The 55,427-nt window shown below is 60.2% G+C and carries 56 protein-coding genes (2 of these 56 cut by a window edge); 13 read left to right on the forward strand and 43 right to left on the reverse strand.

The window, feature by feature from the left end; all coding sequences use genetic code 11:
- From nuoL to lrhA, 12 genes are all read right to left on the reverse strand, one after another.
- Positions 1-795: the beginning of an NADH-quinone oxidoreductase subunit L gene (nuoL, locus tag MMS95_RS02570; RefSeq protein WP_242141365.1), read on the reverse strand. The gene continues 1,053 nt to the left of window position 1, outside the view; only the first 795 of its 1,848 coding nucleotides appear in the window; its start codon is at positions 793-795; its stop codon lies beyond the left edge, outside the window.
- On the reverse strand, positions 792-1,094 hold the full coding sequence (gene nuoK / locus MMS95_RS02575; protein ID WP_004936014.1) for an NADH-quinone oxidoreductase subunit NuoK: 303 nt from the start codon (positions 1,092-1,094) through the stop codon (positions 792-794). The genes nuoL and nuoK overlap by 4 nt, the downstream gene beginning before the upstream one ends.
- Entirely contained in the window at positions 1,091-1,648 is a 558-nt protein-coding gene (gene nuoJ / locus MMS95_RS02580; protein ID WP_004936018.1) for an NADH-quinone oxidoreductase subunit J, read from the reverse strand. Before nuoJ ends, nuoK begins: the two co-directional genes overlap by 4 nt.
- 13 nt (positions 1,649-1,661) lie before the next feature.
- The gene (gene nuoI / locus MMS95_RS02585) at positions 1,662-2,204 is read right to left on the reverse strand and encodes an NADH-quinone oxidoreductase subunit NuoI (protein ID WP_004936019.1); all 543 of its coding nucleotides are present in this window, start codon (positions 2,202-2,204) and stop codon (positions 1,662-1,664) included.
- Positions 2,205-2,218: 14 nt separating this feature from the next.
- The gene (nuoH, locus tag MMS95_RS02590; RefSeq protein WP_004936022.1) at positions 2,219-3,196 is read right to left on the reverse strand and encodes an NADH-quinone oxidoreductase subunit NuoH; all 978 of its coding nucleotides are present in this window, start codon (positions 3,194-3,196) and stop codon (positions 2,219-2,221) included.
- Complete coding sequence (gene nuoG / locus MMS95_RS02595) at positions 3,193-5,931, reverse strand: NADH-quinone oxidoreductase subunit NuoG (protein WP_080347707.1); 2,739 nt, start codon at positions 5,929-5,931, stop codon at positions 3,193-3,195. Before nuoG ends, nuoH begins: the two co-directional genes overlap by 4 nt.
- 77 nt (positions 5,932-6,008) lie before the next feature.
- Entirely contained in the window at positions 6,009-7,355 is a 1,347-nt protein-coding gene (gene nuoF / locus MMS95_RS02600; RefSeq protein WP_004936030.1) for an NADH-quinone oxidoreductase subunit NuoF, read from the reverse strand.
- Complete coding sequence (nuoE, locus tag MMS95_RS02605; protein WP_156865832.1) at positions 7,352-7,903, reverse strand: NADH-quinone oxidoreductase subunit NuoE; 552 nt, start codon at positions 7,901-7,903, stop codon at positions 7,352-7,354. Before nuoE ends, nuoF begins: the two co-directional genes overlap by 4 nt.
- A gap of 2 nt (positions 7,904-7,905) precedes the next feature.
- The gene (nuoC, locus tag MMS95_RS02610; protein WP_004936036.1) at positions 7,906-9,702 is read right to left on the reverse strand and encodes an NADH-quinone oxidoreductase subunit C/D; all 1,797 of its coding nucleotides are present in this window, start codon (positions 9,700-9,702) and stop codon (positions 7,906-7,908) included.
- 96 nt (positions 9,703-9,798) lie between these two features.
- A complete protein-coding gene (locus tag MMS95_RS02615) occupies positions 9,799-10,473 on the reverse strand; it encodes an NADH-quinone oxidoreductase subunit B (RefSeq protein ID WP_004936039.1) in 675 nt (224 codons plus the stop codon).
- A 15-nt stretch (positions 10,474-10,488) separates the two neighbouring features.
- Positions 10,489-10,926 carry an NADH-quinone oxidoreductase subunit NuoA gene (nuoA, locus tag MMS95_RS02620; RefSeq protein WP_242141366.1) on the reverse strand — a complete coding sequence of 146 codons (438 nt, stop codon included), beginning with the start codon at positions 10,924-10,926 and terminating at the stop codon, positions 10,489-10,491.
- 708 nt (positions 10,927-11,634) lie between these two features.
- Positions 11,635-12,579 carry a transcriptional regulator LrhA gene (gene lrhA, locus MMS95_RS02625; RefSeq protein WP_004936045.1) on the reverse strand — a complete coding sequence of 315 codons (945 nt, stop codon included), beginning with the start codon at positions 12,577-12,579 and terminating at the stop codon, positions 11,635-11,637.
- Between the two features lie 855 nt (positions 12,580-13,434).
- Between lrhA and MMS95_RS02630 the strand changes: the two genes are divergently transcribed.
- Positions 13,435-14,649: a pyridoxal phosphate-dependent aminotransferase gene (locus MMS95_RS02630; protein ID WP_004936047.1), complete on the forward strand. Its 1,215-nt coding sequence runs from the start codon at positions 13,435-13,437 to the stop codon at positions 14,647-14,649.
- 107 nt (positions 14,650-14,756) lie between these two features.
- Positions 14,757-15,356, forward strand: coding sequence for a 5'-deoxynucleotidase (gene yfbR / locus MMS95_RS02635; RefSeq protein ID WP_015378582.1), 600 nt, complete (start codon positions 14,757-14,759; stop codon positions 15,354-15,356).
- Positions 15,357-15,383: 27 nt separating this feature from the next.
- Here the strand turns inward: yfbR and MMS95_RS02640 are convergent, their stop codons facing one another.
- From MMS95_RS02640 to yfbV, 4 genes are all read right to left on the reverse strand, one after another.
- Complete coding sequence (locus MMS95_RS02640) at positions 15,384-17,234, reverse strand: SLC13 family permease (protein WP_071796811.1); 1,851 nt, start codon at positions 17,232-17,234, stop codon at positions 15,384-15,386.
- A 79-nt stretch (positions 17,235-17,313) separates the two neighbouring features.
- Complete coding sequence (locus MMS95_RS02645) at positions 17,314-17,970, reverse strand: sugar phosphatase (RefSeq protein WP_033632505.1); 657 nt, start codon at positions 17,968-17,970, stop codon at positions 17,314-17,316.
- Positions 17,971-17,987: 17 nt separating this feature from the next.
- Positions 17,988-18,482, reverse strand: coding sequence for a YfbU family protein (locus tag MMS95_RS02650; RefSeq protein WP_156865830.1), 495 nt, complete (start codon positions 18,480-18,482; stop codon positions 17,988-17,990).
- A gap of 143 nt (positions 18,483-18,625) precedes the next feature.
- Positions 18,626-19,081, reverse strand: coding sequence for a terminus macrodomain insulation protein YfbV (yfbV, locus tag MMS95_RS02655; protein ID WP_004936061.1), 456 nt, complete (start codon positions 19,079-19,081; stop codon positions 18,626-18,628).
- A 358-nt stretch (positions 19,082-19,439) separates the two neighbouring features.
- Here yfbV and ackA point away from each other — a divergent pair, with 358 nt between their 5' ends.
- Together ackA and pta are read left to right on the forward strand one after the other, a co-directional pair.
- Positions 19,440-20,642, forward strand: a complete 1,203-nt coding sequence (ackA, locus tag MMS95_RS02660; protein WP_004936063.1) for an acetate kinase — start codon at positions 19,440-19,442, stop codon at positions 20,640-20,642.
- A gap of 74 nt (positions 20,643-20,716) precedes the next feature.
- Entirely contained in the window at positions 20,717-22,879 is a 2,163-nt protein-coding gene (gene pta, locus MMS95_RS02665; protein ID WP_031300545.1) for a phosphate acetyltransferase, read from the forward strand.
- A 63-nt stretch (positions 22,880-22,942) separates the two neighbouring features.
- On the opposite strand, the gene MMS95_RS02670 is transcribed toward pta, so the two are convergent.
- The 5 genes from MMS95_RS02670 to MMS95_RS02690 form a co-directional block, all read right to left on the reverse strand.
- Positions 22,943-23,902, reverse strand: coding sequence for a transketolase family protein (locus tag MMS95_RS02670; RefSeq protein WP_033632504.1), 960 nt, complete (start codon positions 23,900-23,902; stop codon positions 22,943-22,945).
- Positions 23,895-24,746: a transketolase gene (locus MMS95_RS02675; protein WP_004936071.1), complete on the reverse strand. Its 852-nt coding sequence runs from the start codon at positions 24,744-24,746 to the stop codon at positions 23,895-23,897. The genes MMS95_RS02670 and MMS95_RS02675 overlap by 8 nt, the downstream gene beginning before the upstream one ends.
- A gap of 13 nt (positions 24,747-24,759) precedes the next feature.
- Positions 24,760-26,139: a PTS ascorbate transporter subunit IIC gene (locus tag MMS95_RS02680; protein WP_004936074.1), complete on the reverse strand. Its 1,380-nt coding sequence runs from the start codon at positions 26,137-26,139 to the stop codon at positions 24,760-24,762.
- A gap of 23 nt (positions 26,140-26,162) precedes the next feature.
- Positions 26,163-26,444, reverse strand: coding sequence for a PTS sugar transporter subunit IIB (locus tag MMS95_RS02685; protein ID WP_015378585.1), 282 nt, complete (start codon positions 26,442-26,444; stop codon positions 26,163-26,165).
- A gap of 92 nt (positions 26,445-26,536) precedes the next feature.
- Complete coding sequence (locus tag MMS95_RS02690; RefSeq protein ID WP_004936080.1) at positions 26,537-26,980, reverse strand: PTS sugar transporter subunit IIA; 444 nt, start codon at positions 26,978-26,980, stop codon at positions 26,537-26,539.
- A gap of 310 nt (positions 26,981-27,290) precedes the next feature.
- On the opposite strand from MMS95_RS02690, the gene MMS95_RS02695 reads away from it, so the two are divergent.
- The gene (locus MMS95_RS02695) at positions 27,291-28,310 is read left to right on the forward strand and encodes a LacI family DNA-binding transcriptional regulator (protein WP_004936083.1); all 1,020 of its coding nucleotides are present in this window, start codon (positions 27,291-27,293) and stop codon (positions 28,308-28,310) included.
- Positions 28,311-28,364: 54 nt separating this feature from the next.
- Here MMS95_RS02695 and yfcD read toward each other — a convergent pair whose 3' ends face one another.
- Positions 28,365-28,910 carry an NUDIX hydrolase YfcD gene (gene yfcD, locus MMS95_RS02700; RefSeq protein ID WP_004936086.1) on the reverse strand — a complete coding sequence of 182 codons (546 nt, stop codon included), beginning with the start codon at positions 28,908-28,910 and terminating at the stop codon, positions 28,365-28,367.
- A gap of 99 nt (positions 28,911-29,009) precedes the next feature.
- A complete protein-coding gene (yfcE, locus tag MMS95_RS02705) occupies positions 29,010-29,561 on the reverse strand; it encodes a phosphodiesterase (protein WP_021505564.1) in 552 nt (183 codons plus the stop codon).
- A 233-nt stretch (positions 29,562-29,794) separates the two neighbouring features.
- On the opposite strand from yfcE, the gene yfcG reads away from it, so the two are divergent.
- The 3 genes from yfcG to MMS95_RS02720 all read left to right on the forward strand — a co-directional run bounded on the left by yfcG (position 29,795) and on the right by MMS95_RS02720 (position 31,838).
- Positions 29,795-30,424, forward strand: coding sequence for a GSH-dependent disulfide bond oxidoreductase (gene yfcG / locus MMS95_RS02710; RefSeq protein ID WP_004936091.1), 630 nt, complete (start codon positions 29,795-29,797; stop codon positions 30,422-30,424).
- Positions 30,425-30,535: 111 nt separating this feature from the next.
- Complete coding sequence (folX, locus tag MMS95_RS02715; RefSeq protein ID WP_004936094.1) at positions 30,536-30,907, forward strand: dihydroneopterin triphosphate 2'-epimerase; 372 nt, start codon at positions 30,536-30,538, stop codon at positions 30,905-30,907.
- A gap of 16 nt (positions 30,908-30,923) precedes the next feature.
- Positions 30,924-31,838, forward strand: coding sequence for a TIGR01777 family oxidoreductase (locus MMS95_RS02720; protein WP_164122658.1), 915 nt, complete (start codon positions 30,924-30,926; stop codon positions 31,836-31,838).
- A gap of 7 nt (positions 31,839-31,845) precedes the next feature.
- Here the strand turns inward: MMS95_RS02720 and hisP are convergent, their stop codons facing one another.
- The 15 genes from hisP to MMS95_RS02795 all read right to left on the reverse strand — a co-directional run bounded on the left by hisP (position 31,846) and on the right by MMS95_RS02795 (position 46,142).
- Positions 31,846-32,619 (reverse strand): histidine ABC transporter ATP-binding protein HisP, encoded by a 774-nt coding sequence (hisP, locus tag MMS95_RS02725; protein WP_004936098.1) that lies wholly within the window; start codon positions 32,617-32,619, stop codon positions 31,846-31,848.
- A 20-nt stretch (positions 32,620-32,639) separates the two neighbouring features.
- Positions 32,640-33,344, reverse strand: a complete 705-nt coding sequence (locus tag MMS95_RS02730) for an ABC transporter permease (protein WP_004936100.1) — start codon at positions 33,342-33,344, stop codon at positions 32,640-32,642.
- Positions 33,341-34,027, reverse strand: a complete 687-nt coding sequence (locus tag MMS95_RS02735; RefSeq protein WP_015378590.1) for a histidine ABC transporter permease HisQ — start codon at positions 34,025-34,027, stop codon at positions 33,341-33,343. Before MMS95_RS02735 ends, MMS95_RS02730 begins: the two co-directional genes overlap by 4 nt.
- A gap of 82 nt (positions 34,028-34,109) precedes the next feature.
- Complete coding sequence (gene hisJ / locus MMS95_RS02740; protein WP_004936109.1) at positions 34,110-34,892, reverse strand: histidine ABC transporter substrate-binding protein HisJ; 783 nt, start codon at positions 34,890-34,892, stop codon at positions 34,110-34,112.
- Between the two features lie 304 nt (positions 34,893-35,196).
- Complete coding sequence (locus MMS95_RS02745) at positions 35,197-35,769, reverse strand: UbiX family flavin prenyltransferase (RefSeq protein ID WP_004936112.1); 573 nt, start codon at positions 35,767-35,769, stop codon at positions 35,197-35,199.
- 132 nt (positions 35,770-35,901) lie between these two features.
- Positions 35,902-37,419 (reverse strand): amidophosphoribosyltransferase, encoded by a 1,518-nt coding sequence (purF, locus tag MMS95_RS02750; RefSeq protein ID WP_004936117.1) that lies wholly within the window; start codon positions 37,417-37,419, stop codon positions 35,902-35,904.
- A gap of 21 nt (positions 37,420-37,440) precedes the next feature.
- Positions 37,441-37,941 carry a colicin V production protein gene (gene cvpA, locus MMS95_RS02755; protein WP_004936119.1) on the reverse strand — a complete coding sequence of 167 codons (501 nt, stop codon included), beginning with the start codon at positions 37,939-37,941 and terminating at the stop codon, positions 37,441-37,443.
- A gap of 234 nt (positions 37,942-38,175) precedes the next feature.
- Positions 38,176-38,913 carry a cell division protein DedD gene (gene dedD, locus MMS95_RS02760; RefSeq protein ID WP_015378591.1) on the reverse strand — a complete coding sequence of 246 codons (738 nt, stop codon included), beginning with the start codon at positions 38,911-38,913 and terminating at the stop codon, positions 38,176-38,178.
- Entirely contained in the window at positions 38,914-40,179 is a 1,266-nt protein-coding gene (folC, locus tag MMS95_RS02765) for a bifunctional tetrahydrofolate synthase/dihydrofolate synthase (RefSeq protein ID WP_015378592.1), read from the reverse strand.
- A 190-nt stretch (positions 40,180-40,369) separates the two neighbouring features.
- The gene (gene accD, locus MMS95_RS02770) at positions 40,370-41,278 is read right to left on the reverse strand and encodes an acetyl-CoA carboxylase, carboxyltransferase subunit beta (protein ID WP_004936126.1); all 909 of its coding nucleotides are present in this window, start codon (positions 41,276-41,278) and stop codon (positions 40,370-40,372) included.
- 232 nt (positions 41,279-41,510) lie between these two features.
- A complete protein-coding gene (locus tag MMS95_RS02775; RefSeq protein WP_004936130.1) occupies positions 41,511-42,173 on the reverse strand; it encodes a DedA family protein in 663 nt (220 codons plus the stop codon).
- Positions 42,174-42,251: 78 nt separating this feature from the next.
- A complete protein-coding gene (truA, locus tag MMS95_RS02780) occupies positions 42,252-43,073 on the reverse strand; it encodes a tRNA pseudouridine(38-40) synthase TruA (RefSeq protein ID WP_015378593.1) in 822 nt (273 codons plus the stop codon).
- Entirely contained in the window at positions 43,073-44,083 is a 1,011-nt protein-coding gene (locus tag MMS95_RS02785) for an aspartate-semialdehyde dehydrogenase (protein WP_015378594.1), read from the reverse strand. The genes truA and MMS95_RS02785 overlap by 1 nt, the downstream gene beginning before the upstream one ends.
- Before the next feature lie 110 nt (positions 44,084-44,193).
- Complete coding sequence (gene pdxB, locus MMS95_RS02790) at positions 44,194-45,315, reverse strand: 4-phosphoerythronate dehydrogenase PdxB (RefSeq protein ID WP_021505571.1); 1,122 nt, start codon at positions 45,313-45,315, stop codon at positions 44,194-44,196.
- A 53-nt stretch (positions 45,316-45,368) separates the two neighbouring features.
- Positions 45,369-46,142: a helix-turn-helix transcriptional regulator gene (locus tag MMS95_RS02795; RefSeq protein WP_015378596.1), complete on the reverse strand. Its 774-nt coding sequence runs from the start codon at positions 46,140-46,142 to the stop codon at positions 45,369-45,371.
- Between the two features lie 117 nt (positions 46,143-46,259).
- On the opposite strand from MMS95_RS02795, the gene MMS95_RS02800 reads away from it, so the two are divergent.
- Positions 46,260-47,180 carry a DMT family transporter gene (locus MMS95_RS02800; RefSeq protein ID WP_004936141.1) on the forward strand — a complete coding sequence of 307 codons (921 nt, stop codon included), beginning with the start codon at positions 46,260-46,262 and terminating at the stop codon, positions 47,178-47,180.
- On the opposite strand, the gene MMS95_RS02805 is transcribed toward MMS95_RS02800, so the two are convergent.
- From MMS95_RS02805 to MMS95_RS02815, 3 genes are all read right to left on the reverse strand, one after another.
- Positions 47,177-48,595 (reverse strand): sensor histidine kinase, encoded by a 1,419-nt coding sequence (locus MMS95_RS02805; RefSeq protein ID WP_004936144.1) that lies wholly within the window; start codon positions 48,593-48,595, stop codon positions 47,177-47,179. The genes MMS95_RS02800 and MMS95_RS02805 overlap by 4 nt on opposite strands.
- Positions 48,582-49,256 carry a transcriptional regulator TctD gene (tctD, locus tag MMS95_RS02810; RefSeq protein ID WP_004936146.1) on the reverse strand — a complete coding sequence of 225 codons (675 nt, stop codon included), beginning with the start codon at positions 49,254-49,256 and terminating at the stop codon, positions 48,582-48,584. The genes MMS95_RS02805 and tctD overlap by 14 nt, the downstream gene beginning before the upstream one ends.
- 167 nt (positions 49,257-49,423) lie before the next feature.
- The gene (locus MMS95_RS02815) at positions 49,424-49,669 is read right to left on the reverse strand and encodes a hypothetical protein (RefSeq protein ID WP_021505572.1); all 246 of its coding nucleotides are present in this window, start codon (positions 49,667-49,669) and stop codon (positions 49,424-49,426) included.
- A gap of 360 nt (positions 49,670-50,029) precedes the next feature.
- On the opposite strand from MMS95_RS02815, the gene MMS95_RS02820 reads away from it, so the two are divergent.
- From MMS95_RS02820 to MMS95_RS02830, 3 genes are read left to right on the forward strand one after another with little or no spacing between them, the layout of a single operon-like run.
- Positions 50,030-51,010 (forward strand): tripartite tricarboxylate transporter substrate binding protein, encoded by a 981-nt coding sequence (locus MMS95_RS02820; protein ID WP_015378599.1) that lies wholly within the window; start codon positions 50,030-50,032, stop codon positions 51,008-51,010.
- Between the two features lie 15 nt (positions 51,011-51,025).
- Positions 51,026-51,457, forward strand: a complete 432-nt coding sequence (locus MMS95_RS02825; protein ID WP_004936154.1) for a tripartite tricarboxylate transporter TctB family protein — start codon at positions 51,026-51,028, stop codon at positions 51,455-51,457.
- Positions 51,458-51,468: 11 nt separating this feature from the next.
- Entirely contained in the window at positions 51,469-52,986 is a 1,518-nt protein-coding gene (locus tag MMS95_RS02830; RefSeq protein WP_015378600.1) for a tripartite tricarboxylate transporter permease, read from the forward strand.
- Between the two features lie 34 nt (positions 52,987-53,020).
- Here the strand turns inward: MMS95_RS02830 and MMS95_RS02835 are convergent, their stop codons facing one another.
- Together MMS95_RS02835 and MMS95_RS02840 are read right to left on the reverse strand one after the other, a co-directional pair.
- Positions 53,021-53,650 carry a CatB-related O-acetyltransferase gene (locus MMS95_RS02835; RefSeq protein WP_015378601.1) on the reverse strand — a complete coding sequence of 210 codons (630 nt, stop codon included), beginning with the start codon at positions 53,648-53,650 and terminating at the stop codon, positions 53,021-53,023.
- 156 nt (positions 53,651-53,806) lie between these two features.
- The gene (locus MMS95_RS02840) at positions 53,807-54,802 is read right to left on the reverse strand and encodes a DMT family transporter (RefSeq protein WP_242141367.1); all 996 of its coding nucleotides are present in this window, start codon (positions 54,800-54,802) and stop codon (positions 53,807-53,809) included.
- Positions 54,803-54,974: 172 nt separating this feature from the next.
- Between MMS95_RS02840 and MMS95_RS02845 the strand changes: the two genes are divergently transcribed.
- Positions 54,975-55,427 carry the 5' portion of a PLP-dependent aminotransferase family protein gene (locus tag MMS95_RS02845; RefSeq protein ID WP_242141368.1) on the forward strand. Its footprint extends 1,014 nt past the window's final position, so 453 of the gene's 1,467 nt are visible here — the first part of the coding sequence; it begins with the start codon at positions 54,975-54,977; the stop codon falls past the right edge of the window.

Below are 55,427 nucleotides of genomic sequence, written 5' to 3' on the forward strand. Positions count from 1 at the left end.
GCCTGCGGTCACCATGGTCGCCGCGTGGATCAGTGCGGAAACCGGGGTTGGACCCGCCATCGCGTCCGCCAGCCAGGTTTGCAACGGCAGCTGCGCCGATTTACCGACCGCGCCGCCCAGCAGCATCAGCGTCGCCCAGGTGATGGCCGTATCGCCCACCGCCAGTTTCTGCGGCGCCAGGATCATCAGCTCGCGGATGTTCAGCGTGCTCAGCTCGTTGTAGAGGATGAACAGCGCGAACGCCAGGAACACGTCGCCCACGCGGGTGACGATAAAGGCTTTCATCGCCGCCGCGCCGTTGGCCGGATCTTTGTAGTAGAAGCCGATCAACAGGTAGCTGCACAGGCCCACGCCTTCCCAACCCAGATACATCAGCAGCAGGTTGTCCGCCAGCACCAAGACCACCATGCTGGCGATAAACAGGTTGGTGTAGGCGAAGAAGCGCGAATAGCCCTCTTCACCGCGCATGTACCAGGAAGCGAACATGTGGATGAAGAAGCCGACGCCGGTGACCACCGACAGCATGGTCAGCGACAGGCCGTCCAGCACCAGTGTCACGCCGATATTGAAGTTGCCGACGGCCATCCAGGTCCACAGGCTTTGCTCGAACAGCTGCACGCCGGCGGCTTTCTGGGCGAAGAAATCCATCGCCACATACACCGTGACCAGCGCAGCCAGGCCGATAGAGCCCACGCCGACGGTGGCCGCCGTGTTCTCAGACCAGCGACCGCGGGAAAATGCCAACAGCAGGAACCCGATCAGCGGTAGCAGAATTGTTAAATATAATAGGTTCATCCGCGCATCTCACTGACAGTATCAATATTCAGGGTATGACGACGACGGTAGAGCTGCAGCAGCAGCGCCAGGCCGATACTGGCCTCGGCTGCCGCCAGGCTGATCGCCAGGATGTACATCACCTGCCCGTCCGCCTGGCCCCAGTAGCTTCCCGCCACGATAAACGCCAACGCCGCAGCGTTGATCATCACTTCCAGGCTGATCAGCATAAACAGCAGGTTGCGGCGCACCAGCAGCCCGGTCAACCCGAGCACAAACAGGATAGCCGCCAGGATCAGGCCGTGTTGAAGAGGGATCATGCTTGCTCCTCCGATTTTCTTCTCGCCATTTCGCCACCCACCGGCGCGTTGCTCAGCACCTCGCCAGGCTTGTGCTCGCGGCCGATATGGAAGGCGACAACCAGCCCCGCCAACAGCAGCATTGAAGCCAGCTCAACCGCCAGTACGTAAGGCCCGAACAGGCTGATGCCCACCGCCTTCGCGTCGACCATCTCACCGCTGATGCCCTGATCGGATACGCTGCGGATCGCAACGATCAATACCACCAACAGCGCCAGTGACAGCAGGCCAGGCCCGATCCACACCGTCGGTTTCATCCAGTCGCGCTCTTGCTGCTGCACGTTGCCGAGGTTCAGCATCATCACCACGAACACGAACAGCACCATGATGGCGCCCGCATAAACGATGATTTCCAATGCGGCGGCAAAGTAGGCGCCGAGAGAGAAGAAGACTGCCGAGATCGCCAATAACGAGACGATCAGATACAGCAGCGCATGCACAGGGTTGGTATGGGTGATCACGCGAATCGTCGCGGCCACCGCAATCAAACCTGCCAGATAAAATGCAATTTCCATGCTTGCTGGCTCCTTAGGGCAACAGACCTTTGACGTCGATCGGTTTGGCTTCGTTTTCGGCTTCGCCTTTGGCTTTGCCGTCAATCGCCATACCGGCCATCCGGTAGAAGTTATATTCCGGATATTTACCCGGCCCCGAGATCAACAGATCTTCTTTTTCGTACACCAGATCCTGACGCTTGTACTCGCCCAGTTCGAAATCCGGCGTCAGCTGGATAGCGGTAGTCGGGCAAGCCTCTTCGCACAGGCCGCAGAAGATGCAGCGCGAGAAGTTGATGCGGAAGAACTCCGGATACCAACGGCCGTCTTTCTGTTCTGCCTTTTGCAGCGAGATACAGCCGACCGGGCAGGCAACCGCACACAGGTTACAGGCGACGCAGCGCTCTTCGCCGTCCGGATCGCGCGTCAGCACGATGCGGCCGCGGTAGCGTGGCGGCAGGTACACCGGTTCTTCCGGATACATCTGGGTTTCGCGCTTGGCGAAGGCATGCATGCCAATCATCCAAATGCTGCGCATCTGGGTGCCGAAACCAACCACTAACTCTTTCAATGTCATGGTTTATTCACCCCTTATTGAGCGTTGTACAAAATGACCGCGGCGGTTGCCAGCAGGTTCAGCAGCGTCAGCGGCAGGCACACTTTCCAGCCGAAGGACATCACCTGGTCATAACGCGGACGCGGCAGCGCGGCGCGGATCAGGATGAACATCATCATGAAGAAGGCCGTTTTCAACGCGAACCAGATGAATGGCGGCAGGAACGGACCCTGCCAGCCGCCGAAGAACAACGTCACAATCAGGGCGGACACGGTGACGATACCAATGTATTCCCCCACGAAGAACAGACCGAACTTCATGCCGGAATATTCGATGTGGTAACCGTCGGCCAGTTCCTGCTCGGCTTCCGGCTGGTCAAACGGGTGACGGTGACACACCGCCACGCCGGCGATCGCGAAGGTCACGAAGCCGAAGAACTGCGGAATGACGTTCCAGACGTGCGCCTGAGATTCAACGATGGCCTGCATGTTGAACGAATCCGCCTGCATCACCACGCCCATCAGCGACAGGCCGATGAACACTTCGTAGCTCAGGGTTTGCGCGGAGGCGCGCATCGCGCCCAACAGCGAGTATTTGTTGTTGCTCGACCAGCCGGCGAACAGCACGGCGTACACCGCCAGGCCGGCCATCATCAGGAAGAACAGAATACCGATGTTGAGATCGGACACCGCCCAGGTCGGGCTGACCGGCACGATGGCAAATGCCAGCAACAGGGAAGTAAAGGCGATCATCGGCGCCAGGGTGAAGATCACCCGGTCGGAGAATCTCGGCACCCAGTCTTCCTTGAAGAACATTTTGATCATGTCGGCGACCAGCTGCAGCGAGCCGCCCCAGCCTACGCGGTTCGGTCCGTAGCGGTTCTGGAACAGGCCGAGCAGGCGGCGTTCGCCGAAGCTCATGAATGCCCCGCACGCCACGACCACCAACAGGATCACGACCGCTTTAAGAATGGCGATCAAGATGTCGATCACCTCAGGGGTAAACCAGCTCATCGTGCCGCCTCCCGCAGATTGTCTACCTTAGCACCCACCAAGATCGGCGGGATCCCTGGCAAGCCGAGCGGCAAACCAACCTGGCCCTGGGTCAGGGTTTCACTCAGACGCACCGGCAGACGCAGAGTCTGGCCCGCGCAGCTGAACTCCACCAGGCTGCCCGCATTAACGCCAAGCGTCGCCGCATCGGCCGGGTTGACCATCACGTAGGCTTCCGGCATACGCTGCTGGATCACGTGAGAGCGCTGCGACATTTCATCGCTGCCGAACAGGTGGTAGTAAGGCGCGACACGCCAGCCGTCGACCGGATTGAACGCGGCAGGCACGCGGTCAAAGTAACCGAGGCTGCCCTCCCCCGCTTCGATCAGGCGCACGCCCGGATCGCCGTGGCGCAGTTTGCCGCCCACTTCGGCCTGGAACTTGTTCCATGCCTGCGGTGAGTTCCAGCCTGGCGCCCAGGCGAACGGGATCTGCTGACGATCGGCCAGCGGGCTGTTGTTCCCTTCCATCGAGAAGGCGAACATGGTGTCTTTATCCTGCGGCTGACGCGGCTCGTGCACGCTGATGTTGGCGCGCATGGCGGTACGGCCGCTGGAACGGTGCGGCGAACGCGCCAGCTTCTGACCGCGAATGCGGAACGTCGCGTCCGGCGCGGCATCGACGATGCCCTGCAGCTGCGGCAACGCGGCGACGCAAGCGGCGATCACGTCATCGAGCTGGGTCCAGTCCACGTGGCGGCTGGTGTAGGTGGAGTGCAGCGAGTGCATCCAGCGCCAGCTTTCCAGCATCACGGTGAACTGATTCTTCTTGGCGTCGTCGTAATAAGCCGGATCGTATACCTGGAAGAAGCGCTGCGCGCGGCCTTCCTGGTTGATCAGCGTACCGTCGCTCTCGGCGAAGCTGGCCGAGGAGAGGATCAGATTGGCTTTGTCCATGATCGCGGTGCGCTGGTGGTCGGCGACGATCAGGTTATTGACCTTGGCCAACGCCGCGTCCACCTGCGCCGCCGGCGCATGGCGATAGAGATCGTTTTCCATCACGATGGCGGTGTCGGCTGCGCCGCTCGCCAGCTGTTCCAGCGCCTGATCGAGCGAACCGCCGCCGATCATCGCCAGGCCCATGCTGTTGGCTGCGCCCGCCACGAAGGTGATGCCGACATCGGCACCGCGGCCCTTCAACGCTTTGGCGATGTTGGCCGCCGCTTCGATGATGGCTTCGCTACCGGCGTTGCTGCCGGTCACGATCAGCGGTTTGCGTGCGCCGGTCAGCGCCTGCACGATGATATCGACTTTCTTGTTCAGGCCTTCAGCCAGATCGTTCACCGCCGGCGCTGCGCTATCCAGCGCGTGAGCGATGGCGAAGCCGAAGCGCGCCTGCTCGTCTACCGGCGCGCGGTAGTTCCAGGCGGCGATGTCATCCAGACGAGTGTTGTCGACGTTGGTGGTGAACAACGGATACTTGGCGTGTTGGCCGATATTCTGCACCGCCGCGATCTGCCAGTCGGCCACGCGTTGCGCCGCCGCCATCGCGCGGGCTTTGCCCTTGACGGCCTGACGCACGGACAGCGCGATGCGCGCGCCGGTTTGCGTCAGGTCTTCGCCCAGCACCAGCACCGCGTCGTAATCTTCGATCTCACGCAGCGCCGGCGTATGGACGCCGCCGTTTTTCAGCACGTTCAGCATCAGCGCCAGGCGTGATTGCTCCGCCTGAGCGATACCGGTGTAGTAGTTCTCGGCGCCGACCAGCTCGCGCAGTGCGAAGTTGCTTTCCAGGCTGGCGCGCGGGGAGCCGATGCCGATGGTTTTCTTCGCCTGACGCAGGATGTCCGCCGCGCCCTGCATCGCCTGCTCGGCGTTCAGGGTGATCCAGTCGTCGCCGCGCAGCTGCTGCGGTTGACGCGGACGATCTTTCTGGTTGACGTAGCCGTAACCGAAACGGCCGCGGTCGCACAGGAAGTAGTGGTTCACGCTGCCGTTGTAACGGTTTTCGATACGGCGCAGCTCACCATAGCGCTCGCCCGGGCTGGTGTTACAGCCGATGCTGCACTGCTGGCAAATGCTCGGCGCGAACTGCATGTCCCATTTACGGTTGTAACGCTCGGAGTGCGTTTTGTCGGTGAAGACGCCGGTCGGGCACACTTCCACCAGGTTGCCGGAGAACTCGCTTTCCAGCGTGCCGCTTTCCGGGCGACCGAAGTAGACGTTGTCGTGCGCGCCGTACACGCCGAAGTCGGTGCCGTCCGCATAGTCTTTGTAGTAACGCACGCAGCGATAGCAGGCGATGCAGCGGTTCATCTCGTGCGAGATAAACGGCCCCAGTTCCTGATTGTTGTGGGTGCGCTTGGTGAAGCGGTAGCGACGGAAGCTGTGGCCGGTCATTACCGTCATATCCTGCAGGTGACAGTTACCGCCTTCCTCACACACCGGGCAATCGTGCGGGTGGTTGGTCATCAACCACTCAACCACGCTTTCACGGAACTGCTTCGCTTCGCCGTCATCGATAGAGATAAAGGTGCCATCGGATGCCGGGGTCATACAGGACATCACCAAACGGCCGCGCGTATCTTCCGCGTTTTGGTATTGCTTTACCGCACATTGGCGGCAAGCGCCGACGCTTCCCAGCGCCGGATGCCAGCAAAAGTAAGGAATATCAAGGCCGAGGGAGAGACAAGCCTGCAGCAGGTTGTCCGCCCCGTCTACCTCATACTCTTTGCCGTCTACATGAATCGTAGCCATAGTCAGCATGCTTCCAAGTGGCCTGCCTTGCGGCAGGCGTTAATCAAAAATTCTGGCCGTGTTCGGGCGAATTCGGCTTACCAGCGCTGCTTCAGCAGATTGTTCGGCTGAATGCCGCCAATCGCATGGGCGTTGCCGAAGTGCTGCACGGCGATACCCGCCTCGAACTCTTCACGGAAATATTTAATCGCGCTTTGCAGTGGCTCTACGGCACCTGGCGCGTGGGCGCAGAAGGTTTTGCCCGGGCCGAGGGAACGGCACAGCTGTTCGAGGGTTTCAATATCCCCCGGCTGCCCTTCGCCGTTTTCCAACGCACGCAGGATCTTCACGCTCCACGGCAGGCCGTCGCGGCATGGCGTACACCAGCCGCAGGACTCGCGGGCGAAGAACTCTTCCAGGTTGCGCACCAGCGGCACCATGCCGATTTCGTGGTCTACCGCCATCGCCAGCGCGGTGCCGAGACGGCTGCCGGCTTTACCGATCGCGCCGTATTCCATCGGCAGGTCGAGGTGATCGGCGGTCAGGAAGTCGGTGCCCGCGCCGCCCGGCTGCCAGGCTTTGAAGCGCAGACCGTCACGCATGCCGCCGGCGTAGTCTTCCAGGATTTCACGCGCGGTGGTGCCGAACGGCAGCTCCCAGACGCCCGGATTTTTCACCCGGCCGGAGAAGCCCATCAGCTTGGTGCCTTTGTCTTCACTGCCGGAGATGCCGGTGTACCACTCCACGCCGTTCGCCAAAATGGCCGGCACGTTGCACAGCGTTTCGACGTTGTTGACGCAGGTCGGCTTGCCCCACACGCCGGCGCTGGCCGGGAATGGCGGCTTGGAGCGCGGGTTGGCGCGGCGGCCTTCCAGCGAGTTGATCAGCGCGGTTTCTTCGCCGCAGATGTAACGGCCGGCGCCGGTGTGCACGATCAGCTCGAAATCAAATCCGGTGCCGAGAATGTTCTTGCCCAGATAGCCGGCTTCGGTGGCTTCCGCGATGGCGCGACGCAGGTGCGCCGCCGCTTCGATGTACTCACCGCGCAGGAAGATGTACCCGCGGTAGGCTTTCAGCGCGAACGCGGAGATCAGCATGCCTTCCACCAGCAGGTGCGGCAACTGCTCCATCAGCAGGCGGTCTTTATAGGTGCCCGGCTCCATCTCATCGGCGTTACACAGCAGGTAACGGATGTTCATGGATTCGTCCTTCGGCATCAGGCTCCACTTCAAACCGGTGGAGAAGCCCGCGCCGCCTCGGCCCTTCAGCCCGGAATCTTTCACCAGGCTGACGATCTCGTCGGGCGCCAGGCCCTTCAGGGCCTTTTCCGCACCGGCATAGCCGTTTTTGCTGCGGTATTCGTCCAGCCACAGCGGCTGCTTGTCATCGCGCAGACGCCAGGTCAGCGGATGCGTTTCGGGAGTGCGTACAATGTGCTTGGTCATTGATACTGCTCCAGTAGCGTCTCGATATCTTCAGGCTTCAGCTGACTGTGAGTGTCCTCATCAATCATCATGGTCGGCCCTTTATCGCAGTTACCCAGACAGCAGGTCGGCAACAGCGTGAAGCGGCCATCAAAGGTGGTTTGACCCGGCTTGATGTTCAGCTTCTTCTCGATAGCGGCCTGAATGCCCTGGTAACCGGTGATGTGACAAACAACGCTGTCACAATAACGGATCACGTGACGTCCTACTGGCTGACGGAAAATCTGGCTGTAGAACGTGGCCACGCCTTCTACGTCGCTGGCGGGGATGCCCAGCACTTCCGCGATGGCGTAAATCGCACCGTCCGGAACCCAACCGCGCTGCTTCTGCACAATTTTCAGTGCTTCGATGGAAGCGGCGCGCGGATCCTCGTAATGGTGCTTTTCGTGCTCGATCGCATCACGTTCTTCCGCGCTCAGTACAAATGCATCAACGCCGCTCTTAGGAGCGGCTGCGTTGATGGGCTCGAGCGCATCATTGACTGCGTGATTGTCTTTTTGATCATGCATAGTTAGCGGTCCACATCTGACATTACAAAATCGATACTACCCAGATAGACGATCAGGTCGGAAACCAGGCTGCCACGGATGACCGATGGGATCTGCTGCAGGTGCGCAAAGCTCGGCGTACGTACCCGGGTGCGATAGCTCATGGTGCTGCCGTCGCTGGTCAGGTAGTAGCTGTTGATCCCTTTGGTGGCTTCAATCATCTGGAATGATTCGTTGGCTGGCATCACCGGACCCCAGGAAACCTGCAGGAAGTGGGTGATCAGCGTTTCAATGTGCTGCAGCGTGCGCTCTTTCGGCGGCGGCGTGGTCAGCGGGTGATCGGCCTTGAACGGGCCTTCCGGCATGTTGTTCAGGCACTGTTCGAGGATGCGCAGGCTCTGGCGCAGCTCTTCCACCTTCAGCATCACGCGGGTGTAGCAGTCGCTGGTGCCGTCGCCGACCGGCACTTCGAAGTCGAAGTTCTCGTAGCCGGAATACGGACGCCATTTACGCACGTCGAACTCAACGCCGGTCGCGCGCAGGCCGGCGCCGGTCACGCCCCACTCCAGCGCTTCTTTGGCGTTGTAAGACGCGACGCCGATGGAGCGGCCTTTCAGGATGCTGTTCTTCAGCGCCGCTTTCACGTAGGAGTCCAGACGTTTCGGCATCCAGTCGAGGAATTCACGCAGCAGGCGATCCCAGCCGCGCGGCAGATCGTGCGCGACGCCGCCGATGCGGAACCAGGCCGGGTGCATACGGAAACCGGTGATCGCTTCCACCAGATCGTAGATCTTCTGACGGTCGGTAAAGGCGAAGAACACCGGAGTCATCGCGCCGACGTCCTGAATGAAGGTGGAGATGTACAGCAGGTGGCTGTTGATGCGGAACAGTTCGGACAGCATCACGCGGATGGTGTCGACGCGCTCAGGCACCTTGATGCCGGCCAGTTTCTCGACCGCTAGCACGTAAGGCATTTCGTTCACGCAGCCGCCGAGGTACTCGATGCGGTCGGTGTACGGAATGTAGCTGTGCCAGGATTGACGCTCGCCCATCTTCTCGGCGCCGCGGTGGTGATAGCCGATATCCGGCACGCAGTCGACGATCTCTTCGCCGTCCAGCTGCAGAATGATGCGGAACGCACCGTGCGCGGACGGGTGGTTCGGGCCGAGGTTGAGGAACATGAAGTCTTCGTTCTCGGTGCCGCGCTTCATGCCCCAGTCTTCCGGCTTGAAGGTCAGCGCTTCCATCTCCAGATCTTCTTTCTGCTTGGTCAGCACGAAAGGATCGAATTCGGTGGCGCGCGCCGGGTAGTCCTTACGCAGCGGGTGCCCTTCCCAGGTCTGCGGCATCATGATGCGCGACAGGTGCGGGTGGCCGTCGAAGGTGATGCCGAACATTTCCCAGGTTTCGCGCTCGTACCAGTTGGCGTTCGGGAACACCTTGGTCGCCGTCGGCACGTGCAGGTCTTTTTCAGACAGCGCCACCTTCAGCATGATGTCGCGGTTGCGCTCGATGGAGATCAGATGGTAGAAAACGGAGAAATCCGCAGCGGGTAGGCCGTCGCGGTGGGTGCGAAGACGTTCGTCCACGCCATGCAGATCGAACAGCATGACATACGGCTTCGGCTGTTTTCTCAGGAACGTCATTACTTCCAGTAACTGGTCAGGTTTAACCCATACCACGGGCATGCCGGTGCGGGTGGCCTGAACAGTAAAGGCTTCCGGCCCAAAACGGTTGCGCAGTTCGCCGATCACCGGGTCGTCAAGGTGATCTCGGGTCTGCCAGGCAGGCAAGGCGTCGTGCGTCGTCAAATCTGTCATAATTTTTTTTCACCACACTAAAGGGTTATTCGCCGCAAGTTTCACTTTTCGCTGTGTTAACCAATAGCGCACTAAGATGGACGTTAAATGAACGTCTTAAATCTCGTCAGGCGTCCGGAGGTTGGTCACCGCGATGCGCTCGCCGTGTTTACGCTCTCTTTCAGACTGCATATTGGCGCGGTAAACGCCCTGATCGCCGACAACCCACGACAGCGGGCGACGTTCTTTGCCGATGGATTCCTGCAACAGCATCAGCGCTTGCATGTAGGCTTCCGGACGCGGTGGGCAGCCGGGAATGTACACGTCGACCGGCAGGAACTTGTCCACGCCCTGCACCACGGAATAGATGTCGTACATGCCGCCGGAGTTGGCGCAGGCGCCCATCGAAATCACCCATTTCGGTTCCAGCATCTGCTCGTACAGGCGCTGGATGACCGGAGCCATCTTGGTGAAGCAGGTGCCGGCCACCACCATCAGGTCAGCCTGACGCGGGGAGGCGCGCAACACTTCCGCACCGAAACGCGCCACGTCGTGAACGGCGGTAAACGACGTCACCATCTCCACGTAACAGCACGAAAGGCCGAAGTTATACGGCCAAATAGAGTTTTTACGCCCCCAGTTCACCATGTCATGCAGCGCATGTTCGAGTTTACCCATGTAAACCGTGCGGTGGACCTGTTGTTCCAGGGGATCGGCGACGATCTCCTGTTTTTGCAGGGGATAACGGTCGTTCTCACCGTTCGGGTCTATGCGGGTGAGCGTATAGTCCATCTTAATGCCTCGCTGTTACTGCGGATGACTGTTGGTGTTAGTGATCGTGCTTGGTTTGCTGCGGCGTTGGGAACGCGCCGGAGTCCAATCCAACGCGCCGATGCGCACCAGATAAACCAGACCGGCCAATAGCACCAAAATGAAAATGGCGGCTTCGATAAAGCCCACCCAGCCGCTCTCGCGAATCGAGACCGACCAGGCATACAGGTATAAGGCTTCAACGTCGAAAATAACGAAGAACATGGCCACCAGGTAGAACTTGGCGGACAAGCGCATGCGCGCCGTGCCGACGGAGTCGATACCTGATTCAAACGGGGTGTGTTTGGCGCGCGCCCGGGCTCTCCCGCCCAAGAAGAACGCACCCAGCAGCATTAAGCCGCAAAGCCCGATAGCCATGACGAGAAATACGGCGAGCGCCCAGTGATGAGCGATAACTTCAGTGGTTGTTGACATACTCTATGCTTACTCATCAAAAGTGGCGTCGATCGCACTGCTCTTGTCACCGGCAGTTAGTGCGCCACATCGATTTAAGGGAAGGATAAATAACCACACAAACAAACTGCTTTTACAGCGAGTTAGGCAGCGTTTTTCTGTGGGCTTTTTACTCCTTTCTATAACCTTTTGTCAACTTTGACAAAAGTATCTACACACTAGTTTACATACGTATCATTTGATTAACATTTGATGCGCCAGGGACAGGCTAAATCGTGTCAGTTAATTTTTGTGTAGAAACAGATAGATATAAACCAACATGCACATTTCAGTTTTACTATACCATTGTCTCAGGAATTCCCTGTTCTTCCACTCACTACCTAGGGGTATTTTTTTGATCCAGGACACGTTTTCAGCATAAATCCTCAAAAAAAGTGTGGCCCTTTAACAATTTTCCTCAAATTAAGCCGCAAAAACGGCCGTCATAAGCTAACAAAATAACCCTGCTATTACCATGCCTTTAACTCATTCAATCTTATTGTTCAAAAAATAAACCCAGCATCTTAAACCCGGTCAAATTCTCTTTTCAGCAACGCTTAAAAGTTAATAAAACAGGAAACTCATAACAAAATCACACTTAAACCTCTATAACAGTAGAAATCATTAAAAAACGGCCAAAAAAAACCTCCGCCGAAGCAGAGGTTTTTCATCAGATATCACGCCGCGGCGTTATTCTTCTTCGTCCACCAGGCTGGCATCATCCTGATCGCCCTGGAGACCGGCTTCCGCGCCGTTGAAGCCATAGCCGTCATTGCCGCCCTGCATCGCGCTGAAGATGGCCATTGCCAGTTCGTTGCTGCACTGCGCGTTTTTGCACAGCGCATACTGGGTATCCGGCAGCGGCGGCAAACCTTCCACCGCGCCCAGCACCCGCAGATCGGGGCTCATCATCTCGATCGGCCGCGCGGTCACGCCCAGGCCGGCCTTACAGGCCGCCCGCACCGCAGACAGCGTGGAGGCGACGTAGGCGATACGCCACGGGATACCGGCTTCGTCCAACTGTTTGATCGCCAGCGCGCGGAACGGGCTTGGTTCATCCATCACCACCAGCGGGATAGGTTCGCCGGCCTGATAGTGGTAATCGGCAGCGCAGTACCACAGCGTCGGCGACGTGCGCAGCACGATGTGCGGGTGCCCGGCCGGATCGGCCGTGGTCACCGCCAGATCGATCTCACCCTCTTCCAGCAGATCGACCATCGTCGTGCTGCGCTTTACGCGCACGTCAATGGCCAGCTTCGGATAGATGGCGGTCACACGGTTCAACAGGAAAGGCAGAATGGTATCGGCGGTGTCGTCGGAAGCGCCGATGGTCAGAACACCTTTAATATTGTTGTACATCAGCGAGGTACAGGCTTCGTCGTTAAAGCGCAGGATCTTCCTGGCATAACCGAGAAGCTGAATACCATGCTCAGTCAGGAGTTTGTTGCGCCCATGGCGGGCAAACAGTTCTTTGCCGACCAGTTGCTCTAATCGCTGCATTTGTTGGCTGACGGCTGATTGCGTACGGCAAACGGCAACAGCCGCCGCCGCGAAGGTATTCAAATCAGCAACCGCAACAAAGGTTCTTAGCAGATCGAGGTCGAGATTAAGTATCGGACGATTTGCAGTTGTCATAGTGTATTCTTCACTTTTTTAAATTCTAATTTACGAACTACTACCCTGGTGTGTTTCTCAGACGCCGTTGAAAAGGACGGAGCCTGTTATGACAGTACCCCACTCATAAGTGGAGGGCAAAAAAATTACTTATGATTCGTTACCTCTATCGCCTTTTAAAATGCGATCTATCGATGGTGCTTATAGAACGCGGGAGACTGAATACCGGTGGAAAGGGAAAACCCCCACCGAACCTGAGATTTTACTCATTGATACCGCCTAATTTCCACTCCATTCGTGCTACTGAGAATCCTTATCAACCGGCGTTCAGACTGCATTACAGAGTAAGAAAAATAAATAATTAACGGCACCAACTTCGTGTTATCACTCAATGAATTTAATAAATTCAATCAGTAAGATTTTTACTTTAAATAATAATCCTATAACCACATAAACAATGCTTAAGCTGAAATATAAAGTAAAGCTAATGTAAATATGCCATTTTCTTAGTGTGGTGCGCTAACCGGCAACCCGCTATCAGACAACTCCGGTATTATCGTTCCTTTACAGTTTATTGAAGCCCATTCTCACTTTCGGCTTATCATTTCACTGCTACCGGCCGCGATCGCCGGCACGTCTCGTTTATCGACACGCAATTTAACAGAACAAAACCCTAGTAAAATTATAGTTCATGAAATTATGAACCACAAAATAACTTTACCTTTGCTTATCATAACTAAAATCCCCCTTTACGACATGCATTTGCACCAAAGGCGTGCAAAACCCTTCAAAAGCAACTACGCCAGGAGTACATTGGGCGGGTTGCGGCGTCCCACGGTAGGAGCGCCCCTATCCCAGCAAAAGGCTCAACTTTTTATGTCCCCCATTGAGAAATCCAGCAAACTGGACAACGTCTGCTATGACATTCGCGGCCCGGTGCTTAAAGAAGCTAAACGTCTTGAAGAAGAAGGCAACAAAGTCCTGAAACTGAACATCGGCAACCCTGCCCCGTTCGGTTTCGACGCCCCGGACGAAATCCTGGTCGACGTGATCCGCAATCTGCCCACGGCGCAAGGTTACTCCGACTCCAAGGGCCTCTTCTCGGCGCGTAAAGCGATCATGCAGCACTATCAGGCGCGCAACATGCGTGACGTGACCGTTGAGGATATCTACATTGGCAACGGCGTCTCCGAGCTGATCGTTCAATCCATGCAGGCGCTGCTCAACAGCGGCGACGAAATGCTGGTGCCGGCGCCGGACTATCCGCTGTGGACCGCCGCGGTCTCGCTGTCCGGCGGCAAGGCCGTACATTACCTGTGCGATGAGCAGGCCGGCTGGTTCCCGGATCTGGACGACATCATCAGCAAGATCACCCCGCGCACCCGCGGCATCGTGATCATCAACCCGAACAACCCGACCGGCGCGGTGTACAGTAAAGCGCTGCTGGAGCAGATCGTCGAGATCGCCCGCCAACACAACCTGATCATCTTCGCCGACGAAATCTACGACAAGATCCTGTATGACGAAGCGGAGCATCATTCGATCGCTGCGCTGGCGCCGGATCTGTTGACCGTGACCTTCAACGGCCTGTCGAAAACCTACCGCGTGGCGGGCTTCCGTCAGGGCTGGATGGTGCTGAACGGGCCGAAGAAGCACGCCAAAGGCTATATCGAAGGGCTGGAGATGCTGGCTTCGATGCGCCTGTGCGCCAACGTGCCGATGCAGCACGCCATTCAGACCGCGCTGGGCGGTTATCAAAGCATCAGCGAATTCATTCAGCCCGGCGGCCGTCTGTACGAACAGCGCAACCGCACCTGGGAACTGCTCAACGACATTCCGGGCGTCTCATGCGTGAAGCCGCAGGGCGCGCTGTATATGTTCCCGCGCATCGATGCCAAACGCTTCAATATCCATGACGACCAGAAACTGGTGCTGGATCTGCTGCTGCAGGAAAAAGTGCTGCTGGTGCAGGGGACCGCATTCAACTGGCCCTACCCGGATCACGTGCGTATCGTCACCCTGCCGCGCGTAGACGAGCTGGAAATGGCGGTCGGCAAGCTGGGCCGCTTCCTTGAAGGCTACCATCAGTAATCGCCTGGGGCGCAGCGCCTTGCTGCGCCCTTCTCTCATTGCCCGGTTGCAAAATTCGCCGTCACTGCTTCACAATGGGGCCCTCACTTGCCGTTAAAGAGAGCACCATGAGCCAGAGCCATTTCTTCGCCCATCTGTCCCGCCTGAAACTGATCAACCGCTGGCCACTGATGCGTAACGTGCGTACCGAGAACGTCTCCGAACACAGTCTGCAGGTGGCCTTTGTCGCCCACGCATTGGCGGTGATCAAGAACCGCAAATTCAACGGCAACCTCAACGCCGATCGCGTTGCCCTGCTGGCGATGTACCACGACGCCAGCGAAGTGATCACCGGCGACATGCCGACGCCGATCAAGTACTACAATCCGCAGATCGCCCATGAGTACAAGAAGATCGAAAAGATCGCCCAGCAAAAGCTGCTGGACATGATCCCCGCTGAGCTGCGCAACGATTTCCGCACCATTCTCGATGAGCACTACTACAGCGAAGATGAAAAACAGGTGGTAAAGCAGGCGGACGCATTGTGCGCCTACCTGAAATGCCTGGAGGAGCTGTCTGCCGGCAACAACGAATTCACCCTGGCCAAGGCGCGGCTGGATAAAACCCTGGAGCAGCGCCGCAGCCCGGAAATGGACTACTTCATGGAGGTATTCATTCCCAGTTTCAGCCTGTCATTGGACGAAATCAGCCTCGACAGCTCGCTGTAACCCCGCCGGCGCAGCCTCGCTGCGCCGTTAAAAACCGTAGAGCCACGGCACCACAATCACGCTGACCGCCATCACCAACAGGGTGAACGGCACGCCGAGCCGCACGAAATCGCCGAACTTGTAATTGCCCGGCCCCAGCACCAGCGTATTGACCGGTGAAGAGACCGGCGTCATAAAGGCGGCGGACGCGGCGACGGCGATAATCATCGCGAACGGGTATGGCGATACCCCCATTTCGCGCGCGGCGGCGATGGCGATCGGCGCCATCAGCACCGCCGTCGCGGTGTTGGAAATAAACAGGCCGATGGTGGCGCACAAGACGAACAGGCACAGCAGCATCACGCGCGGCCCCGCGCCGCCGGCGACGTCCATCAGCCCGCTGACGATCAGATCCACCCCGCCGGTCTTTTGCAGCGCCTGCGCGAACGGCATCATGCCGACGATCAAAATAATGCTCGGCCAATGGATCGATTTATAGGCGCTCTCCATATCAATACAGCGGAACTTGCCCATCAGCAAACAGGCGATCAGCGCCGCGATTGGGTTGGGGATTTCGTCGGTCAGCATCATCGCCACCATCAGCGCCAGACAAAACAGCGCGTGCGGCGCCTGCGTGATGGCCGGTGCCACTTCGTCCACCTCGGCCGGCAGATTGAGCACGATAAAGTCGTGGGTTTTGGCCTGCAGCTGACGAATCGCCTTCCAGTCGCCGATCACCAGCAAGATGTCGCCCAGTTCCAGCGGCTCGTCCACCAATTTGCCGCCCAGCGTCTCGCCGTGGCGGCGGATACCCACCACGTTCAGATCGTAGCGGCTGCGGAACGCCGCTTCGCGCAGGCTTTTACCCAGCAGCGCCGAGTCCGGGATCAGCGAGACCTCCGCCATACCGACGTTGCGCGACTGTTCAGAGAAGTAATCACCGCGCAGCACCATCGGCTCCAGCCGCTGTTCGCCGCAGAATTCGCGCAGATCGACCTGGCTGTCCGACATGTCGATCAAGAGGACGTCGCCCTCGCGCAGCTCGGTGCTGCCGGAGGCGCTGACCATCACCCGCCGGAAGCGTTTCCAGCGCTCGATGCCCACCACGTTGGCGCCATAGCGCGCGCGCAGGTGCAGCTCGTCCAGCGAACGCCCGATCAGCGGCGAAGCGCTGCGGACAGCCAACCGCCGCGCACGGCCGGTCAGCTTATAATCGCGGATCAGGTCACGGAAGGTGCGGCGCTGCCAGTCGTCGCCGGCTTTGCCCGTGTCACTGCTGCCCAGCCAACGGCGGGCGATCAGCATGTAGCCGACGCCCAGCGCCAGCACCGCCAGGCCGATCGGCGTCACGCTGAAGAAACCGAAACCATGGATGCCTTCGCGCACCAGTTCGCTGTTGACCACCATGTTGGGCGGCGTGGCCACCAGCGTCATCATGCCGCTGATAAGCCCGGCGAAACTGAGCGGCATCATCAGCCGCCCCGGCGCGATCTTCATTCTCGCCGTCACGCTGAGCACCACCGGGATAAAGATCGCCACCACGCCGGTCGAGCTCATAAATGCCCCCAGCCCGGCGACCGTCACCATCAGCAGCATCAACATTTTGGTTTCGCTGCTGCCGGCGACTTTGACCAGCCAATCGCCCACCTGATAAGCCACGCCGGTGCGCACCAGCCCTTCGCCGATCACGAACAGCGCGGCGATCAAAATCACGTTGGGATCGCTGAAACCGACCGTCGCCTCCTGCAGGCTGAGCGTGCCGCTCAGCACGAAAGCGATGATCACCAACAGCGCCACCACGTCCATACGCAGCTTGTTGGTGGTAAACAGCACGATGGCAATCAGCAGTAAACTCAGCACCCACAGTAATTCGCTGTTCAAAACGGCCTCATCCGGCAAATGTCCAAGGGCCTAAAAAATAGCATAAAAAAACCCCGCCGAGGCGGGGTCTAATCAATTAGGGTGAAGATAATGCCGCTCAGGCCAGCCGGCGAACGATCGCGCCCTGCGCCGTTTTATCGACGGCGATCTGCGCCAGCGAATCCAGCCGCAGGTCGACCTGCTCCAGCTTCGGCGCATCGGCCGGGGCGTTGACCGCAATCACCTGGCAACCCGCCGCCAGGCCGGAGAGAATGCCGGCCGGTGCGTCTTCGACCACCACGCACTCGTGCGGCGCCAACCCCAGGCGCTCGGCGCCCAGCAGATAGGCGTCGGGCTGCGGCTTGCCATGTTTAACCTGCTCAGCGGTGATGAACACCGCCGGCTGCGGCAAACCGCCGGCCCGGCGGCGAGCGCCGGCCACCGGCACCGAACCGGAGGTGACGATCGCCCAAGGGATGCCGAGCGAGTTCAGGCGCTCCAGCAACGCAATCGCGCCAGGCAGCGCGCGAACGCCGTCGGTATCCTGCGCTTCCACCTGCTCCAGCAATTGGAATTCACGCTGAATTTCCGCTTCGCTTTCACCCGGCATAAAGTGGCGCAGAGAAGTAATGGCCTGTTTACCGTGAATGAAGTCCAGCACCGCTTGCGGGTCGACGCCGCGGCGCTCGGCCCAGTGCGTCCAGGCGCGCTCTACCGCCGGCAGCGAATCCACCAGGGTGCCATCAAGATCGAACAGAAAACCCTTACACTCCACAGAAAACCTCTTCTTAATCAAACATTGATGATTTGCGCTATCTCAACGGCGCTCAAATGATACTGGCGCGGGCAGGCCTGCCAAATCGCCAGCATACGCTGATATTTTTCCCACATTCTAGTCTGGGCGTTAAAACCGTGGCTGCCGGAATCAAAGTGAGTATAGCGCCCCTCGGTGCTAACCAGGAAACGCACGTAACTCAGGTAGCGCGCCTCGGTCGCGGCATCGAAACCGAGAAACGCCAGGCGGCGCTCGTCCAGATCCTGCTTCTCTTTCAGGTTGCCCCAGGAAACCTGCAGCGCATGATGCATCTCCATCACGTTGATGATGGTGCGGCACACCTCTTCGCTCAGTTCGCCGAAGTCGCGATCCAGCTCGCGCATTTGCAAACCGAAGCCGCGTTCGACGATGGTTTGCAACCGGCGATAACGATCGCCGTTGTCCGGATCGAGCAGGGTCATCATCTTGTACTGATTCGACAGGATCAGCCGCTGGGCGTTGGTCATTTCCATCAGGATTTCCTCATTTCTGTGTGATGGCGGGAGCATCGCACAGCGCAAGAACGCAGGAAATCACAACTCGACCGTTCTTTGATTTAAACCGGGGTTATTGGCGCTTTGACGAGAAAGGCCGCATCAGCGCGGCCTTTTTTCATTTACAGATCGTCGAGGAAGGTTTTGTCCAGCTGCTTGAAGGCGCGCTTGAGCAAATCAGCCAACGTCTGATAGGTCGGCGTGCCTTCGAGCGGCGCCACCGCCTGTCCGGCTTCCGTCAGCTTGTTGCGCACCTCATGGAACCATTGCAGCAGCGTCGGCGGCAGCGGCGTGACCGAACGGCGCCCCAGCCACCACAAGCCCTGCATCGGCAGGCTGCAAGCGAACAGCGCGGTGGCGATCGCCGGGCCGAGCTGGCCGCCGAGCGCGATCTGCCAGGTCAGCGTGAAAATCGCCAACGGCGGCATGAAACGAATAGCGAAACGGGTGGCACGCGCAACGCGGTTCTCCGGAAAGACCGGTGCCAGACGTTTGTCTGACGGCCAGGTTTTCATATAATGCTGCCCGCGCTGGAAGACCTGAAACCAGCTTACGGAACCGGACGGTTTGCTCGTCATTGCGTACCTCAACGTCACGTAAAGAAACTAAAAGCGTGCTGCCAGAGACCATACTAAAAAATTTGAAGCTTTAAATTTATTTTGTGTTTGCACCGGGCTATCGGTATCCTAAGCCGGCCTTGTGGCCGGTAGAAGATGACGTAAATTTTGTCAACTTTTAGCCCTATAAAAATCAAGATTATTTAAACCGCAGAGAAATCATCGGTTTTTCCATCATCCTGTGATTTGTGCACTTCACATGATGTTAATCATAAATGTCATCGGCACTATGCGCTACGCTTGTTGTCTGATTGACGATTAATTCACCACGTGTGTTCGATTTTCTTTTAACAACACGACTATTTAAGTAGGTACTTCCATGTCGAGTAAGCTAGTACTGGTTCTTAACTGCGGCAGTTCTTCTCTGAAATTCGCCATCATCGATGCCGTTAACGGCGACGAATTCCTCTCCGGTTTGGCCGAGTGTTTCCACCTGCCTGAAGCTCGCATCAAGTGGAAAATGGACGGCGCCAAACACGAAGCTGCCCTGGGGGCCGGCGCTGCACACAGCGAAGCGCTGAACTTCATTGTTAATACTATTCTGGCACAAAAACCAGAGCTTTCCGCGCAGCTGACCGCCATCGGCCACCGCATCGTGCACGGCGGCGAGAAGTTCACCGCCTCCGCCGTGATCAACGACGAAGTTCTGCAGGGTATCAAAGATTCCGTGCCGTTTGCACCACTGCACAACCCAGCTCACCTGATCGGCATCGCGGAAGCGCTGAAATCCTTCCCTCACCTGGCTGACAAGAACGTTGCCGTGTTCGACACCGCGTTCCACCAGACCATGCCGGAAGAATCTTACCTGTACGCCCTGCCGTACAGCCTGTATCGCGACCACGGCGTTCGCCGCTACGGCGCACACGGCACCAGCCACTTCTACGTGACTCAGGAAGCCGCGAAGATGCTGAACAAGCCGGTGGAAGAAGTGAACGTGATCACTTGCCACCTGGGCAACGGCGGTTCCGTCACCGCAGTGCGCAACGGCCAATGCGTTGACACCTCCATGGGTCTGACCCCGCTGGAAGGCCTGGTGATGGGCACCCGCAGCGGTGACATCGATCCGGCTATCATCTTCCACCTGCACGATTCTCTGGGCATGAGCGTTGATCAGATCAACAAGATGCTGACCAAAGAATCCGGCCTGCTGGGCCTGACCGAAGTCACCAGCGACTGCCGTTACGTTGAAGACAACTACGACAGCAAAGCCGACGCCAAACGCGCCATGGACGTGTTCTGCCACCGTCTGGCCAAATACGTCGGCGCCTACAGCGCGCTGATGGAAGGCCGTCTGGACGCGGTGATCTTCACCGGCGGCATCGGCGAGAACGCCGGCATGGTGCGTGAGCTGACCCTGAACAAACTGGGCCTGCTGGGCTTCGAAATCGACCACGACCGCAACATGGCCGCTCGCTTCGGCAAATCCGGCGCCATCACCAAAGACGGCAGCCGCCTGGCGCTGGTGATCCCGACCAACGAAGAGTTGGTCATCGCGCAGGACGCATCCCGCCTGACCGCGTAATGCTCTCAAAACACCGTCAGCCCAGGCTGACGGTGTTGTTTTAGCCTCATGTTAATCGTGAAGAGGACTATTCTGTGTCACGTACTATTATGTTGATCCCCACCGGCACCAGCGTCGGCCTGACCAGCGTCAGCCTGGGTGTCATCCGCTCCATGGAGCAAAAAGGCGTTCGTCTGAGCGTGTTCAAGCCTATCGCTCAACCGCGCACCGGCGACAACGCACTCGACCAGACCACCACCATCATCCGCAGCAGCAACTCCACCATTACGGCGGCCGAACCGCTGCGCATGGACTACGTTGAGGGCCTGCTGAGCTCCAACCAGCAAGACGTGCTGATGGAAGAGATCGTGGCGCGCTACCACGAGAACACCAAAGACGCGGAAGTGGTGCTGATCGAAGGCCTGGTGCCGACCCGCAAACACCAGTTCGCCAACGCGCTGAACTACGAGATCGCCAAAACCCTGAACGCCGAGATCGTCTTCGTGCTGGCGCTGGGCAACGACTCCCCGGCGCAGCTGAAAGAGCGCATCGAACTGGCGCGCACCAGCTTCGGCGGCAGCAAGAACAAAAACATCACCGGCGTGATCATCAACAAGCTGAACGCACCGGTCGACGATCAGGGCCGCACCCGTCCTGACCTGTCCGAAATCTTCGACGACTCCACCAAGGCCAGCATCGCCCATGTCGATCCTGCGCAGCTGTTCGCCAACAGCCCGCTGCCGGTTCTGGGCTGCGTGCCGTGGAGCTTCGATCTGATCGCCACCCGCGCCATCGACATGGCTCGCCACCTGAAGGCCCGCGTGGTCAACGAAGGCGACATCATGACCCGCCGCGTGAAGTCCGTGACCTTCTGTGCGCGCAGCATTCCGCACATGCTGGAACACTTCCGCCCAGGCTCCCTGCTGGTGACCTCCGCAGACCGTCCTGACGTACTGGTCTCCGCCTGCCTGGCGGCGATGAACGGCGTGGAAATCGGCGCTATCCTGCTGACCGGCGGCTACGCCATCGACGAGCCGATCAAGAAGCTGTGCGAACGCGCCTTCCAGACCGGCCTGCCGGTGTTCATGGTCGACACCAACACCTGGCAGACCTCGCTGAGCCTGCAGAGCTTCAACCTCGAAGTGCCGGCGGACGACCACCAGCGCATCGAGAAAGTGCAGAACTACGTGGCCAGCCACATCAGCACCGAGTGGATCGATTCGCTGACCGCCACCTCCGAGCGTTCACGCCGCCTGTCTCCACCGGCGTTCCGTTACGAGCTGACCGAACTGGCGCGTAAAGCCGGCAAGCGCATCGTGCTGCCGGAAGGCGACGAGCCGCGCACCGTGAAAGCGGCGGCCATCTGTGCCGAACGCGGCATCGCGGAATGCGTGCTGCTCGGCAACCCGGACGAGATCCAGCGCGTCGCGGCGGCGCAAGGCGTTGAGCTGGGCAAAGGCATCGAAATCGTCGATCCGGTCGCCGTGCGTGAAAACTACGTGCCGCGTCTGGTTGAGCTGCGCAAGAGCAAGGGCATGACCGAAGTGGTCGCGCGCGAGCAGCTGGAAGACAACGTGGTGCTCGGCACCCTGATGCTGGAACAAGGCGAAGTCGACGGTCTGGTCTCCGGCGCGGTTCACACCACCGCCAACACCATCCGTCCGCCGTTGCAGCTGATCAAAACCGCGCCGGGCAGCTCGCTGGTATCCTCCGTGTTCTTCATGCTGCTGCCTGACCAGGTACTGGTCTACGGCGACTGCGCGATCAACCCGGATCCGACCGCCGAGCAGCTGTCTGAAATCGCCATCCAGTCTGCGGATTCCGCCGCCGCCTTCGGCATCGAGCCGCGCGTAGCGATGATCTCCTACTCCACCGGCAACTCCGGTGCGGGCAGCGACGTCGAGAAAGTGCGCGAAGCGACCCGTCTGGCGCAGGAAAAACGCCCGGACCTGATCATCGACGGCCCGCTGCAGTACGACGCCGCCATCATGGCCGACGTTGCCAAATCCAAGGCGCCGAACTCACCGGTGGCCGGCCAGGCGACCGTGTTCATCTTCCCGGATCTGAACACCGGCAACACCACCTACAAAGCGGTACAGCGTTCCGCTGACCTGGTCTCCATTGGGCCGATGCTGCAAGGCATGCGCAAGCCGGTGAACGACCTGTCGCGCGGCGCACTGGTTGACGATATCGTCTACACCGTTGCGCTGACGGCGATCCAGTCTTCCCAGGCTGACGCTGCCGCCGCCAAGGCCTGATATTCTTCAGGTTGAGCGATAAAAAAGCGCCGGTCATTGACCGGCGCTTTTCTTTTGCGTTCCCTAACGCGCCAGCAACTGCCCGGCAGCCTCCAGAATATGCTCGGCGGTCAGGCCGTACTCCTGCTGTAAAAACGCCTGAGTGCCCACCTGGCCGTAACGCTCCTTCACCCCCACGCGCCGCATCGGCGTCGGGCACTCCTCCGCCAGCACTTCCGCCACCGCCGATCCCAGCCCGTTATGAATGCTGTGGTTTTCACAGGTGACGATGCGTCCGGTCTTGGCCGCGTAGGTTTTGATCAGTTCACGGTCAATAGGCTTGAGGGTGAACATATCGATCACCGCCGCGCTGACGCCCTGCCGCGCCAGCATCTCCGCCGCCTTCAGCGCCTCCGCCACCATGATGCCGTTGGCGATCAGCGTGATATCGTCGCCGTCGCGCAGCAGGTTGCCCTTGCCGATGGTAAAGCGCGAGCCCTCCTGGTAGATGCGCGTCGCCTGCTTGCGGATGGTGCGCACCCAGTAGAAGCCGCGCAGATCCATCAGCTGGCGCAGAACGTCGGCGAACATGGTGGCGTCGGTCACCTCCAGCACCACCGAATGCGCCAGCCCGCGCACGATGCCCATGTCTTCGAACGACATGTGGGTGCCGCCGTTGTGGCAGGCGCTCACCCCGGCGTCGGAAGCGATCACCTTGACGTTGTTGCGCTGGTAATCCAGCGACATGAACAGCTGATCGAAACAGCGGCGGCTGGCGAAGGCGGTGAAAGTGTGCACGAACGGCACCCGGCCGGTGAGCGATAGCCCGGCGGCGACGCCGATCACGTTGGCCTCCATGATGCCGCAGTTGATCACGTGCTGCGGGTGATCCTGGTGCACGCCGTCCATCGCCATCGAGCTCATCAAATCCGCCTCCAGCGCGATGATCGGCGCGCCCGCCTCAATCTGCCGCCGCACCGCGCCGGCGTAGACTTTGCGCATTTCGACGGTGTCGTTTTCCAACTGCGTCACTACGTTAAACATGGGCGGCCTCCAGTTCGGCGATGGCTTTTTCAATCTCCAGCTGCACGTCCGGCGTCAGGCGCAGGTGGTGTGAGTTCGACAGGTTTTCCAGATAGGTCACGCCCTGTCCCTTGATGCTGTCGAGCACGATCGCCAGCGGCCGCTGTTCACCGCCGCGCGCCGGCGCTACCGCCGCCAGCAGCGCCGCGATGTCGTCGCCCTTGACAGTCTGCACCTCAAAGCCGAAGGCGCGGAACTTGGCGGCCAGATCGAACGGTTGGATCACCTCGTCCAGCGCGCCGTCCAGCTGTTGCTTGTTGTAATCGATGAACAGCGTCAGGTTGTTCAGGTTGTGGTGGGCGATAAACTGGAACGCCTCCCAGCACTGTCCTTCATTCAGCTCCCCGTCGCCGAGAATGCTGAACACCCGATTGCGCCGCCCCGCCAGCCGATGGGATAACGCCATGCCGGCGGCGATCGACACGCCCTGCCCCAGTGAGCCGGTGGTGGCGTCCACGCCGCGCGTGCGCAGCCGGTCCGGGTGGCTCGGCAGACGCGTGCCGTTCTGGTTGAGGGTCTTCAGTTCCGCCAGCGGGAAGTAGCCCTTGATCGCCAGCGTGCTGTACAGCGCCGGGCCGGCGTGCCCTTTCGACAGCACAAAGTCATCGCGCTCCGGCCAGTCCGGATCCGCCGGATCGATGCGCATCACGCCGCCGTACAGCACCGCCAGCGTCTCCACCACCGACATGCAGCCGCCATAGTGGCCGAAGCCCAGCCCGGTCAGCGCTTTCAGCGTTTCCAGGCGGATCGCGCGCGCCAAGGCACGCAGCTCTTCAATTTCCGTTTCGCTCGTTGTGTCGTTCATCAGTCTGCCCTCGTTATTTCTCGACGCGGTCAGCGGCCGGCGCGCCTTTGCGTTTTCCCAGGAAGTTATGCGCCACCAGCAGCGCGAACACGGCGACGATCGCCAACATGATCATCTCCTTCGACATAAAGCGCGCCATATTGCCCAGCAGGATGCCGATCGCGCCGAAGTCGGCGTCGGAGAAGGTGGTGTTGGCAAAACCAAGCGCCCCCAACACCGGCAGCAGCAGCACCGGCAGGAAGGTGATCAGCAGCCCGTTGGCAAAGGCGCCCAGCATCGCGCCGCGCCGCCCGCCGGTCGCGTTGCCGAACACCCCGGCGGTAGCGCCGGTGAAGAAATGCGGCACCACGCCGGGCAGGATCAGCACCATCTTCAGTTGCCCCAGCAGGAACAGCCCGGCCAACCCGCCAAGGAAGCTGAACAGGAAGCCGATCAGCACCGCGTTGGGGGCATAGGGATAAACCACCGGACAATCCAACGCCGGCCGCGCGTTAGGCACCAGTTTTTCCGAGAAGCCGGTGAACGCCGGCACGATCTCCGCCAGAATCAAGCGCACGCCCTGCAGAATGATGAACACCCCGGCGGCGAAGGTGATGGCCTGGATAATCGAGTACACCAGGTAGTTCTGGCCGCCGCTGAGCTCGCTTTCCACATAGGCCCGCCCGGCGCAGATCGCCAGGATCAGGTAGATGACGATCATGGTCATCGAGATCGAAATGGAACTGTCGCGCAGGAAGCTGAGATTTTTCGGCAGGTTCATCTCTTCGGTCGAGCGCGAGTTTTTCCCCACTTTCGAGCCGATCCAACCGGACAGCACATAGCCCAGGGTGCCGAAGTGGCCGAAGGCGATATCGTCGTTGCCGGTGATGCGGCGCATATAGCGCTGGGCAATCGCCGGGAAGAACGCCATCACCAGCCCCAGGGTCAACGCGCCGGTAAACACCAGCTGCACGCCCTCGAAGCCTGCCACCGTCAGGATGATGCCGATCATGCAGGCCATGTAGAAGGTGTGGTGGCCGGTGAGGAAGATGTATTTCAGCCGGGTGAAGCGCGCCACCACGATGTTCGCCACCATGCCGAACGCCATGATCAAGGCGGTGGAAGCGCCGTATTTCTCCAGCGCGATAGAGACGATCGCTTCGTTGTTAGGAATGATGCCCTGAATATTAAACGCGTGTTCGAACATGCCGCCCAACGGATTGAGCGACCCGACCAATACCGTGGCGCCGCCGCCCAACACGATAAAGCCGAGAATGGTTTTTACCGTGCCTTTCACCACGTCGGAAAAGGATTTCTTTTGCGCCAGCAAACCGATCAGCGCAATAAGCCCGACCAGCACCGAAGGCACCTTTAATATATCCACCACAAACTTGAGCGTTTCCTGGATAAACATATCCACCTCGCCAATCGTTTTATTCAGAGGATTGAGTGGGCTTCGAAGTAAGCGCGCAGCTTGGCTTCCAGCTCATTGATGTCGATGATGTTGCTGATCACCACCAGCTGCTCGGCCGGCACGCTGGCGCTGTCGGCAATGTCTTTTGCCATCACGAACACGTCGGCCGCGCCGGGAGTGGCGGACGACAGATCGGAGTGTTCAACCTCGGCCTCCACCCCCATCTTTTTCAGCACCTTTTTAATGTTCATTTCCACCATAAAGCTGCTGCCGAGACCTGAACCGCAAATCGCCATGATTTTCATGATATCCACCTGTTGAATTTAGCGTGTAGGGTAGCGCCGCCGGTCATATTCCCGGCGTTGTTAGCATTAATAATGTTCCTGGTGATTAAACGTTAATAGCGGGCGATAATATCCTCAATTTGCCGTTTATCTTTGGCGTGAAATAACGCCTCCATGGCCTGATTATCGGAAAATAATTCCGCCAGTTGCGAAATCAATTCGATGTGGCTGTTGCCGTCGGGTGCGGAAAGCATCACCACCACCTGAACCGGATCGTTATCCGCGGAATGAAAGTTCACCCCCTGATGGATCTTCAACAGCGATAACCCCAGCGCGTTGGCGCCCTGCTCCGGCCGGGCGTGTGGCATGGCGATGCCCGGCGCCAGGACGAAGTAAGGGCCGAGCTTCTCCTGCTGATGAAAGATGGCCGTCAGGTAATTCGGCGTAATCACACCGTCTTGCAGCAGCGGCTGCGCGCTCAGCGTTACCGCCTGGCGCCAGTCCTCCACCCGTTCGCACAGCTGTATATGATCGGCGGTCAGCCACTCTTTCAGCACGTTATCCTCCCGAGAGTCGATGATTGCGGCCGGTGATTAATTCACCGGCGACGGTAAAACTTTAATCAACCCCTCCTGGCCACACAGTGATGGATATCACAAAGATAGCGCTACCAAAGCGCTATCATGCAGATCTGTGATAGCGCTATCAAAACGCCGTGCTGCGGTATGACGTTAACCACAATTTTTTCTCGCTCTTTCGGGTAACGGGGTAGAATGTGCCGCATACGGGGATCGTCGAAGCCGCGCCGTCGGCTTCCCACCCTCACCATTTTTATGCGCCGCGCGCGCATTTCAGTCGGGATTTGGCATGTCGATCGGTAAAAAACGACGCAGCACGGGCAGGGTGACGTTGGCTGATGTAGCGCAGCTGGCGGGCGTCGGCACCATGACGGTGTCGCGCGCGCTGCGCACGCCGGAGCAGGTTTCAGACAAACTGCGCGAGAAGATTGAAGCCGCGGTGAGCGAGTTGGGGTATCTGCCCAACCTGGCCGCCAGTTCGCTGGCGTCGGCCTCCTCTTACACCATCGCCATGGTGGTGCCCAGCCTGTCCGAATCCGGCTGCGCCGAGATGTTCGCCGGCCTGCAGAAAGTGCTGCAGCCCGCCGGCTATCACATCATGCTGGCGGAGTCGCAGCACCACCTGGAACGCGAGGAGAAACTGCTGGAGACCCTGCTCTCTTACAACCTGGCGGCGGCGGTGCTGCTCAGCGTCGAGCATTCGCAAAATGCCCGCAACGCGTTGATCGCCGCCAACATTCCGGTGGTGGAGATCGGCGCCGTGCGCGCCGATCCGATCGACATGAGCATCGGCATCGATTACGTGGCGGCCATGTATCAGCTGACGCAAACAGTGATCGCCAGCGGCTATCAGAATATCGGGCTGCTGTGCGCCAATCAGGAACAGTGGATTTTCCAGCAGCACCTGCAGGGCTGGCACAAGGCGCTGCTGCGCAACCATATGTCGCCGCATCGGGTGATCAACGCCGCACAGCCCGCCAGCTTCAGCACCGGCGCACAGCAGCTGCCGGAATTTTTGCTGGCCTGGCCGGAGCTGGACGCGCTGGTGTGCGCCTCGGACGAACTGGCGGGCGGCGCGCTGTATGAATGCCAGCGGCGGCGCATCAAGGTGCCGGACAATCTGGCGGTGGTGGGGTTCGGCAACAGCGAGTTCAGCCGGGTGTGCCAGCCGCCGCTGACCACCATGACCATTCCGCATCGCGATATCGGCATTCAGGCCGGCCAGGCGCTGCTGGCGCGGCTGAACGAGCAACCCTGGCAGCCGGCAGGTTCCCTGCCCGCCACGCTGTGCCGCCGTGACAGCTGCTGAATCCACAGCATAAAAAAAGCCGGTCGATGACCGGCTTTCTCACGCGTTGGCGTCTCAGTGGTTGTCGAGCGGCTTACCGTAATCCTGTTCGTTGTTGCGCGTCAGCCACAGCGACAGCGCCTTCAGCGAATCCGGGGTAAATTCGTCGCAGCGCGCGGTGATCTCTTCCGGCGTCAACCAGCACACCTCGGCCACTTCTTCTTCCTGCAGCGCGAACGGGCCGTGCGACACGCAGCTGAACAGCGCGCCCCACACCCGGCACTGCTCTTCTTCGAAGTAGAACAGACCGTGTTCGGCGAAAGGCACGCCGGCGATGCCCAGCTCCTCTTCCGCCTCGCGGCGCGCCGAATCCAGCACGTTTTCACCGCTTTGCACTACGCCGCCCGCCGTTGCGTCCAACCAGCCCGGGTAGAAGTCCTTGATCTCGGTGCGACGCTGCACCAGAATTTTTCCCATCCCATCATGCACCACAATATAGGTAGCACGATGACGCAGCCGCTCCGCCCGCATCTGTTGACGACTGGATTGCGCAATCACCTCGTTTTGCTCGTCGACGATATCAACCCATTCGGTATCTGCAGCCTGACCCTGTTCCGCCATCCTCTAAAACCTTCTATTTTGGCGCGATGCATCCCGCGCGCTGGTTAATCAATGAGTGTTTTTCAAAGATTTTTATTGTGTGTGTATAAATTAGTGCGTTTAGCGTGTTAACGCCACCTCCGCGACGACCTTGCCGTCGTCGAGCGCCAGCACGCGCAAAGTGCCCCGATCCAACATGCCGTAGCTGGCCGGAAAGCCCCCTTTCGGGATGCTGACCGAGCCCGGATTGAAGCAATAGATCTCACCCTGCCGCTCCGCCTGCGGCAGATGCGTATGGCCGTAGGCCAGGACGTCACCGCGGGATAACGGCGGCAGTGCCGAGGGATGATAAAGGTGACCGTGGGTCAAAAACAATCGTCTTTTTTGCAGTAAAACCTGTTGCCAGGGCGCCTCGATAGGGAACGTCAGCAGCATCTGATCGACCTCGCTGTCGCAATTGCCGCGAACGGCGATGATCTTGTCGCTATAGCGATTCAATCGTTCGGCAACCTGAGCGGGCTGATACCCGGCCGGCAGCGCGTTGCGCGGGCCGTGATTCAGCAAATCGCCCAGAAGAATCAGCCAGTCGGCGCCCTGTTGTGCGAACAATTCCAGCACGCGTTCGGTAGCCGGCAGCGATCCGTGGATATCCGAGGCGAACATCAGCTTCATAACCTTGTCCTATAGAGGGAAATAAGCGCCATTTTACCGCGCCGGCGCCGTGCGGCAAACCGCCGCCCGCCCCGGTGTAGAATTGTGATCCAACTGTGCAGATAGCATCGGACGAATCCCACATAGCCTGCTATCCTTAGCTGCTATTGTTGGATCTCTGATATACCTTTGTGCGCGGCGAAGACCGCAGCAACGTGTAATGAATTACAGATCACCTTACCGCAGGAGGCAACATGATTGACCTGTATTACGCGCCTACTCCCAATGGTCACAAGATCACCTTGTTTCTGGAAGAGGTCGGCTTGCCCTACCGTATCCATCGCGTAAACATCAGCGCCGGCGAGCAGTTCAAACCGGACTTTCTGAGCATTTCTCCCAACAACAAAATCCCGGCGATTGTCGATCAGCAACCGGTGGACGGCGGCGCGCCAATCAGCCTGTTCGAGTCCGGGGAAATCCTGCTGTATCTGGCGGAGAAGACCGGCAAGCTGCTGAGCAAGGGCCTGCGCGAACGCGCCGCCACCCTGCAGTGGCTGTTCTGGCAGGTGGCCGGGTTCGGGCCGATGCTCGGGCAGAATCACCACTTTAACCACTACGCGCCGCAGCCGGTGCCTTACGCCATCGAGCGTTACCATCTGGAAACCAAACGGCTGTACGGCGTGCTGGACGCTGAACTGCAAAAACACCCGTACCTGGGCGGCGATAACTACAGCATCGCCGATATCGCCACCTACCCGTGGGTGGTGTCGCATCCGCGCCAGCGCATCGATCTGGCAGATTACCCGGCGGTGCGCAACTGGTTCGAGCGCATCAGCAACCGCCCGGCGACCGAGCGCGCCTACAAACTGGCCGAACAAGCCTAAGCGCCTCCTCCGACTCCCCGTCGGCCGGGGAGTCACATCGTCCTCACGTTATCATTTCCTTACTTTCCGTGTATTCTGAACGCTAATAATCAGACCTATGGAGAATCTCTGATGTCTTTCAGTCAACCCGACGCCGTTATTCGCATTAAAAATCTGCGGCTGCGCACGTTCATCGGTATCAAGGAAGAGGAAATCAACAACCGGCAGGACGTGCTGATCAACGTGGTGATCCACTACCCGGCGGACAAGGCGCGCAACAGCGAAGACATCGCCGACGCGCTCAACTACCGCACCATCACCAAAGCGATCATCCGCCATGTGGAAGATAACCGTTTCGCGTTGCTGGAAAAATTAACGCAGGATGTGCTCGACATCGTAAAAGAACACGCCTGGGTAACCTATGCTGAAGTGGAGATAGATAAACTTCTGGCTCTGCGCTACGCCGATTCGGTCTCCATGACCATGAGCTACCGCCGGGGCTAACTCAGGGAGGTAGACCATGCGGATCCTGATCACCGGCGCAACGGGATTGATAGGCAGCAGCCTGACGGCAAGACTGCTGGCGCTTTCTCACCACATTACGGTACTGACCCGCGACGAGCGGCGCGCCCGAGCCAAACTGGGCGATCGGCCGAGCTATTGGCGAACGCTGGACGACCGGCAGTCGCTGGATGACTTCGACGCGGTGATCAACCTGGCCGGCGAACCTATCGCCGACAAGCGCTGGAGCGCGCAGCAGAAAGAGCGCCTGTGCCGCAGCCGCTGGGATCTGACCGAACGCCTGGCGCAGCTGATCAAAGCCGGCAGCACGCCGCCCGGCGTGCTGATTTCCGGTTCCGCCGTCGGCTACTACGGCGATCAGGGGCAGGCGGTGGTCACCGAAGAGGAGCCGCCGCACGACGAATTCACCCACCAGCTGTGCCAGCGCTGGGAAACGCTGGCGCTGCAGGCGCAGAGCGACGCCACCCGCGTCTGCCTGCTGCGCACCGGCGTGGTGCTGGCGCCACAGGGCGGCGCGCTGGCCAAAATGCTGCCGCCGTTCCGCTTCGGACTGGGCGGCCCGATCGGCGACGGCCGCCAATATCTGCCGTGGATCCATCTCGACGACATGGTCAACGGCATTATTTATCTGCTGGATCACGCCACCCTGAGCGGCCCGTTCAACATGGTGGCTCCTTACCCGGTGCATAACGAACAGTTCGCCGCCCAATTGGCCAACGTGCTCGATCGCCCGGCGTTTCTGCGGGTGCCGGCGTTCGTCATGCGTTTGTTGATGGGGGAAGCGGCGGTGCTGGTGCTCGGCGGCCAGCGGGCGGTGCCGAAGCGCCTGGAAGAAGCCGGCTTCCACTTCCGCTATCTGGAGTTGGAACAGGCGTTGGATGACGTTGTCAATCAGCGGGCCGAAGCCCGCTGATCTGAGGTTACTTCAACGCGCCGGACAGGAACTGCTGCAGGCGCGGGCTTTTGGGGTTGCCGAACAGCTCGGCCGGCGGCCCCTGTTCTTCAATCAACCCTTTGTGCAGGAAGATCACGTGGTTGGAAACGTGGCGCGCAAACTCCATTTCGTGCGTCACCACCACCATGGTCTTCCCCTCCTCCGCCAGCTTCTGCATGATGCGCAGCACCTCGCCCACCAGTTCGGGATCCAGCGCCGACGTCGGTTCGTCAAACAGCAGCACCTCCGGCTCCATCGCCAATGCGCGGGCGATAGAGACGCGCTGCTGCTGACCGCCCGACAGGTGCACCGGGTATTTGCCGCGCGCCCGCTCGTCGATGCCCACTTTGTCCAGGTAGCGCACCGCGCGCTCGTGCGCGTCGGCCTTGCTCAGCCCCAGCACCTGCACCGGCGCTTCCATCACGTTCTCCAGCACCGTCATGTGGCTCCACAGGTTAAAGTGCTGGAACACCATGGTCAGGCGGGTGCGCAGCAGCTGCAGCTGCTTCTTGTCGAATACCTTCAGCTGGCCGTCCTTGTCGCGCACCATGCGAATATCTTCGTTGTTCAGACTGATCGAACCTTCGCTCGGCTTCTCAAGGAAGTTGATGCAGCGCAGAAAGGTGCTTTTGCCGGAGCCGGATGAGCCGATGATGCTGATCACATCCCCGGCGTTGGCCGCCAGCGAGACGCCCTTCAGCACTTCGTGGTCGCCATAGCGTTTGTGCAGTTCCGTGACGGCTAATTTATTCTCAGACATGGTTTTCTTCCCGTCATTTATCAGTGACTAACGTGTGCCATCCAGCGTTTCTCAGCTTTGCGGAACAGGCTGATTAACACGTAGGAGATGATCAGATACAGCACCGCCGCGATGCCGAAGGCGTAGAACGGCTGATAGGTCGCGGCGTTGATGTCGCGCGCGATCTTCAGCAGATCCGGCACGGTGGCGGTAAACGCCAGCGCGGTGGAATGCAGCATCAGGATCACCTCGTTGCTGTAAGCCGGCAGCGCGGTGCGCAGCGCCGAAGGCAAAATGATGCAGCGATACATCTTGAAGCGCGAGAAACCGTAGGCGTTGGCGGCCTCGATTTCACCGTGCGGCACCGAGCGGATCGCCCCGGCGAAGATCTCGGTGGTATAAGCGCAGGTGTTGAGCGTCAGCGCCAGGATGGTGCAGTTGAGCCCGCTGCGGAAAAACGCATTGAGAAACTCGCTGCCGCGCACGATCTCGAGGCTGTACATGCCGGAGTAGAATACCAGCAGCTGCACGTACAGCGGCGTACCGCGAAACACATAGGTGTAGAGCCACACCGGGAAACGCACCCAGCGAAGGGAAGACACGCGCGCCACCGCCATCGGGATCGCCAGCAGCCCGCCCATCACCACCGAGGCGATCAGCAGCCACAGCGTGATCGCCACGCCGGTGAAGCGGTAGCCGTCGCTCCACAGCAGCGACTGCCAATACTGTTGCAGGATCTCAATCATAGCTCGGCCCTCTTGACGCCCAGTGAGTAACGCCGTTCAAGCCACAGCAGCACGCCGTTGGAAACGGTAGTGAAGACCAGATACACCACGCCGGCCACGATGGCGAAGAAGAACGGCTGATAGGTGCCTTTCCCCGCCAGCTGCGTGGCTTTCACCACGTCGTTTAGGCCAAGGATCGACACCAGCGCCGTCGCCTTCAGGATCACCTGCCAGTTGTTGCCGATGCCCGGCAGGGCGAAACGCATCATCGCCGGGAACAGAATGCGCCGGAAGATCTGCGCGCCGCTGAAGCCATAGGCCGTCGCCGCTTCGATCTGCCCTTTCGGCACCGCCAGATAAGCGCCGCGGAAGGTCTCGGTAAAATAAGCGCCGTAGATAAAGCCGAGGGTTATGATGCCGGCGCCGAGCGGATCGATATCGATCTGCGCGAAGCCCAGCAGCGTAGTGATATTGTTCAGCGCGATTTGCAGACCGTAAAAGATCAGCAGCATCAGCACCAGATCGGGCACGCCGCGGATCAGCGTGGTATAGGCGCCGAACAGGCCGGAGATAAAGGGGTTATGAGACAGTTTGCCACCGGCGCCGATCAGGCCGATCACCACCGCCAGCAGCACGGAACTGAGGGCCAGCTCCAGCGTCACCAGAGCCCCCTCGAAAATCAGTTGGGAATAGCCTTGCAGCATCTACTTCACCCTGTGGTCTAGGATCCGAACCATCGGGGCCGGCACGCCGGCCCCACAGTCACAGCATGGAACGGTAAGCGGATTACCCGCCATAGACGTCAAAGTCGAAGTACTTTTTCGCGTATTTGTCGTAGGTGCCGTCTTTGCGCATCTCGGCGAAAGCTTTGTCCAGCGCCGCCTTCAGCTCGGTATCGGTCTTGCGCAGCCCCATGCCGGTGCCGACGCCGAAGAACTTGTCATCCTTCACCGATTCGCCGGCGAACGCATAGTCTTTGCCCGGCGGCTGTTTCAGGAAGCCGTCGCTGCCCGCCACTTCATCCTGGAAGGCGGCATCGATACGCCCGGAAGCCAAATCGGCGTAAACCAGATCCTGGTTCTGGTAAGGCACGACGGTGATGCCCTTCGGCTGCCACATGGCGTTGGCGTAGGCTTCCTGGGTAGTGCCCTGCAACACGCCCACGCTCTTGCCTTTCAGGGCGTCCACGGTAGGCAACAGCTTGGATCCTTTCGGCGCGATCAGACGCGCGTTGGCGGCATACAGCTTGTCGGTAAAGGCGATTTCCTGCTGGCGTTTTTCGGTGATGGACAGCGAAGAGATGATGGCGTCGATTTTCTTCGCCTTGAGGGATGGGATCAGCGCGTCGAAGTCGCTCTCCACGAAGGTGCATTGGGTATTGATGCGTTTGCACAGCTCTTTGGCCAAATCGATGTCAAAGCCAACCAATTCGCCTTTGGCGTTTTTGGATTCAAACGGTGCGTAAGTCGGATCGGTGCCAATCTTCAGCGTGGAAGGAATGGCGGCAAAGGCGCTGCTGGCGGCGCTCAAAGCCAGAACTAACGGCAAAATCAAAACCCGCTTTTTCATAAATTACCCTCAAATTGATTTTTTTGATGCCACTACGGGCATTACTTTTCCCCACCAAATCAATTTGCAGTAATCGTGCCACATTAGGTGCTACGGGCGGAGGGAACGGCTCCGGCCTTCACAATACTGTTTCCTGGGACGATAACCGCAAAATTAAATCGGCCGCTCGGGGCCGCGCCACTGGCAGCCGCGATAAGGCGGCGCCATGAAACAGTGAACGTGATGAAGTGGGATCATTATGGTGCATGCGCCGCCCTAATTCAGTGCGGTGTTGCACAAATGTACCAATTTGGGGATGAAAATGTTAATCAGCGCCCTGCCAGCGGGTGAACAGATCGGCCGGCAGTTCGATATCAAACTGATCGATCACCCGATTGACGGTCTGATCGATGATGTCTTCCACGCTTTTCGGCTGGTGGTAAAACGCCGGCACCGGCGGCATGATCACCGCCCCCATCTCCGCCGCCTGCGTCATCAGCCGCAGGTGCCCAAGGTGCAGCGGCGTTTCCCGCACGCACAGCACCAAACGGCGGCGCTCTTTGAGCACCACGTCGGCGGCGCGGGTCAGCAGCCCGTCGCTGTAGCTGTTGACGATGCCGGACAGGGTTTTGATCGAACATGGCAGGATCGCCATACCCAGGGTTTTGAAAGAGCCGGAGGAGATGGCGGCGGCGATATCGCGCGCATCGTGCACCACGTCGGCCAGCGCCTGCACTTCACGCAGGCTGTACGGCGTTTCCAGCGCCAGCGTCTGCCGTGCAGCGTTGCTCATCACCAGATGGGTTTCCACCTCTGCGACGTCGCGCAAAACCTGTAACAGGCGCACGCCGTAGATCGCGCCGCTGGCGCCGGAAATGCCGATGATGAGTCGTTTCATGGAAAATGGCCTCTGCCGTAAAAAGTAAGATCAGGCAGACTTTGCCGCAATGGCGAGGGATAAGCAAGTTCACAGGAGCAAGGCGCACCGCCGCAGACGCGGCGATGCCCCCCGAGTAATCAACGCGGCCGGTTAGCCTTCGTTGTGCAGTTCCAGATTTTCCGCTTCGGTTTGCCCTCGCAGCGCCTTGGCGTCGTCGCTGCGCAGCGACTCCAGGTATTCCAGATAGCTTTGATCGACGTCTTTGGTCACGTAGATGCCGTTGAATACCGAGCATTCGAACTGGGTGATGTCCGGGTTCTCTTCGCGCACCGCTTCGATCAGATCGTCCAGGTCCTGGAAGATCAGCCCGTCGGCGCCGATGATCTGGCGGATTTCATCCACTTCACGCCCGTGGGCGATCAGTTCGTTGGCGCTCGGCATGTCGATGCCGTAGACGTTAGGGAAACGCACTTCCGGCGCGGCGGAAGCCAGATAGACGCGCTTGGCGCCCGCTTCGCGCGCCATTTCGACGATCTGCTCCGAAGTGGTGCCGCGCACGATGGAGTCATCCACCAGCAGCACGTTCTTGTCGCGGAATTCGGCGCGGTTGGCGTTCAGCTTGCGGCGCACCGACTGACGACGCGCCTGCTGGCCCGGCATGATGAAGGTGCGGCCGACGTAGCGGTTCTTCACAAAGCCCTGGCGGTAGGGCTTCTCGAGAATACGCGCGATCTCCAGCGCGATGTCGCAGGAGGTTTCCGGGATCGGGATCACCACGTCGATGTCCAGATCTTCCCATTCGCGGGCAATCTTCTCACCCAGCTTCTGGCCCATGCGCACGCGGGCGCTGTAGACCGAGATCTTGTCCATAAAGGAGTCCGGGCGAGCAAAATAGACGTATTCAAACAGGCACGGGTTGGTTTTCGGGTTCTCTGCGCACTGGCGGGTGAACAGCTGGCCCTTGGTGGTGATGTACACCGCTTCGCCCGGCGCCACATCGCGCAGGAACTCAAAGCCCAGGGTATCCAGCGCCACGCTCTCGGAAGCCACCATGTACTCGCTGCGGCCATCCTCCAGCGTGCGCTTGCCGATCACCAGCGGGCGAATGCCGTTCGGATCGCGGAACGCCAGCAGGCCGTGGCCGATGATCATCGCCACACAGGCGTAAGCGCCGCGCAGTTGCTGATGCATCGCGGCGACCGCGGTAAAGATGTTGTCGGCCTCCAGCGGATAATGCGGGAAGCGATCCAGCTCGCTGGCCAGCACGTTCAGCAGGATTTCCGAGTCGGAGGTGGTGTTGACATGGCGGCGGCCGCTTTCGAACAGCTTTTGGCGCAGCTCATGGGCGTTGGTCAGGTTGCCGTTGTGGGCCAGCGTAATGCCGAACGGCGAGTTGACGTAGAAAGGCTGGGCCTCAGAGGCGCTCGAGCTGCCGGCCGTCGGGTAACGCACATGGCCAATGCCCATGTTGCCCTGCAAGCGTTGCATATGGCGCGCCTCAAACACATCTTTCACCAGGCCGTTGGCTTTACGCAAACGGAACCCGTTGTGGGCGTCAATGGTGACGATGCCTGCGGCATCCTGGCCACGGTGCTGAAGCACCGTCAGCGCATCATAAATCGACTGGTTTACCGGCATGAAACCGGCGATACCGACAATACCGCACATGTTGTCTTTTCCTCATCAGCGCTACCGCCCCGGCAATTGGGTCGGCAAGAAACTCGACGTGCTCTGCAGGTAGTCAAAGAACCACCTGATGACGTAACTGAACTGGGGAATGAGCTGCGACTGTTTCCAGTCGGCACTCTGTGAAAAGCCGGTAAAGGTATCCAGGAAGAACAGGATCGCTGCGACGATCAATACTCCGCGCAGCGCGCCGAAGCAGATGCCCAACACCCGGTCGGTGCCCGACAGCCCGGTTTTCTCTACCAGTGAGCTAATCACATAGTTAACAATAGCCCCTACGATCAGGGTCGCGATGAACAAAATCGCGATCGCGATGCCGTTTCGCACCAGTTCATCTTCAAAACGAGTGAAATAGACCGCAAGGTAAGAGTAGAAATGGCTGGCAACAAAAAACGCACATCCCCATGTCACAAGTGACAATGCTTCGCGAACAAACCCTCGGATCAGGCTCACCAGAGCCGAAAATCCAATCACCGCTATAATGACGTAATCAATCCAGACCATGAACTATTCCAATGATGAATCGCCCCTGCATCCAATTCGCGGCGAATTCTAACAGAAAAAGAAAACGTTTGCGTAGGGGATTTCCTACCACGTTACAAATAAAAAGCGGCGATCAAAAAATTCCCAATCGCCGCGCCTACATAGGTGATTTCGCCTGTAAAAGGCGCGGTTTTTCTCGCTTTCTCTCCACCACTCCTTAATTCAGGGGCGCATCGTGCTGCGCCCCTGCGGGGTTTAACGGCCGTACGGCTTCACCTGCCCGCTCAGCCCGCTGATCGAGTTCAGCGACGGCAGCGCCGCCTGCAGCTTCTGCTTGGAGGCATCCGGGCCGACGTAGATGCGGGTGATCTGCCCCTGCACCGGCGTTGACGGCACGGTAAAGGCGCGATAGCCCGAGAGGCGCAGCGAGGCGACAATCTCGTTCGCCTTGGCGGCATTTTTCAACGCCCCGAGCTGCACGACGTAGGCTTGCCCGGCCGGCGCTTTTTCTTCCGCCGGTTTCGGCTGCGGCGTCGGTTCAGGTTTCGGCGTCGGCTCCGGCTTCGGTACCGGCTTCACTTCCACCGGTTTCGGTTGCGGCGCCGGTTTCGGTTTCACTTCCACCGGTTTGGTTTCTACCGGTTTCGGCTTGGGCTGCGGCACCGGCTGAGGACGCGTTTCGACCGGCGGCGGCGCCACCTGCGCCGGCTGCTGAGCACCTTGCCGCACCGCCTGTTGCGCCGCCGCTTCATTGGCCGCCTGCTGTTCGACCAGCGCGCCCGCCCCTTCCGGCGGCTGCGCCGGCAACGGTTGCGTCACCGGTGGCAGCACGTCGTTCTCTTCGACGTCGCCCGCCTTCGGCACCAAAGGAATGGCCGCGAATTCATCCTCGTAATGCTTCTTTTTACCGTCCAGCAACCCTGGCAGGATGATCACCCCCAGCGCCACCAGAATCACGGTTCCGACCAGTCGGTTCTGAAATTTACTCGCCACTCACACTCCCCGCATCTCGTCTGACGCCGCCATCACCTGCGCCACGGTGTGGAACGATCCACAGACGATTACAATATCCTGTTTATCAGCATCCTGCATAGCCTGCCGCCAGGCAGTTTCGACATCATTAAAGCGGCGCGGTTCCGCCAGATGTTGCGCCAGCTGTTCGACGCTGGCGCCGCGCGGCCCGTCGAGCGGCGCGCAGTACCATTCATCCACCTGCTCGCTGAGGCAGGCCAGCGTGCCGGCGATATCCTTGTCCGACAGCATGCCCACCACCGCGCGCACCTTGCCGCCGTTGCGCGGCAGTTTGGCCAGACGCCCGGCGAGATAGCCGGCGGCGTGCGGATTGTGCGCCACATCGAGGATCAGCGTCGGCTCACGCCGCACGATCTGGAAGCGCCCCGGCAGCGTCGCCTGCTGCAGCCCGGTGAAAATCGCGCGTTCGTCGATTTCCAGTGGAGAACAGTTGAGCGCCGCCAGCGCGGTAGCGGCGTTGGCCAGCGGTACGTTCGGCGTCGGCAGATCGGTCAGCAGCGTGTCGCCGCCCTGCCACTGCCAGCGATCGCCCTGCTCGCTGAAGCGCCAGGCTTCGCCGCGGCGAGACAGCGGTGCGCCCAGCGTTTCGGCAACCTGACGAATGCTGTCCGGCATGTCGGGTTCACCGACCACCGCCGGTTTGCCGCTGCGGAAAATGCCGGCCTTTTCACGGCCGATGCTTTCGCGATCGTTACCCAGCCAGTCGGTGTGATCGAGCGCAATGCTGGTGATCACCGCCACGCTCGGATCGACGATGTTGGTGGCGTCGAGGCGCCCGCCCAGGCCCACTTCCAGGATCACCACGTCGAGCCGCGCCTGTTTGAACAGCTGCAGCGCCGACAGGGTGCCGAATTCGAAATAGGTCAGCGACGTTTCGCCGCGGCCGGCTTCAATGGCGGCGAACGAGCGGCTGTGCTCCGCTTCGCTCAGCTCTTCCCCCTGAATGCGCACGCGTTCGGTATAGCGTACCAGATGCGGCGAACTGTAGACGCCGACGCGCAGGCCGGCGGCCAGCAGAATCGCTTCAAGGGTGCGACAGGTGGTGCCTTTGCCGTTGGTGCCGGCAACGGTGAACACCGTGGGTGCGGGGGTCAGTAAATCCAGATGCGCCGCGACGCGCTGTACGCGCTCAAGGCCGAGTTCGATCGCCTGGCTGTGCAGACGTTCCAGATAATAAAGCCACGAGCTCAATGGCGACGTGGCTTGGGGAATTTGGTGGTTTTGCATGAGTCCCATCACTGAACTTGGGTTCATTAATCCATCAGGGCACCACCCTCACCGCGGTAAAGGCGATGCGCTTCGTGACTGCCGCCAGCCTGCCAACCGCAGCGGATAGGCTACGGCCGGCGGAGAGCGGGCATCAGCCGTCACTTAGCCACAAAGTGGCGGCTGAACCCGGGCGGGATCTGTCTTTGCCTCAGGCGTCGGCCTGCTGCTCCGGCTCAATGACCGGCGCGGCCTCATCGAAATGCGGCTGCGGCTGGTTGGTCAGCTTGGACAGAATGCTCGCCAACGTTTGGCGCATTTCCGGACGGCGAACGATCATGTCGATCGCGCCTTTTTCGATCAGGAACTCGCTGCGCTGGAAGCCTGGTGGCAGTTTCTCGCGCACGGTTTGCTCGATAACGCGCGGGCCGGCAAAACCGATCAGCGCTTTCGGCTCGGCGATGTTGATATCGCCCAGCATCGCCAGGCTGGCGGAGACACCGCCCATGGTCGGGTCGGTCAGCACGGAGATATACGGCAAGCCGCGCTCCTGCATTTTGGCCAACGCCGCGCTGGTTTTCGCCATCTGCATCAGCGACATCAGCGCTTCCTGCATACGCGCGCCGCCGCTGGCGGAGAAGCACACCAGCGGACAGTTGTCCTCCAGCGCCTGCTCAACCGCACGCACGAAACGCGCGCCGACCACGGAAGACATCGAGCCGCCGATGAAGGCGAATTCGAAGGACGCGGCGACGATCGGCATACCGTACAGCGTGCCCTTCATCACCACCAGCGCGTCTTTCTCGCCGGTCGCTTTCTGTGCGGCGACCAGACGATCTTTATAGCGCTTGGAATCCTTGAATTTCAGAACGTCCTTCGGCTCCAGATCGCTGCCCAGCTCCACTTCGCTGCCTTCGTCCAGCAGGGTATGCAGACGCGCGCGCGCACCCATACGCATGTGGTGGTCGCACTTCGGACACACTTCCAGATTACGCTCCAGCTCGGCGCGGTAGAGAACCTGGCCGCAGCTGTCGCATTTAGTCCAGACCCCTTCAGGAATGCTCGCCTTACGGGTTTGTGTGATATTGCTCTTGTTAAGAATTCGTTCAATCCAGCTCATCGATGACCTTTCTGTTTGAACCTGGCACACGCCAGTCCGCTGTTCATGCTTTAACAATCCCCCCGAAAACACCCCAATGAAAAAATGCCCGTTCGCGGCGCGGCAAGCGCGGCGACTGAGGCATCGGCTTCAGGGTTGTTCGCAGGAACAGACCATAATGTCGCTCATTAAACCATATCGGCCCGACGCTGTGGACAAAAAACTGGTCGAACCGACAGGTTAAGCGATGTTTTTACTGTTTTTGCTGGCGGGCGGCCGCGCGCTTGTGGCGCCAAATTTCAATCACCCCCGGCAGAATCGAAACGATGATGATCCCGACGATCAACAGTTTCAGGTTCTCCTGCACCACCGGCAGATCGCCGAACAGGTAGCCAGCATAAGTGAAGAGCAGCACCCAAACCAGTGCGCCAATCACGTTGTAGGCGGCGAAGTGGCGATAGGACATATGCCCCATACCGGCGACGAACGGCGCAAAAGTACGCACGATCGGCACGAATCGCGCCAGAATAATCGTTTTCCCGCCGTGCTTCTCATAAAACTGATGCGTTTTATCCAGGTAGCTGCGGCGGAAGATTTTCGAATTCGGGTTGCTGAACAGCTTCTCGCCGAACAACCGCCCGATAGTGTAGTTCACCGCATCGCCGATGATCGCCGCCACGGCCATCAACGCCACCATGGTGTGCACGTTCAGATCGTTGGTCGGCAACGCCGCCAGCGCGCCGGCGACGAACAGCAAAGAATCCCCCGGCAGGAACGGCGTCACCACCAGACCGGTTTCACAAAACAGGATCAGGAACAGAATAGCGTAGACCCACATGCCGTATTGTGCGACCAGTTCGGCCAGGTGCACATCAATATGCAGAATGAAATCAATAATAAACTTGATGATGTCCATAAATTCTCTCATTGATGCCGGGCGTTTCAATCACCCGGCAGAAGCACAAGGGAGCGACGCTTTCAGGCGTGCCGGCGTTTAATCGTCGGGCAAAAACAGCGGCCCCATCGGCGGCCGCGGCAGACCAAAGTGGTCAGGGTAATCCACGGCAACCAGATACAGCCCCTCGGCTCGCGCCGTCGCCGCCGCCAGATTGCGATCCTTCAGCGCCAGCAACTCGGCCATCCAGTTCTCATCCTGATTGCCGCAGCCGATCTCCATCAGGCTGCCGACGATGTTGCGAACCATGTGATGCACGAAGGCATTCGCCTTGATATCTACCACAATATATTCGCCGTAGCGCGTAACCTTAACGTGTTTTACGCAGCGCCACGGGGTGCGCGACTGGCATTGCACCGCGCGGAACGACGTGAAATCGTTCTCGCCCAGCAGCGCCTGCGCCGCCCGATGCATGCGATCGGCGTCCAGCGGGTGATAAAAATGCGTTACCCCCTGCTGCAGCACCGCCGGCCGGTAGCGATGGTTGAAAATGATATAGCGGTAGCGGCGCGCGGTGGCGCTGAAACGCGCGTGAAAATCGTCGGCAACGGGGCTCACCCAACGCACCGCAATATCCGGCGGCAAATGGGTATTCACCCCCATCGTCCAGGCGGCGTCCTTGCGGCGCGCAGTGGTTTCGAAGTGCACCACCTGCCCGGTGGCGTGCACCCCGGCGTCGGTACGCCCGGCGCACAGCACGGTAATCGGTGCATCCGCCACCTTGCTCAACGCCTGCTCCAGGCGTTCCTGCACGCTGGCCACTTCTTGCTGCCGCTGCCAGCCGTAATAACGGCTGCCGTCATATTCGATGCCCAGCGCTACCTTCAGCGTCGGCTGAGCGGGCGAGACCACCTCAGACATCAGTACATCTGCTCCTGCACCAGACGCTCGGCGGTTTCGACAGCCATCAACGCGCCGCCGAAGCGCACGTTGTCCGCCACCGTCCAGAACTGCAGCAGCTCGGGGATGCCGTAATCGTTACGCAGGCAGCCGATGCTGAGCGCATCGCTGCCGGAAGCGTCGGTGACCTGGGTCGGGTAATCGTCCTCTTCGCTCAGCTGAATATCTTCGACCTCTTCGAGCTCGCTGCGCGCCTCTTCGGCGGACAGCGGGCGCAGCGCTTCCAGGTGCACCACCTGCGCGTGACCATAAAACACCGGCGACTGAACGCAGCTCACCGAAATCGGCAGCCCTTCATCCTGCAGCACCTTGCGCACCTGATCGACGATCAGGCGCTCTTCGCGCACGCTGCCCTGCTCGTCGGCGACAAGCGGCAGCAGGTTGAACGCCAGCTGTTTACCGAAAACGCCTTCCTCGGCCGGAATGCCGTTCAGCAGGCGCGCGCTCTGGCCGGCCAGATCGTCCACCGCCACCTTGCCGCGCGACGATACCGACATCAGCGTGGTGACGTGCAGACGCGACAGCCCCGCCTGTTCGGTCAGCGGTTTGATCGCCGTCAGCAGTTGGCTGACCATGCTGTCGGCCACCGCCACGATATTGCGGTTACGGTAATCCGCCAGCACCTGCGGGTTCACGCCCGGCACCACCAGCGGCACATCCGGCTCCATGGCGAACAGGCCGCTGGTGTCGATCACCAGGCAGCCCATGTTGCCGGCTTCTTCGGCATAGCGCGCGGAAGCGTCGCTGCCGGCGACGAAGAAGGCCAGCTGCGCCTGCGACCAGTCGAACTCTTCGGCATTTTGCACCAGAAGAGACTTGCCGTTGAAGCGCACATTGGCGCCCGCGCTGCGTTCGCTTGCCAGAGGATAGAGCTCACCCACCGGGAACTGGCGTTCCTGCAACAATTCCAGCAACGCTTCACCTACCGCGCCAGTGGCGCCGAGCAGCGCGATATTCCAGCCGTCAGACATCGGGTTTTCTCCAGAGTATTTCATTCATAAAAGCACACGGGCAGTGCAATCACCGCCCGATAATCTTTACCGCTCACTGTAGCGGCGTTGGCTTAAGACAACCTTACGCCCTACGCCACGCTGAAGCCCAGCTTGCCGAGCAGCTCGGCGCTGGCGCTGTCATCGCATTGCACGGCCAGCGAAGACCACTCGCGGCGCTCCTGGTAGTGCTTGCGCAGGCGATCGAATTCGCCCGGTTGCCCGGCGACTTTGCGCAATGGCGCATCATCGCGGCGCACATCATACACCAAGTGCATCAATCGTTTTAACCGCGCTTCATCCAGCGGCCCGTTGAGGCGGATCTGGCTGAACTCCGGCACCGGCAGCAGCGAGGCCAGCGCCACCTGCTGCGGCTGCCCCAGATGGCGGCTGAACGCTTCGAACACCTGGGTGGTGCCGCGCGCCTTGCCTTCCAGCGTATACCCGGCGATATGCGCGGTGCCGATATCCACCCGCGCCAGCAGCGGCAAGGCGAGGTCCGGCTCCGGTTCCCACACGTCCAGCACCGTGCTCAGCTTTTTGCCCTTTTCCAGCGCCTGCAGCAGCGCGGCGTTATCCACCACCGGCCCGCGGCAGGCGTTGATCAGAATGCGGTTGTCCGGCAGCGCCGCCAGCAGGTCGGCATCCGCCAGATGCAGCGAATGGTAAGGGCCGGATTTATTCAGCGGCGTATGGAAGGTCAGCACATCGGCCTCGGCCACCAGCTTCTCCAACGGCCAGAACTCCCCGGCGTCGCCGCGATCGGCGCGCGGCGGATCGCACAGCAGCGTGCGCACGCCCAACGCTTTGAGGCGCGCGTCCAGGCGGGAACCGACGTTGCCCACGCCGACGATGCCGACGGTTTTATCCCGCAGGTGGAAGCCGTCGCGTTCGGCCAGCAGCATCAAGGCGGAGAACACATACTCGACCACCGCGATGGCGTTGCAGCCCGGCGCGGCGGAAAACCCGATGCCCTGCCGTTGCAGCCAGGCGTCATCGACGTGATCGGTGCCGGCGGTGGCGGTGCCGACAAAGCCGATGCGGCTGCCGGCCAACAGGGCTTCATTGACCTTGGTGACCGAACGCACCATCAGCGCGTCGGCATCCGCCAGCGCCTCAAGCGGGATCGGACGCCCCGGCACCGCCTGCACGTCGCCCAGGCGGCTGAACAGCTCGGCCGCGTACGGCATATTTTCATCAACCAGAATTTTCACTGCGTTCTCCGACGGTTTACGGCTATTGGTCTGCGAAATAGTGTGCCACTGAATCAGGCACGGCGAAAGCGCTCAGGGGTGGTGCCGGCGATCTGCTGGAACATGACGATAAAGGCCGACGCGGAGCTGTAGCCGACGTCCAACGCCACGTCCTGCACGGTTTTGCCCTGCTCGAGCAACGACACGGCATGCAGAAAACGCAGGCGCTGGCGCCACTCGCTGAACGACATGCCCAGATCCTGCTGGCAGCGGCGCGACAGCGTGCGCTCGGTGGTGTAGACCCGCGCCGCCCACGTTGCCAGCGAGGTGTTGTCCGCCGGGCAATGCTCCAGCGCTTCCAGCACCGGCGCCAAAAATTTGTCGTCCGACGACGGCAGATAGGTTTGCTGACGCGGCGACAGGCGCAGCTGGTCGATCAGCACCTGACAGAGGCGCAAATCCTCCTCCGCCTGCGGAATGTACTGCTTGCGCGCATAGAAATCCTCGGCGATGGCACGGAAGATGGGCGTTACGCTCACCAGACAGGGGTCGGCCGGCATGCCGGCGCACAGCGCCGGCGTAATGTCCACCATGCGGCACTGCGCCAGTCGCTGGTTGTAGCAGGAGTGTTCGATGCCCGCCGGCGCCCACAACACGAACTCCGGCGGCGCCAGAAAGCGCTGCCCGCCGATGCGCAGCACCATCACCCCGGCTTTGACCCACATCAACTGGCCCCAGGTGTGGCTGTGCGGCTGGAATTCGGTGCGCGCGTTAAACTCTTCACAGCGGAACTGCACCGGGTTGGGCGCCGGGATCAGCGACTCAGGGAAATGGCGGATTTCTGGCATGGTTTCGTCCCGTGATTTGTCTTGTTTACGCCGATTTTTGTCTGGATATCGCTATATATGATAAACCGGACACGCGTAGACTAGCCAGCATGTTGGACGTTATTGAGAATAATTATCATGAATATGCTCTTCCCACTGTTGGCCGTGCTGATATGGTCGATTAACGCCGTTGTCAGCAAACTCTCCGCCACCGCCATCGATCCGGCGGCCATTTCACTTTACCGCTGGCTGCTGGCGCTGATCGCCCTGACGCCGTTCGTGCTGCCGGGCGTGCTGCGCAATTGGGCGCAGGTGCGCGCCAACTGGTGGAAACTAATGATCCTCGGCTTGCTGGGCATGGTGCTGTATCAAAGCCTGGCCTATTACGCGGCGCACAGCGTCAGCGCGCTGTTTATGGGCATCATCGTGTCGCTGATCCCGCTGCTGACCATCCTGATCAGCATCGTCCTGCTGCGCATTGCGCCGACCGTCGGCGTGCTGCTCGGCAGTATTCTCTCCTTCGGCGGTTTGATCTGGCTGGTCAGCGGCGGCCAGCCCGGCGTGCTGCTGCAGCACGGTATCGGCAAGGGGGAATTGATGATGCTGCTCGCCACCGCCTCTTACGCGCTGTATGGCGTGTTGACCAAACGCTGGGCCATCGCGCTGCCGAACTGGCAATCGCTGTACGTGCAGATCCTGTTCGGCGTGCTGCTGCTGCTGCCTAATTTCCTGATGGCGCAGGATGTCGGCTTGAACGGCCATAACCTGCCGCTGGTGCTGTTCGCCGGCATTCCGGCTTCGATCATCGCCCCGTTCCTGTGGATCCAGGGCGTGATGCGCCTGGGCGCCAACACCGCCTCGATCTTCATGAACCTGGCGCCGGTGTTTACCGCCGCTATCGCCGTGCTGTTCCTGCATGAGCAGTTGCACGGTTATCACCTGATCGGCGGCGGCATTACCCTGCTGGGCGTTATCCTGTCGCAGCGGCTGCGCACGCCGCTGACGCGTAAAGCCAAAGCCCCGGCGGCCGACGTCGAGTCCTGCAAAGAACAGGCTTAAGGCAACAGCCTGAAACGCACCCGCACCAACAGACCGCCCAGCGCGGCGGAGCTCAACAGCTCCGGGCGGGTGCCGTGATAGGCGGTGATGTCCTTCACCAGCGCCAGCCCCAGGCCGGCGCCCGGCTGATCGCCCACGTTGTCCAGCCGGTGAAATGGCTGCAGCGCCAGCGCCTTGTCCTGCAAGGCGATGCCGGGGCCGCTGTCTTCAATCTCCAGCACGCCTTCCCCCGTCGCCTTCTCCTGCGTGAGGCGAGCGGTGACCACGCCCTGACGCGGTGTGTATTTCAACGCGTTGTCCAACAGGTTGGCGCACAGCTCGGCCAACAGCAGCGGTTCCCCCGCCACCTGACACGCCGCTTCACCTTCGAAGCCGAGATCGATCTGTTTGCTGCGCGCCTGCGGCAAGCGGGAAAAACAGGCGTCGCGCAGCACCTGCGCCAGGTTGACCGGCTGCAGCTTGCGCTCGGCCTGGTGCTCGCTGGCCTTCAGGCGTGAGAGATACAGCAGGCGGTCGGTCAGTGCCACGGTATTGTCCAGCGTCGCGCTCATCGCCTGCAGGCTTTCGCGCCACTGCTGCGGCCGATCGCTGGCCAGCGCCACCCCGACCTGAGTCTTCAACACCGCCAGCGGCGTGCGCAGCTGGTGGGAAGCGTCGGCGCTGAAACGTTCCTGACGCGCCACCATCAGCCGCAGCCGTTCGATATAGCGATTGAACGCCACCAGCAGCGGCTGCATCTCCGACCACGGCAATACCCGCGGCAAGGGCGTCAGCTCGCCCGGATCGCGCCGCAGCATGATGCCGGAGAGTTTACGCATCGGCTTCAACACCCGCTTGAGCAGCGCGAACGCCAGGATCAGGGTCAACACCACCACCGTGCCCTGACTCAGCAGCGCCGCGATCATCATCTGCCGCGCCAGGTAACGGCGCGACTCCAGGGTTTCCGCCACCAAAATGGTCGCCATGCCGCTCACCCCCGACTCGTTGACCGGCTGAAACAGCGCCGCCACGCGGATCGGCCGGCCGAGATATTCCGCATCGTAAAAATGCACCAGCGCCGGGTAGAGCGTGGAACGCGGGATATGGGGCGGCAGCGACGGCAAATCGTCATAGCCCGAGATGCTTTTTCCCTGCGGCGAAATCACCTCGTAATACAGTTGATCGTTCATGTTGCGCTCGAAGCTGTCGAGCACCACATAGGGCACATCGACTGCCAACTTGCCTTCGCGCACCACCAGTCGCTCCGCCACGGTGCGCGCCGACGCCAGCAGCGTGCGATCGTAAGCCAGAGTGGCGGCGCTCATGGCGCTGAAGTAGTGGGTGTAGATAGAGATGCCGCCCAGCGCCAGCAGCGGCAGGCCAAAAAACAGCAGCAGTTGATAGAACAGCGAACGCGGGGCGTTAAACCACCGCATTGCAGAGCTCCAGGCTGTAGCCCAGACCGCGCAGCGTGACGATCGCCACGTCGCTGCCCTGCAGCTTTTTCCGCAGGCGGTGTACGTAAAGCTCGATGCTCTCCGGATTGGCCTCGTCGGACAGCGTAAACACCTGCTCGAACAGCTGCTGCTTGGCCACCGGGCGGCCGCGCCGATGCATCAGCGCGGTCAACACCGCCAGTTCGCGCGGCGTCAGCGCCAGCGGCTTGCTCTCCAGCAGAAAATAGCCTTCGTCATGGTAGGTCAACGCGCCGTACTGCAACGCCGGCTGCGGGGCGCCGACGCTGCGGCGCAGCAGCGCCCGAATACGCGCCTCCAGCTCGTCCAATTCGAACGGCTTGGTGAGGTAATCGTCTGCCCCCAGATTCAGGCCCCTTACCCGATCGGCCACGTCGGTGCGCGCCGTCAGCAACAGCACCGGCAGATCCTGCCCGCGCTTGCGCAGGCGCGCCAGCAAATCCAGGCCGTTCAAACGCGGCAACGCCACATCCAACACCGCCAGCGCATAACGCTCGTTGAGCAACAGATGATCGGCCGCCACGCCGTCCGGGGCGACGTCGACGGCAAACCCGGCGCCGGTCAGCGCCTTTTGCAACCAGTGAGACAGCTCGGGGTGATCTTCAACCAATAACAGTCGCATGTTCCCATTCCATTGATTTACCTGAACAACCTGGCGCCGACACGGCATCCGTTAACAGGCTGATAACAAAGGATGGCATGGAAAATAAGGGGATAAAAGAGCGCCGCGCCGCCAGTTTTGGGAGCTGGCACACAATTATGCGTATGGAGCGCGATCGCAGGGCGGCGTCAGATCAGCGGAATGGGGCTATCGGCAACGGCAATGTCCAGCACCGGGCGCAGCTTGTCGGCGGTAAACGGCGAAGAAACCAGCACGGAGCGGTTGTTGGCGGCAAACACCAGATCGATGCCGGTCACGCAGGCGGTCATCTGACAGGCATACTTTTCACCGTCGGCGTTGACGAAATGCAGCTCAAACACGCCAACCTCGGGGCGCAGGCGCTTCAAACGACACTGCCCGCTTTCTCCCGCCATCTCGGCGTAGACCTCAGGCAACCGTTTAATTGCGCATACTTTGGCGCTGTCCCTGCCACCAAACAATTTCCCTAACGAAAACATATTACTGCGTCTCTATTCATTTCACTGATCATGATTTTATCGCAAAAGCAGAACGACAAACCTGATATTACGCAGGATTTTGGCCGGTTTAGCGCCCTGTTCTTGCCCTCGTTTCTATGGTAGCGCACCCGCCATTCGCTGGCGACAAGAGACCCTAATCACAGACTGGAAACTTTTCCGGCCACTGAAAGGTAAATGAAAGGTTGTTGTTTTAACAATCCTGCAACCGCACCCGGCGGGATTTCACAACCAGAACAATACCGAGGGCAAGTCACAATGAAAAAAATAATGACCCGAACCTTTACCGCCGCCGCCCTGTTGCTGGCGGCCTCTCAGTCCTTCGCCGCAGAGGCGCCCAAACGCACCGAATGCATTGCGCCGGCCAAACCCGGCGGCGGCTTCGATCTGACCTGCAAACTGATTCAGGTGTCGCTGCAGGATACCAAGGCCATCGATAAACCGATGCGCGTCACCTATATGCCCGGCGGCGTCGGCGCGGTGGCCTACAACGCCATCGTCGCACAACGCCCGGCGGAGTTCGGCACCGTGGTGGCCTTCTCCGGCGGCTCGCTGCTCAATCTGGCCCAGGGCAAGTTCGGCCGCTACAACGTGGACGACGTGAGATGGCTGGCGGCGGTCGGCACCGACTACGGCATGATCGCAGTGCGCGCCGACTCGCCTTACAAAACCCTGAAAGACCTGATGGACGCTTTCCAAAAAGATCCCAACAGCGTGGTGTTCGGCGCCGGCGCCTCCATCGGCAGCCAGGACTGGATGAAAACCGCGCTGCTGGCGCGCGAAGTCGGCGTGGATCCGCGCAAGATGCGCTACGTGGCGTTCGAAGGCGGCGGCGAGCCGGTCACCGCGCTGCTGGGCAACCATATTCAGGCGGTTTCCGGTGACCTGAGCGAGATGGTGCCTTACCTGCAGGGCGACAAGATCCGCGTGCTGGCGGTGTATGCCGAGCAACGTCTGCCGGGCCAGCTGGCCGATATTCCCACCGCCAAAGAGCAGGGATACAGCCTGGTGTGGCCGATCATTCGCGGCTTCTACGTCGGGCCGAAAGTCAGCGATGAAGAGTATCAGTGGTGGATCGACACCTTCCAGAAAATGATGGCGACCGACGAATTCAAACAGCAGCGCGATCTGCGCGGCCTGTTCGAATTCAACCTGACCGGCAAAGAGCTGGACGCCTACGTGAAGAACCAGGTTGCCCAATACCGTGAGCAGGCGAAAGTGTTCGGCCTGGCCAAATAACCGCAGGGGAAAACCATGAGCGATCGTATTTTTGCCGGTTTTTGGCTGCTGCTGTGTATCGGCGGGCTGTTCATCGGCTGGGGCATCCAGAGCGAATACAGCTATGAACCGCTGGGGCCGCGCCCGTTCCCGCTGGCGATCCTCAGCCTGATGGCGCTGTGCGCGGCCCTGCTGTTGCTGCGCCACCCGCAGGCGGTGGAGTGGCCGCACAGCAAGGTGTTGCAGCGGCTGCTGGTGCTGGTGATCACCCTGGTGCTGTATGCCTGGGGCTTTGAATGGCTCGGCTTCCCGCTGGCGACCGCGCTGCTGACGTTCAGCATCGGCCTGTTGTTTCAGGCCAGCCTGCCGGCGGCGGCCATCTCCGGCGTCATCATGGGCGCAGCGTTGTACTACGCCTTTGACCAACTTCTCGATGTCACACTGCCGCTCGGCGCCTGGCTGAGCTAACGGGAGCGATGATGGATACCTGGATGTATTTGACCCAAGGGTTTGAAGTGGCGCTGGTGCCGCAGAACCTGATTATCGCCCTGATCGGCTGCTTCGTCGGCACCATCGTCGGCCTGTTGCCGGGGCTGGGGCCGATCAACGGCGTGGCGATCCTGCTGCCGCTGGCGTTCGCCCTCAAACTGCCGGCCGAATCGGCGCTGATCCTGCTGGCGACGGTGTATATCGGCTGCGAATACGGCGGGCGCATCTCGTCGATTCTGCTCAACGTGCCGGGCGACGCGGCGGCGATCATGACCGCGCTGGACGGCTACCCAATGGCGCAGCAGGGGCGCGCCGGCGTGGCGCTGTCCATCTCGGCGGTCAGCTCGTTCGTCGGCTCGATGATCGCCATCGGCGGCATCATTCTGTTCGCGCCGCTGCTGGCCCGCTGGTCGCTGGCCTTTGGCCCGGCGGAGTATTTCGCCCTGATGGTGTTCGCCATCGCCTGCCTCGGCAGCATGATGAGCCAGAACCCACTGAAATCGCTGCTGGCGGCGCTGATCGGCCTGGGGCTGGCAACGGTGGGCGTCGACGCCAACACCGGCGTTTACCGCTTTACCTTCGACAGCGTGCACCTCTCCGACGGCGTGCAGTTCATCGTGGTAGTGATCGGCCTGTTCTCGGTCAGCGAAATCCTGTTGATGCTGGAGAGCACCAGCGCCGGCCAGAAGCTGGTGCGTAAAACCGGCCGGCTGCTGTTCAACCGCAAAGAGGCGGCGCAGTGCGCAGGCCCGACCCTGCGTTCGTCGGTGATCGGTTTCTTCGTCGGCATTCTGCCGGGCGCCGGCGCCACTATCGCCAGCGCGCTGACCTACATGACCGAGAAGAAAATCAGCGGCAACAGCGACACCTTCGGTAAAGGCGATATCCGCGGCGTCGCAGCGCCGGAAGCGGCCAACAACGCCTCGGCCTGCGGTTCGTTCATTCCGATGCTGACGCTGGGGGTGCCGGGCTCCGGCACCACGGCGGTGATGATGGGCGCGTTGACGCTGTACAACATCACCCCCGGCCCGGCGATGTTCACCGAACAGCCGGATATCGTCTGGGGGCTGATCGCCGCGCTGCTGATCGCCAACGTCATTTTGTTGATCATGAACCTGCCGCTGGTCGGTCTGTTCACCCGCATGCTGACCATCCCGTTGTGGTTCCTGGTACCGGCGATCGCCGCGGTTTCGGCGGTGGGGGTTTATGCGGTGCACAGCACCACCTTCGACCTGCTGCTGATGGTCGGATTGGGGGTGTTCGGCTACATTCTGCGCAAAATGCATTTCCCGATGTCGCCGCTGATTCTGGGCTTTGTGCTGGGTGAGATGCTGGAACAAAACCTGCGCCGCGCGCTGTCGATCAGCAACGGCGAGTTCGGCATTCTGTGGAGCAGCAGCATCGCGCAAACGCTGCTGGTATTGGCGGTCGCGGTGCTGGCGTTGCCGCCGCTGCTGCGCCTGATGCGCAAACGCCGCCAACCGACGGCCGAGGCCAAGGCCGAATAACGCGAAACGGGCGGGGATCCCCCGCCCGTAGTGTTTAACGGCGCAAGGCCGCCATTCCCCTTTCCAGCGCCCCGATATCGTTATCGGCAAGCAACGGCTGAATCACCGCAAAGTCCACCTCGGACAAGTCATAGAGGCGCAAGGCAAGCAACCGTGCGATGACTTCCGGCGCGAACCGCCAACGGATAAACCTCGCCGGGTTACCACCGACGATGGCATAAGGCGCAACATCGCCGGCCACCACGCTACCGGCGGCGACGATCGCCCCCTCACCTATCGAGATCCCCGGCATCAGCATCGCCCGCATGCCGATCCAGCAGCCGTCACCCAGCCGGGTATCACCTTTGGGACGGTATGCCTGCTTGATGGTTGCCATAAACGGGTACAGGCTCAGCCAGTCGATGCGATGGGTGTGATTACCGCCCATCAGGATCACCGCTTCGGCCGCGATGCACACATAATCGCCGATCAGCAGGCGATCTATTTCGCCCAGCGGCTGCCATTGGCGGCTGACCGCGTCGCCGTGCAGATAGCGCACCACCGAGCGTTCGAAGCCGTTATCCCAGCAGTCGCTGTAGTAGCTGTGGGTGCCTTTGACGATGATATTCGGGTTGGTCACCGTCTGATGCAGCAGTTCGGTTTGGGACCAGTGTTTTTCGGACATGGCGTATTCTCTAGTTACCGGAATAAAAGCCACGGAACGGAATGTCTGTGGCCGTGTTGTCGTTCACTCAACACGGCCATTCAAGCGATAAGCGCTCGTTTCAATCTCGGGTTATTCATCATTAGTGCCTCCCTTGCGAGGCACAAGGGTAACCGATCACGCCTCGGCGGTCTTGCTTTTCAACAGCAGCACCCCGCCCATCACCAATGCGCTGCCCAGCAGCTGCAGCTGATTCATGCTTTCCCCCAGCAGGAAATAGGCGATCACCGCGGTGAACACCAGTTCCAGCGACAGGATCAGGTTGGCCACCGCCAGCGGCAGCGTTTTCAGGCTGATGTTATACAGCCCAAAGCCCAACAGCGTCGGCCCGGCGGCCAATGCCAGCAGCAACAGCCAGCCGCTCCACTGGATGCCCTGTGCGCCGTGCGACAGGAACCACAAATCGCCGGCCATGCCGTGGAACACCGCCAACGGGAACGCCGTCAGCGCCGCGTTGAACGCCAGCTGATACAGCGCCGAAAAACCGAACACGTACAGGATGGTGTTCCACACCGGATAGCCGCGTTCGCTGGCCACCCGCCCGCCGAGGGTATACAGGGTATAGCCGATGCCCGACAGCATCCCTACCAGCAGCCCCAGCAGATCGAAGTGGCTGTTTCCCATGCTGTCGCCGTTGCTGACCAGGAAGCAACCGCCCAGGCTGATGGCGATCACCAGCAGTTGGCGCAGCGTCAGGCGCTCGCTGTACATCACCCAGCCGAGGAACACGGTAAAGCCCACCGAACAGTAGGTCAGTATGGTCGCCACCGACGCGCCATTCAGCGCTACCGACAGCGTCCACAGGCTGTTGAACAGCGCCAGCAGCAGCCCGTAAAGCGCGTAGAACACCACCTGCTCACGGCGCAGACGCGCCCACTGCGGTTTCACCAGCAACAGCAGCGGCAACAGCACCAGCGCCACCAGCGCCGCGCGCCAGAACGCCAGCACGAAGGTCGGCAGCTGATAGTACTCGGTCAGCGCGCGGATGATGATGGCGGTAAAGGCCAGCAGCATGGCGCTGATAATGGCGATGACGTAACCCTGGCTGCTGCCCTGCAAGAGGCGCGCGCCGGGCAACGCCGGCCGGGCGGAAACGCCTGACGGTAATGACATGAGATCCTCGGAAAAATGGCGACATAAATGCTCAGGCGCACAGTGTAACGCGGCCATTTTTTCCCACTATAGCCACTTTTCAGCGTTGTCATGCAGGCCACTTTTATGCGCTTGAAGCCCTGTTGACATGGGGTATAGTAAAAAACCATCTCCCTAACCGGGCCAATTTCGCATGCACATCCCGTTAGATCGCGAACAGGACGTTCCGCTGTATTTGCAGATCGAAGAAGCGCTGCGGCGCGCCATCCTCACCGGCGTGTTCGTGGATGGCGACAAGCTGCCCTCGACACGCACGCTGGCGGCCGAATTGGCGGTCAGCCGTTTGACGGTGGATAACGCCTATGCCGAACTGGCGGCCAAGGGCTTTTTGCACCAGCGGCGCGGCAGCGGCGCCTATGTCGCGCACCCGCAGGCGCAAACGCGCCCGGCCCGGCCGACCAGCAATGCCCCTTTCCCGCTGGAGAGCTTCACCACCCTCACCTCGCGGCTGGACGGCTATGCCGACGCCCCGCTGCCGGAGGGGCTGATCAACTTCGCCGCCGGCGTCGGCAGCCCCAAGATATTTCCGCTGGAGGCGTTTCGCAAAGTGCTGCTGTCGGTGCTCAGCCGCCACGCGGAAGAAGCC

This window comes from Serratia sp. PGPR-27, from assembly GCF_022678525.1.
In the GTDB taxonomy this organism is placed as follows: domain Bacteria; phylum Pseudomonadota; class Gammaproteobacteria; order Enterobacterales; family Enterobacteriaceae; genus Serratia; species Serratia nematodiphila.

What these genes read in the sequence shown, in the direction of transcription:
- nuoF (WP_004936030.1), bottom strand. Translation starts at nt 7,355, where the DNA reads ATGACCAAGCACATTGTACGCACTCCCGAAACGCATCCGCTGACCTGG.
- MMS95_RS02815 (WP_021505572.1), bottom strand. Translation starts at nt 49,669, where the DNA reads ATGGCGGGAGAAAGCGGGCAGTGTCGTTTGAAGCGCCTGCGCCCCGAG.
- hisJ (WP_004936109.1), bottom strand. Translation starts at nt 34,892, where the DNA reads ATGAAAAAGCGGGTTTTGATTTTGCCGTTAGTTCTGGCTTTGAGCGCC.
- MMS95_RS02825 (WP_004936154.1), top strand. Translation starts at nt 51,026, where the DNA reads ATGAGCGATCGTATTTTTGCCGGTTTTTGGCTGCTGCTGTGTATCGGC.
- nuoC (WP_004936036.1), bottom strand. Translation starts at nt 9,702, where the DNA reads ATGACAGATTTGACGACGCACGACGCCTTGCCTGCCTGGCAGACCCGA.
- cvpA (WP_004936119.1), bottom strand. Translation starts at nt 37,941, where the DNA reads ATGGTCTGGATTGATTACGTCATTATAGCGGTGATTGGATTTTCGGCT.
- folX (WP_004936094.1), top strand. Translation starts at nt 30,536, where the DNA reads ATGTCTTTCAGTCAACCCGACGCCGTTATTCGCATTAAAAATCTGCGG.
- MMS95_RS02630 (WP_004936047.1), top strand. Translation starts at nt 13,435, where the DNA reads ATGTCCCCCATTGAGAAATCCAGCAAACTGGACAACGTCTGCTATGAC.
- MMS95_RS02840 (WP_242141367.1), bottom strand. Translation starts at nt 54,802, where the DNA reads ATGTCATTACCGTCAGGCGTTTCCGCCCGGCCGGCGTTGCCCGGCGCG.
- accD (WP_004936126.1), bottom strand. Translation starts at nt 41,278, where the DNA reads ATGAGCTGGATTGAACGAATTCTTAACAAGAGCAATATCACACAAACC.
- MMS95_RS02615 (WP_004936039.1), bottom strand. Translation starts at nt 10,473, where the DNA reads ATGGACTATACGCTCACCCGCATAGACCCGAACGGTGAGAACGACCGT.
- MMS95_RS02745 (WP_004936112.1), bottom strand. Translation starts at nt 35,769, where the DNA reads ATGAAACGACTCATCATCGGCATTTCCGGCGCCAGCGGCGCGATCTAC.
- MMS95_RS02835 (WP_015378601.1), bottom strand. Translation starts at nt 53,650, where the DNA reads ATGTCCGAAAAACACTGGTCCCAAACCGAACTGCTGCATCAGACGGTG.
- ackA (WP_004936063.1), top strand. Translation starts at nt 19,440, where the DNA reads ATGTCGAGTAAGCTAGTACTGGTTCTTAACTGCGGCAGTTCTTCTCTG.
- MMS95_RS02730 (WP_004936100.1), bottom strand. Translation starts at nt 33,344, where the DNA reads ATGATTGAGATCCTGCAACAGTATTGGCAGTCGCTGCTGTGGAGCGAC.
- MMS95_RS02685 (WP_015378585.1), bottom strand. Translation starts at nt 26,444, where the DNA reads ATGAAAATCATGGCGATTTGCGGTTCAGGTCTCGGCAGCAGCTTTATG.
- MMS95_RS02735 (WP_015378590.1), bottom strand. Translation starts at nt 34,027, where the DNA reads ATGCTGCAAGGCTATTCCCAACTGATTTTCGAGGGGGCTCTGGTGACG.
- nuoE (WP_156865832.1), bottom strand. Translation starts at nt 7,903, where the DNA reads ATGCATGATCAAAAAGACAATCACGCAGTCAATGATGCGCTCGAGCCC.
- nuoJ (WP_004936018.1), bottom strand. Translation starts at nt 1,648, where the DNA reads ATGGAAATTGCATTTTATCTGGCAGGTTTGATTGCGGTGGCCGCGACG.
- nuoK (WP_004936014.1), bottom strand. Translation starts at nt 1,094, where the DNA reads ATGATCCCTCTTCAACACGGCCTGATCCTGGCGGCTATCCTGTTTGTG.
- nuoA (WP_242141366.1), bottom strand. Translation starts at nt 10,926, where the DNA reads ATGTCAACAACCACTGAAGTTATCGCTCATCACTGGGCGCTCGCCGTA.
- tctD (WP_004936146.1), bottom strand. Translation starts at nt 49,256, where the DNA reads ATGCGACTGTTATTGGTTGAAGATCACCCCGAGCTGTCTCACTGGTTG.
- MMS95_RS02795 (WP_015378596.1), bottom strand. Translation starts at nt 46,142, where the DNA reads ATGCCAGAAATCCGCCATTTCCCTGAGTCGCTGATCCCGGCGCCCAAC.
- yfbV (WP_004936061.1), bottom strand. Translation starts at nt 19,081, where the DNA reads ATGACGAGCAAACCGTCCGGTTCCGTAAGCTGGTTTCAGGTCTTCCAG.
- yfbR (WP_015378582.1), top strand. Translation starts at nt 14,757, where the DNA reads ATGAGCCAGAGCCATTTCTTCGCCCATCTGTCCCGCCTGAAACTGATC.
- purF (WP_004936117.1), bottom strand. Translation starts at nt 37,419, where the DNA reads ATGTGCGGTATTGTCGGTATCGCCGGTTTCATGCCGGTAAACCAGTCG.
- MMS95_RS02720 (WP_164122658.1), top strand. Translation starts at nt 30,924, where the DNA reads ATGCGGATCCTGATCACCGGCGCAACGGGATTGATAGGCAGCAGCCTG.
- MMS95_RS02650 (WP_156865830.1), bottom strand. Translation starts at nt 18,482, where the DNA reads ATGGAAATGACCAACGCCCAGCGGCTGATCCTGTCGAATCAGTACAAG.
- MMS95_RS02675 (WP_004936071.1), bottom strand. Translation starts at nt 24,746, where the DNA reads ATGAACGACACAACGAGCGAAACGGAAATTGAAGAGCTGCGTGCCTTG.
- MMS95_RS02775 (WP_004936130.1), bottom strand. Translation starts at nt 42,173, where the DNA reads ATGGACATCATCAAGTTTATTATTGATTTCATTCTGCATATTGATGTG.
- nuoG (WP_080347707.1), bottom strand. Translation starts at nt 5,931, where the DNA reads ATGGCTACGATTCATGTAGACGGCAAAGAGTATGAGGTAGACGGGGCG.
- truA (WP_015378593.1), bottom strand. Translation starts at nt 43,073, where the DNA reads ATGTCTGAGGTGGTCTCGCCCGCTCAGCCGACGCTGAAGGTAGCGCTG.
- MMS95_RS02805 (WP_004936144.1), bottom strand. Translation starts at nt 48,595, where the DNA reads ATGCGGTGGTTTAACGCCCCGCGTTCGCTGTTCTATCAACTGCTGCTG.
- nuoH (WP_004936022.1), bottom strand. Translation starts at nt 3,196, where the DNA reads ATGAGCTGGTTTACCCCTGAGGTGATCGACATCTTGATCGCCATTCTT.
- MMS95_RS02830 (WP_015378600.1), top strand. Translation starts at nt 51,469, where the DNA reads ATGGATACCTGGATGTATTTGACCCAAGGGTTTGAAGTGGCGCTGGTG.
- yfcD (WP_004936086.1), bottom strand. Translation starts at nt 28,910, where the DNA reads ATGGCGGAACAGGGTCAGGCTGCAGATACCGAATGGGTTGATATCGTC.
- MMS95_RS02800 (WP_004936141.1), top strand. Translation starts at nt 46,260, where the DNA reads ATGAATATGCTCTTCCCACTGTTGGCCGTGCTGATATGGTCGATTAAC.
- MMS95_RS02695 (WP_004936083.1), top strand. Translation starts at nt 27,291, where the DNA reads ATGTCGATCGGTAAAAAACGACGCAGCACGGGCAGGGTGACGTTGGCT.
- MMS95_RS02820 (WP_015378599.1), top strand. Translation starts at nt 50,030, where the DNA reads ATGAAAAAAATAATGACCCGAACCTTTACCGCCGCCGCCCTGTTGCTG.
- lrhA (WP_004936045.1), bottom strand. Translation starts at nt 12,579, where the DNA reads ATGACAACTGCAAATCGTCCGATACTTAATCTCGACCTCGATCTGCTA.
- MMS95_RS02680 (WP_004936074.1), bottom strand. Translation starts at nt 26,139, where the DNA reads ATGTTTATCCAGGAAACGCTCAAGTTTGTGGTGGATATATTAAAGGTG.
- hisP (WP_004936098.1), bottom strand. Translation starts at nt 32,619, where the DNA reads ATGTCTGAGAATAAATTAGCCGTCACGGAACTGCACAAACGCTATGGC.
- folC (WP_015378592.1), bottom strand. Translation starts at nt 40,179, where the DNA reads ATGCAAAACCACCAAATTCCCCAAGCCACGTCGCCATTGAGCTCGTGG.
- MMS95_RS02785 (WP_015378594.1), bottom strand. Translation starts at nt 44,083, where the DNA reads ATGTCTGACGGCTGGAATATCGCGCTGCTCGGCGCCACTGGCGCGGTA.
- yfcG (WP_004936091.1), top strand. Translation starts at nt 29,795, where the DNA reads ATGATTGACCTGTATTACGCGCCTACTCCCAATGGTCACAAGATCACC.
- yfcE (WP_021505564.1), bottom strand. Translation starts at nt 29,561, where the DNA reads ATGAAGCTGATGTTCGCCTCGGATATCCACGGATCGCTGCCGGCTACC.
- nuoI (WP_004936019.1), bottom strand. Translation starts at nt 2,204, where the DNA reads ATGACATTGAAAGAGTTAGTGGTTGGTTTCGGCACCCAGATGCGCAGC.
- MMS95_RS02670 (WP_033632504.1), bottom strand. Translation starts at nt 23,902, where the DNA reads ATGTTTAACGTAGTGACGCAGTTGGAAAACGACACCGTCGAAATGCGC.